General features: G+C 62.2%; 58 protein-coding genes, 1 tRNA gene and 1 riboswitch (2 of these 60 cut by a window edge). Of the genes, 25 read left to right on the forward strand and 34 right to left on the reverse strand.

What is annotated here, in order from left to right:
* Positions 1-89: the 5' end (the start) of a DUF475 domain-containing protein gene (locus CCE89_RS12780; RefSeq protein ID WP_086438435.1), read on the reverse strand. Its footprint begins 991 nt before the window's first position; only the first 89 of its 1,080 coding nucleotides appear in the window; its start codon is at positions 87-89; the stop codon falls past the left edge of the window.
* A 7-nt stretch (positions 90-96) separates the two neighbouring features.
* Complete coding sequence (gene panB, locus CCE89_RS12785) at positions 97-969, reverse strand: 3-methyl-2-oxobutanoate hydroxymethyltransferase (protein WP_086438436.1); 873 nt, start codon at positions 967-969, stop codon at positions 97-99.
* A gap of 119 nt (positions 970-1,088) precedes the next feature.
* Here panB and CCE89_RS12790 point away from each other — a divergent pair, with 119 nt between their 5' ends.
* On the forward strand, positions 1,089-2,504 hold the full coding sequence (locus tag CCE89_RS12790) for a sodium-dependent transporter (protein ID WP_234990075.1): 1,416 nt from the start codon (positions 1,089-1,091) through the stop codon (positions 2,502-2,504).
* Between the two features lie 84 nt (positions 2,505-2,588).
* Here CCE89_RS12790 and CCE89_RS12795 read toward each other — a convergent pair whose 3' ends face one another.
* Positions 2,589-3,071, reverse strand: coding sequence for a pyridoxamine 5'-phosphate oxidase family protein (locus tag CCE89_RS12795; protein ID WP_086438437.1), 483 nt, complete (start codon positions 3,069-3,071; stop codon positions 2,589-2,591).
* Positions 3,072-3,213: 142 nt separating this feature from the next.
* Here CCE89_RS12795 and CCE89_RS12800 point away from each other — a divergent pair, with 142 nt between their 5' ends.
* The 7 genes from CCE89_RS12800 to CCE89_RS12830 all read left to right on the forward strand — a co-directional run bounded on the left by CCE89_RS12800 (position 3,214) and on the right by CCE89_RS12830 (position 13,041).
* A complete protein-coding gene (locus CCE89_RS12800; protein WP_234990076.1) occupies positions 3,214-3,987 on the forward strand; it encodes a recA-like protein in 774 nt (257 codons plus the stop codon).
* Positions 3,938-5,488 carry a Y-family DNA polymerase gene (locus tag CCE89_RS12805; protein WP_086438439.1) on the forward strand — a complete coding sequence of 517 codons (1,551 nt, stop codon included), beginning with the start codon at positions 3,938-3,940 and terminating at the stop codon, positions 5,486-5,488. Before CCE89_RS12800 ends, CCE89_RS12805 begins: the two co-directional genes overlap by 50 nt.
* 74 nt (positions 5,489-5,562) lie before the next feature.
* Complete coding sequence (locus CCE89_RS12810) at positions 5,563-5,895, forward strand: PilZ domain-containing protein (protein WP_086438440.1); 333 nt, start codon at positions 5,563-5,565, stop codon at positions 5,893-5,895.
* Positions 5,896-5,989: 94 nt separating this feature from the next.
* Positions 5,990-7,234, forward strand: coding sequence for a putative DNA modification/repair radical SAM protein (locus CCE89_RS12815; RefSeq protein ID WP_086438441.1), 1,245 nt, complete (start codon positions 5,990-5,992; stop codon positions 7,232-7,234).
* A complete protein-coding gene (locus CCE89_RS12820; protein WP_086438442.1) occupies positions 7,231-8,700 on the forward strand; it encodes a UdgX family uracil-DNA binding protein in 1,470 nt (489 codons plus the stop codon). Before CCE89_RS12815 ends, CCE89_RS12820 begins: the two co-directional genes overlap by 4 nt.
* Position 8,701: 1 nt before the next feature.
* A complete protein-coding gene (locus CCE89_RS12825) occupies positions 8,702-12,301 on the forward strand; it encodes an error-prone DNA polymerase (RefSeq protein ID WP_086438443.1) in 3,600 nt (1,199 codons plus the stop codon).
* 8 nt (positions 12,302-12,309) lie between these two features.
* Positions 12,310-13,041 (forward strand): extensin-like domain-containing protein, encoded by a 732-nt coding sequence (locus CCE89_RS12830; protein WP_086438444.1) that lies wholly within the window; start codon positions 12,310-12,312, stop codon positions 13,039-13,041.
* A 14-nt stretch (positions 13,042-13,055) separates the two neighbouring features.
* Here the strand turns inward: CCE89_RS12830 and phoB are convergent, their stop codons facing one another.
* The 8 genes from phoB to recJ form a co-directional block, all read right to left on the reverse strand.
* Complete coding sequence (gene phoB / locus CCE89_RS12835) at positions 13,056-13,745, reverse strand: phosphate regulon transcriptional regulator PhoB (protein WP_086438445.1); 690 nt, start codon at positions 13,743-13,745, stop codon at positions 13,056-13,058.
* 87 nt (positions 13,746-13,832) lie between these two features.
* Positions 13,833-14,501 carry a phosphate signaling complex protein PhoU gene (gene phoU / locus CCE89_RS12840; RefSeq protein WP_200810350.1) on the reverse strand — a complete coding sequence of 223 codons (669 nt, stop codon included), beginning with the start codon at positions 14,499-14,501 and terminating at the stop codon, positions 13,833-13,835.
* Positions 14,501-15,247, reverse strand: a complete 747-nt coding sequence (pstB, locus tag CCE89_RS12845; RefSeq protein WP_234990110.1) for a phosphate ABC transporter ATP-binding protein PstB — start codon at positions 15,245-15,247, stop codon at positions 14,501-14,503. Before pstB ends, phoU begins: the two co-directional genes overlap by 1 nt.
* Positions 15,248-15,285: 38 nt before the next feature.
* Positions 15,286-16,563, reverse strand: coding sequence for a phosphate ABC transporter permease PstA (gene pstA / locus CCE89_RS12850; protein ID WP_086438447.1), 1,278 nt, complete (start codon positions 16,561-16,563; stop codon positions 15,286-15,288).
* The gene (gene pstC, locus CCE89_RS12855; RefSeq protein WP_086438448.1) at positions 16,556-17,941 is read right to left on the reverse strand and encodes a phosphate ABC transporter permease subunit PstC; all 1,386 of its coding nucleotides are present in this window, start codon (positions 17,939-17,941) and stop codon (positions 16,556-16,558) included. Before pstC ends, pstA begins: the two co-directional genes overlap by 8 nt.
* A gap of 178 nt (positions 17,942-18,119) precedes the next feature.
* Entirely contained in the window at positions 18,120-19,316 is a 1,197-nt protein-coding gene (locus tag CCE89_RS12860; RefSeq protein WP_086438449.1) for a sensor histidine kinase, read from the reverse strand.
* Between the two features lie 117 nt (positions 19,317-19,433).
* Positions 19,434-19,509: transfer RNA gene (locus tag CCE89_RS12865), tRNA-Glu, on the reverse strand.
* A 60-nt stretch (positions 19,510-19,569) separates the two neighbouring features.
* Positions 19,570-21,354, reverse strand: coding sequence for a single-stranded-DNA-specific exonuclease RecJ (recJ, locus tag CCE89_RS12870; RefSeq protein WP_086438450.1), 1,785 nt, complete (start codon positions 21,352-21,354; stop codon positions 19,570-19,572).
* 81 nt (positions 21,355-21,435) lie between these two features.
* On the opposite strand from recJ, the gene CCE89_RS12875 reads away from it, so the two are divergent.
* The 3 genes from CCE89_RS12875 (at position 21,436) to CCE89_RS12885 (ending at position 23,388) form a co-directional block, all read left to right on the forward strand.
* Entirely contained in the window at positions 21,436-21,921 is a 486-nt protein-coding gene (locus CCE89_RS12875; RefSeq protein WP_086438451.1) for a flavodoxin family protein, read from the forward strand.
* 136 nt (positions 21,922-22,057) lie between these two features.
* On the forward strand, positions 22,058-22,846 hold the full coding sequence (locus tag CCE89_RS12880) for a hypothetical protein (RefSeq protein WP_086438452.1): 789 nt from the start codon (positions 22,058-22,060) through the stop codon (positions 22,844-22,846).
* A gap of 5 nt (positions 22,847-22,851) precedes the next feature.
* Positions 22,852-23,388 (forward strand): AHH domain-containing protein, encoded by a 537-nt coding sequence (locus tag CCE89_RS12885; RefSeq protein ID WP_086438453.1) that lies wholly within the window; start codon positions 22,852-22,854, stop codon positions 23,386-23,388.
* 10 nt (positions 23,389-23,398) lie between these two features.
* Here CCE89_RS12885 and CCE89_RS12890 read toward each other — a convergent pair whose 3' ends face one another.
* Both CCE89_RS12890 and CCE89_RS12895 read right to left on the reverse strand, forming a co-directional pair.
* On the reverse strand, positions 23,399-24,385 hold the full coding sequence (locus CCE89_RS12890) for an NAD(P)H-dependent flavin oxidoreductase (RefSeq protein WP_086438454.1): 987 nt from the start codon (positions 24,383-24,385) through the stop codon (positions 23,399-23,401).
* A gap of 106 nt (positions 24,386-24,491) precedes the next feature.
* Complete coding sequence (locus tag CCE89_RS12895) at positions 24,492-25,559, reverse strand: amidohydrolase family protein (protein ID WP_086438455.1); 1,068 nt, start codon at positions 25,557-25,559, stop codon at positions 24,492-24,494.
* Between the two features lie 446 nt (positions 25,560-26,005).
* Between CCE89_RS12895 and CCE89_RS12900 the strand changes: the two genes are divergently transcribed.
* On the forward strand, positions 26,006-27,601 hold the full coding sequence (locus CCE89_RS12900) for a vWA domain-containing protein (protein WP_143256047.1): 1,596 nt from the start codon (positions 26,006-26,008) through the stop codon (positions 27,599-27,601).
* 9 nt (positions 27,602-27,610) lie between these two features.
* Here CCE89_RS12900 and leuA read toward each other — a convergent pair whose 3' ends face one another.
* Positions 27,611-29,284, reverse strand: a complete 1,674-nt coding sequence (gene leuA / locus CCE89_RS12905) for a 2-isopropylmalate synthase (RefSeq protein WP_086438814.1) — start codon at positions 29,282-29,284, stop codon at positions 27,611-27,613.
* Between the two features lie 243 nt (positions 29,285-29,527).
* Between leuA and CCE89_RS12910 the strand changes: the two genes are divergently transcribed.
* Positions 29,528-29,959: a PaaI family thioesterase gene (locus CCE89_RS12910; RefSeq protein WP_086438457.1), complete on the forward strand. Its 432-nt coding sequence runs from the start codon at positions 29,528-29,530 to the stop codon at positions 29,957-29,959.
* On the forward strand, positions 29,956-31,077 hold the full coding sequence (locus tag CCE89_RS12915; RefSeq protein ID WP_086438458.1) for an epoxide hydrolase family protein: 1,122 nt from the start codon (positions 29,956-29,958) through the stop codon (positions 31,075-31,077). The genes CCE89_RS12910 and CCE89_RS12915 overlap by 4 nt, the downstream gene beginning before the upstream one ends.
* On the opposite strand, the gene CCE89_RS12920 is transcribed toward CCE89_RS12915, so the two are convergent.
* From CCE89_RS12920 to miaA, 7 genes are all read right to left on the reverse strand, one after another.
* A complete protein-coding gene (locus CCE89_RS12920) occupies positions 31,074-32,222 on the reverse strand; it encodes an alpha-hydroxy acid oxidase (RefSeq protein WP_086438459.1) in 1,149 nt (382 codons plus the stop codon). The two genes, CCE89_RS12915 and CCE89_RS12920, sit on opposite strands and share 4 nt — an antisense overlap.
* A gap of 55 nt (positions 32,223-32,277) precedes the next feature.
* Positions 32,278-32,649 carry a hypothetical protein gene (locus tag CCE89_RS12925; protein WP_086438460.1) on the reverse strand — a complete coding sequence of 124 codons (372 nt, stop codon included), beginning with the start codon at positions 32,647-32,649 and terminating at the stop codon, positions 32,278-32,280.
* Between the two features lie 65 nt (positions 32,650-32,714).
* Positions 32,715-33,359: a YceI family protein gene (locus CCE89_RS12930; RefSeq protein WP_234990077.1), complete on the reverse strand. Its 645-nt coding sequence runs from the start codon at positions 33,357-33,359 to the stop codon at positions 32,715-32,717.
* A gap of 75 nt (positions 33,360-33,434) precedes the next feature.
* Positions 33,435-34,454, reverse strand: a complete 1,020-nt coding sequence (gene ilvC / locus CCE89_RS12935) for a ketol-acid reductoisomerase (RefSeq protein ID WP_086438462.1) — start codon at positions 34,452-34,454, stop codon at positions 33,435-33,437.
* Positions 34,455-34,480: 26 nt separating this feature from the next.
* A complete protein-coding gene (ilvN, locus tag CCE89_RS12940; RefSeq protein WP_086438463.1) occupies positions 34,481-34,996 on the reverse strand; it encodes an acetolactate synthase small subunit in 516 nt (171 codons plus the stop codon).
* 12 nt (positions 34,997-35,008) lie between these two features.
* A complete protein-coding gene (ilvB, locus tag CCE89_RS12945; protein ID WP_086438464.1) occupies positions 35,009-36,757 on the reverse strand; it encodes a biosynthetic-type acetolactate synthase large subunit in 1,749 nt (582 codons plus the stop codon).
* Positions 36,758-36,884: 127 nt separating this feature from the next.
* Positions 36,885-37,856, reverse strand: a complete 972-nt coding sequence (gene miaA / locus CCE89_RS12950; protein WP_086438465.1) for a tRNA (adenosine(37)-N6)-dimethylallyltransferase MiaA — start codon at positions 37,854-37,856, stop codon at positions 36,885-36,887.
* A 28-nt stretch (positions 37,857-37,884) separates the two neighbouring features.
* On the opposite strand from miaA, the gene serB reads away from it, so the two are divergent.
* Entirely contained in the window at positions 37,885-38,733 is an 849-nt protein-coding gene (serB, locus tag CCE89_RS12955; protein WP_407640403.1) for a phosphoserine phosphatase SerB, read from the forward strand.
* On the opposite strand, the gene CCE89_RS12960 is transcribed toward serB, so the two are convergent.
* Positions 38,730-39,401 carry a nitroreductase family protein gene (locus CCE89_RS12960; RefSeq protein ID WP_086438467.1) on the reverse strand — a complete coding sequence of 224 codons (672 nt, stop codon included), beginning with the start codon at positions 39,399-39,401 and terminating at the stop codon, positions 38,730-38,732. The genes serB and CCE89_RS12960 overlap by 4 nt on opposite strands.
* A gap of 113 nt (positions 39,402-39,514) precedes the next feature.
* Here CCE89_RS12960 and CCE89_RS12965 point away from each other — a divergent pair, with 113 nt between their 5' ends.
* Positions 39,515-40,315: a Coq4 family protein gene (locus tag CCE89_RS12965; protein ID WP_086438468.1), complete on the forward strand. Its 801-nt coding sequence runs from the start codon at positions 39,515-39,517 to the stop codon at positions 40,313-40,315.
* Between the two features lie 9 nt (positions 40,316-40,324).
* Here CCE89_RS12965 and CCE89_RS12970 read toward each other — a convergent pair whose 3' ends face one another.
* Genes CCE89_RS12970 through CCE89_RS12985 form a run of 4 tightly spaced genes read right to left on the reverse strand, consistent with a single transcriptional unit; the run spans position 40,325 to position 43,993 of the window.
* A complete protein-coding gene (locus CCE89_RS12970; RefSeq protein ID WP_268762268.1) occupies positions 40,325-40,663 on the reverse strand; it encodes a DUF6122 family protein in 339 nt (112 codons plus the stop codon).
* Positions 40,648-42,894: a phosphoribosylformylglycinamidine synthase subunit PurL gene (gene purL, locus CCE89_RS12975; protein ID WP_086438470.1), complete on the reverse strand. Its 2,247-nt coding sequence runs from the start codon at positions 42,892-42,894 to the stop codon at positions 40,648-40,650. The genes CCE89_RS12970 and purL overlap by 16 nt, the downstream gene beginning before the upstream one ends.
* 10 nt (positions 42,895-42,904) lie before the next feature.
* Positions 42,905-43,585 carry a hypothetical protein gene (locus CCE89_RS12980; protein WP_086438471.1) on the reverse strand — a complete coding sequence of 227 codons (681 nt, stop codon included), beginning with the start codon at positions 43,583-43,585 and terminating at the stop codon, positions 42,905-42,907.
* A gap of 3 nt (positions 43,586-43,588) precedes the next feature.
* Positions 43,589-43,993, reverse strand: coding sequence for a DUF2177 family protein (locus CCE89_RS12985; RefSeq protein WP_086438472.1), 405 nt, complete (start codon positions 43,991-43,993; stop codon positions 43,589-43,591).
* A gap of 52 nt (positions 43,994-44,045) precedes the next feature.
* On the opposite strand from CCE89_RS12985, the gene CCE89_RS12990 reads away from it, so the two are divergent.
* From CCE89_RS12990 to CCE89_RS13030, 9 genes are all read left to right on the forward strand, one after another.
* A complete protein-coding gene (locus CCE89_RS12990; RefSeq protein WP_327078648.1) occupies positions 44,046-44,327 on the forward strand; it encodes an exodeoxyribonuclease VII small subunit in 282 nt (93 codons plus the stop codon).
* 4 nt (positions 44,328-44,331) lie between these two features.
* Positions 44,332-45,237 (forward strand): polyprenyl synthetase family protein, encoded by a 906-nt coding sequence (locus tag CCE89_RS12995; protein WP_086438474.1) that lies wholly within the window; start codon positions 44,332-44,334, stop codon positions 45,235-45,237.
* Complete coding sequence (gene coaD / locus CCE89_RS13000) at positions 45,234-45,749, forward strand: pantetheine-phosphate adenylyltransferase (protein WP_086438475.1); 516 nt, start codon at positions 45,234-45,236, stop codon at positions 45,747-45,749. Before CCE89_RS12995 ends, coaD begins: the two co-directional genes overlap by 4 nt.
* 110 nt (positions 45,750-45,859) lie before the next feature.
* Positions 45,860-46,528 carry a peptidylprolyl isomerase gene (locus CCE89_RS13005; RefSeq protein WP_086438476.1) on the forward strand — a complete coding sequence of 223 codons (669 nt, stop codon included), beginning with the start codon at positions 45,860-45,862 and terminating at the stop codon, positions 46,526-46,528.
* Positions 46,529-46,567: 39 nt separating this feature from the next.
* A complete protein-coding gene (gene queA, locus CCE89_RS13010; RefSeq protein WP_086438477.1) occupies positions 46,568-47,599 on the forward strand; it encodes a tRNA preQ1(34) S-adenosylmethionine ribosyltransferase-isomerase QueA in 1,032 nt (343 codons plus the stop codon).
* A gap of 9 nt (positions 47,600-47,608) precedes the next feature.
* A complete protein-coding gene (locus CCE89_RS13015) occupies positions 47,609-48,577 on the forward strand; it encodes an ABC transporter ATP-binding protein (RefSeq protein ID WP_086438478.1) in 969 nt (322 codons plus the stop codon).
* Entirely contained in the window at positions 48,577-49,344 is a 768-nt protein-coding gene (locus CCE89_RS13020) for an ABC transporter permease (RefSeq protein ID WP_200810352.1), read from the forward strand. Before CCE89_RS13015 ends, CCE89_RS13020 begins: the two co-directional genes overlap by 1 nt.
* A 20-nt stretch (positions 49,345-49,364) precedes the next feature.
* The gene (gene tgt / locus CCE89_RS13025) at positions 49,365-50,498 is read left to right on the forward strand and encodes a tRNA guanosine(34) transglycosylase Tgt (protein ID WP_086438480.1); all 1,134 of its coding nucleotides are present in this window, start codon (positions 49,365-49,367) and stop codon (positions 50,496-50,498) included.
* Entirely contained in the window at positions 50,498-50,815 is a 318-nt protein-coding gene (locus CCE89_RS13030; RefSeq protein WP_086438481.1) for a chorismate mutase, read from the forward strand. The genes tgt and CCE89_RS13030 overlap by 1 nt, the downstream gene beginning before the upstream one ends.
* Here CCE89_RS13030 and CCE89_RS13035 read toward each other — a convergent pair.
* The 8 genes from CCE89_RS13035 to rpoD all read right to left on the reverse strand — a co-directional run.
* Positions 50,803-50,997, reverse strand: coding sequence for a hypothetical protein (locus CCE89_RS13035; RefSeq protein ID WP_086438482.1), 195 nt, complete (start codon positions 50,995-50,997; stop codon positions 50,803-50,805). The two genes, CCE89_RS13030 and CCE89_RS13035, sit on opposite strands and share 13 nt — an antisense overlap.
* 90 nt (positions 50,998-51,087) lie before the next feature.
* Complete coding sequence (gene rpsD, locus CCE89_RS13040; RefSeq protein WP_086438483.1) at positions 51,088-51,702, reverse strand: 30S ribosomal protein S4; 615 nt, start codon at positions 51,700-51,702, stop codon at positions 51,088-51,090.
* A 152-nt stretch (positions 51,703-51,854) separates the two neighbouring features.
* Positions 51,855-52,592: an RNA methyltransferase gene (locus CCE89_RS13045; protein ID WP_086438484.1), complete on the reverse strand. Its 738-nt coding sequence runs from the start codon at positions 52,590-52,592 to the stop codon at positions 51,855-51,857.
* A gap of 3 nt (positions 52,593-52,595) precedes the next feature.
* Positions 52,596-53,072 carry a transcriptional regulator NrdR gene (gene nrdR, locus CCE89_RS13050; RefSeq protein ID WP_086438485.1) on the reverse strand — a complete coding sequence of 159 codons (477 nt, stop codon included), beginning with the start codon at positions 53,070-53,072 and terminating at the stop codon, positions 52,596-52,598.
* A 22-nt stretch (positions 53,073-53,094) separates the two neighbouring features.
* Entirely contained in the window at positions 53,095-53,328 is a 234-nt protein-coding gene (locus CCE89_RS13055) for a hypothetical protein (RefSeq protein WP_234990080.1), read from the reverse strand.
* Between the two features lie 11 nt (positions 53,329-53,339).
* A complete protein-coding gene (gene glyA / locus CCE89_RS13060; RefSeq protein WP_086438486.1) occupies positions 53,340-54,653 on the reverse strand; it encodes a serine hydroxymethyltransferase in 1,314 nt (437 codons plus the stop codon).
* A gap of 13 nt (positions 54,654-54,666) precedes the next feature.
* Positions 54,667-55,131 carry a ribose 5-phosphate isomerase B gene (rpiB, locus tag CCE89_RS13065; RefSeq protein ID WP_086438487.1) on the reverse strand — a complete coding sequence of 155 codons (465 nt, stop codon included), beginning with the start codon at positions 55,129-55,131 and terminating at the stop codon, positions 54,667-54,669.
* Positions 55,132-55,149: 18 nt separating this feature from the next.
* Positions 55,150-55,231: riboswitch (ZMP/ZTP riboswitch) on the reverse strand.
* 54 nt (positions 55,232-55,285) lie between these two features.
* Positions 55,286-55,422, reverse strand: partial view of an RNA polymerase sigma factor RpoD gene (gene rpoD / locus CCE89_RS13070; protein ID WP_086438488.1) — the 3' portion only. Its footprint extends 1,900 nt past the window's final position; only the last 137 of its 2,037 coding nucleotides appear in the window; its start codon lies off the right edge, out of view; its stop codon occupies positions 55,286-55,288.

Raw genomic sequence — 55,422 nt, forward strand, 5'->3', positions numbered from 1 at the left:
GTGCTGGCCCAGCCATACCAGGCGGCCAGCCCAAAGCAGATCGCGGTGAAGATGAGCGAGAATGTGTAATAGCGCAGCAGCGTTTGCATGGGCTGCTTAATCCTTGGGCTGGTAAGTTTGTTCCTCGCTGGGGAAGCTGCGCGCGCGCACCTCCTCGGCATAGGTCGCGACGGTCTTCTCGATAATGCTCGCGATATCCTCGTATTGCTTCACGAAGCGAGGGACGCGGTCGAACATGCCGAGCATATCGTCCGTGACGAGGACCTGGCCATCGCATTGGGCCGAAGCACCGATCCCGATGGTCGGACAAGAGACTGCCTTGGTGGCTTCGATCGCGATCGGCTCCACCACGCCTTCGATGACGATGGCAAAAGCCCCTGCATCGTCGAGCGCCTTGGCATCGCTTACGATCTTCTCTGCCTCGCTATCGCTGCGGCCGCGTGCGGCATATCCGCCCAGCACATTCACTGCCTGTGGCGTAAGGCCGACGTGGCCCATGACGGGGATGCCACGCTGGTTGAGGAAGGCGACCGTCTCGGCCATTGCCTCTCCGCCTTCGAGTTTCACCGCCGCTGCGCCTGATTGCTTGAGCAGAAAGGAAGCGCTTTCGAACGCTTGCTCTTTGGAGGCTTCGTACGATCCGAAAGGCATGTCGACGACGACGACCGAGTGGTACGAGCCGCGCACGACGGCCGCGGCGTGATTGGCCATCATTTCGAGCGTTACGGGGACGGTCGATTCGAGGCCGTAGATAACTTGCGCGAGAGAATCCCCCACCAGCAGGATGTCGCAATGCGCATCGAGCAGTTGTGCCTGCCTAGCAGTGTAAGCCGTGAGCATCACGATCGGCTCTTCGGTCACGCCGTCTTTCTTGCGCGCGCGAATGCGTGGGACTGTCAGGCGCCGCATCGGCTGCGGGGTCGGATGCGCGCGGCTGGTCGAAGTATCGAGTTTGAAGGTCGTGGACATGGGCTGCCTTCTAGGCGGAGGCGGGGCATAAGGCAAAGCAATGGCGTTGCCGCTTCGAGAAATTTCTTGCATGCATCGCGCAAACCAATGCGCGGTTATCGCGCCAGGGAGGAATGGGAATGGCAGTCATGGGTGCAACAGACGGTGCGGCGCCGCGCGAAGGATGGTCGTCACGCACGGCTTTCATACTCGCCGCCATCGGATCTGCTGTCGGGCTGGGCAATTTGTGGCGCTTTCCTGCCGAGGCAGGCGAGAATGGCGGCGGTGCCTTCGTCCTGTTCTACATTCTGTGTGTGGCGCTGATCGGTCTTCCCGTGCTGCTTTCGGAGACGCTGATCGGCCGGCATGGACAGGCATCCGCTCCGGAAAGCGTCCGGCGGGTCGCATTGGAAAGCGGCGCTTCGAAACACTGGAGCGTGCTGGCAGGAATGGGTGTGACAGCCGCGTTCCTGATCCTCAGTTTCTACTGTGTCGTCGGCGGCTGGGTCCTTTACTATATTGGCGTTTTCGTTTCCGACCTGTTCCAGACCGGTCTGACCGGCGGTGCCTTCCAGGGGCGCCCTGCCAGCGATATCGAAAGCCTGCTGCCGTCGCTGTTCGGAAATGGCGGCCTGATGGTGGGTCTCGACTTCGCGTTCCTCGCAGTGACGCTCTATTTCGTGGCGCGCGGCGTATCGGGCGGGATCGAGTGGGTTGCGACCTGGTTGATGCCGGCCTTCTTTGCGCTCCTCATCCTCATCACGATTTACGGTTTTGCCACTGGTGCTGCCTCCGAGACGGTGGCCTATCTCTTCACCTTCGATTTTTCCAAGCTGACGCCGGAAGTCATGCTGGCGGCGGTCGGGCAGGCATTCTTCTCGCTCTCGCTCGGTGTTGCAGGGATGATCACCTACGGCGCTTACGCTGGGAAGGACGTGAACTTGGGCAAGACTTCCGGCATCATTGCCAGCGCTGACACGGCGGTCGCTCTGATTGCAGGTCTATGCATTTTTCCGATCGTTTTCGCCGCTGGTCTCTCGGTCAGCGCAGGGCCGGGCCTGATGTTCCAGTCGCTTCCCGTGGCTTTCCAGAACATGCCCTTTGGCTCCCTGATCGGGGTCGCGTTCTTTGTCATGGTGGCCTTCGCTGCCCTCACGAGTTCGGTGGCACTGCTCGAAGTGCCGACGGCCTGGACGATGGAGCGTTTCGCAATAGGGCGCATGCCTAGCGCGATCATCGTGGCGATCGGTGCAGCGATCCTCGGGGCGCTCTCGGCGCTTTCATTCAACGAGATGGCCGATTTCCGTCCGCTCGGTTTCATTCCGACCTTCGCCGAGGCCAATTTCTTTGACGCGCTGGACGGCGTGACGGCCAAGCTGTTCATGCCGATCGGCGCGATCCTGACCTGCGTGTTCGTGGGGTGGATCGCCGATACGCGCCTGATCGATAGCGAAAACGGCCTCGACGGGGCTTTGCACAAGCTCTGGCGTTTCCTCGTCCGGTTTCTCTGCCCGCTGGCGCTGATCGCCATTCTGGTGGTGGGGCTTTCGAGCTAGCGCACTTCGGAAAGCATGAGAAAAGGGCCGCTCCCCTCGACGGGAAGCGGCCCCTTGCGACCCTTGTTGTGGTCTTGCGCTCTATCAGAGCGTGGTTTCGGCGTGCTTGTCCTGCACTTCGTCATGGATGGTCTGACCCAGCGCCATCTTGGCGGTGGTCAGGATGCCGAGGTCTCCGCTCCAGATCTCGGCGTCGCCAAGGTCCATACGCAGGAACAGGATGTCGGGATCGTCCTTGCCGCCATCATACCAGGCCTTCACGAAGTTGCTCCAGAACTGTTCGAAACGGCCCTGGTCTTCTTCGATAGCGAGCGTACCGGTGAACCGGGCAAAGAGGTCATGGCCCTTGCTCTCGAAGGTTGCGGTCACGGGGCCGAGCTTGGCGAAATCGCTGTTCTTTTGGGTGAAGAACCAGATCGAGCTATTGGCGTCCTTGTCCAGCTGCGCGGTCATCGGGACGGCGCTGTCGGGATTGGCATTACGCTGAAGAAACAGGAAGGACGAATCGTCGAGCGCCTTCCAGAACTTCGTCTTCAGTTCGTCTGCATTACCGGTCGAATATTTCATGGGGGGTATCTCCTTCGCTATTGCTTAATCAATGGCTTATCGGGCGATTTGTTCCGTCTGCACGAGGTGGGGCGTGGCTGCGTGTTGACGAACCGAAAGAGGCGATTGCGAATCTTTCGGATATGGAACATAGTAAGAACATATGAGTCGTCCGGATATGTCTTTCTCCACTCTTGGCAAAGGGTGCGACCTCGCAGCGCTGTCTGCCACCCGCGCAAAGCGTTGGCGGACGGGGCTGGATGCGCCGGCCCATAGCGAGGTCTTTGCGGGCAGCGACACGGCCTGCGGGGCGGCGCTGGCACTGGCGCTCGCCCGCGATGGATTGCAGGCGGCAGGGCATGATCCCTTGAGCGAGGTCGAGGATCGCCGGCAGGTGCTGTGGGTGCAGGATGCAGCAACCATCCGCCTTACCGGGCGGCCCTATCGCCACGGCCTGCCACACGAATTGCGCCACCGGCTGATCCATGTCGCGGCAAAGACGCCCGAAGATGCGCTCTTCGCCCTGGAAGAGGGGCTGAGGTGCCGCGATCTGGCTTTTGTAATCGGGGAGTTGGCGGGCAACCCGAAGGCGCTCGATTTCACAGCTTCGCGTCGGCTCAGCCTCACGGCGGAGAAGCATGGAGTGCCGCTGTGGCTCGTCCGGCTCGACGCGCAGGCCGAACTGTCCTCTGCACGGATGCGCTGGCGGGTAGAGGCGGCAGCTTCCTCTCCGCCGCGCTGGAATGCAGAGGCGCCCGGTCGGGCGAGCTGGCATGCCGAACTGTTCCGAGCCCGCATTCATGCCCCGGGAAAATGGACCTTGCACGATGATGACGGACGTCTCGCCGCGGTCGCACCTGCCAGCCAGCAGCCAGCCACGCCGGATCATGGCGATATGGCTCGCGCGACTGTCGGTCGATCGCTGGCGGCTCTCTAACAATATAGCGCCCGGTGAAGGGCTCGATGCGCAGCCGCTCGCCCTGATTACCGAGACGGCGCATGGTCCGCGGATCGATGCTGCCAATGCTGCCGGGCTGGAAGCGGGCGCGCGCCGGGGAATGATGCTGGCCGATGCGCGGACGCTGTGCCCGCAGATCGCCGTGGCACCGTCCGATCCGGCGGGCGACCTCGCTTTCCTGGAGAAGCTTGCCCTGTGGGCGCAGCGCTGGGGGCCATGGAGCGCGATGGACCCGCCCGACGGGCTGATCGTGGATGTGACCGCGGTGGCGCATCTGTTCGGCGGCGAGCGGCGGCTGCTTGCCGATGTCGCGCAGAGCTTCGCCCGCCGAAAGCTGCAGGTTCGGCTGGCGATAGCGCCGACGGCGGGGGCCGCCTGGGGGCTCGCGCATTATTCCGGCGAGGCTGGGAGGCAGAAGGGCGCGATACTCGGGCTGGACGAGGATGCCGCGGCGCGGCTCGGTAGGCTGCCGGTGGCCGCGCTCAGGCTCGATGACGATGTTCTGACCGTCCTGCGCCGCCTCGGTCTCAAGCGGCTGGAGGATCTTCACGGGATCGGACGCGACGCGCTGCATCGCCGCTTCCGCAATCGCAAGTCACCTGCCGCCAATCCGCTCGTGCGGATGGACCAGCTGCTCGGCCGCGTGCCCGAACCGATGCTGCCGGTGGTGCCGCAGCCCATGCCGCTGGTGCAGCGACGGCTGGCCGAACCGATCCGCCACCGCGACCTGCTCGATCAGGTGATGGCCGACCTTGCCGCGAATATGGTTCGCGAACTGGAAGGAAGGGGGGAGGGTGCACGCCGCCTCGATCTCGGCCTGTGGCGCGTCGATGGCGAAGTGGTGAGCAGGCGGCTGGAACTTGCCGCCGCCACGCGCGACGCCGCGCATATCCTGCGGCTGTTCGCTGCCAAGCTTGACGATGTCGATGCCGGTTTCGGGATCGAGACAGTGCGGATGCGCGCGAGTTGGTCGGAAAAACTCAAGCTGGAGCAGGGGGATATCGAAAGCTCTGCAGAAGAGCATGGCACGTCGCTGGCTGCCTGTATCGACCGTCTCGGCGTCCGGCTCGGGCCGGATGCGATCGGCCGTCCGGTCGGCTGCGCCAGCCACATTCCCGAACGTGCGCAGCGCTGGCAGCCACCGCTCGAACCCGAGCCTGTTGACCAGAACGAGCCGCAGTTTCGCCAGCGCCCGCTGAAACTGCTCGACCGGCCAGAGAAGATCTCGGTGCTCTATGCCTCGCCCGATGGCAGCCCAAAGGCGTTTCGCTGGCGCGGATCGGTGCATGACGTCGCCCGCGTGGAGGGGCCGGAACGGATTGCGCCGGAATGGTGGCGCGAACGATCCACTACCCGCCTGCGGGATTACTACCGGCTTGAGGACAGCGAAGGGCGACGTTTCTGGGTATACCGACATGGTATCCTGGGTGATGGCCGGGGAGGGCTACCGCACTGGTTTTTGCAGGGTTTTTTTCCTTAACGGAATATGCCCGTTATGGTTTTTCTCGAGATGTAAAATACCTTTCGTTTACCGTTAGGTGGCAAAGGACACTCATGACCGAACTCGGAAGAAAGCGGGAAACCGAGCGCAAGCCGCTCGACGTCCTTGTCGAAGGGCGATTGCGCTCGCGCACGGTCTGTGTCGAACTGGTCGATGTTTCGGAAGGTGGTTGCAAGCTGAAGGGTAAGCTCGGCTTTACCAGCCTCGGTGAAACCGTAACCCTCAAGGTCGACGGCATTCGCGCGCCGCTCGGCACGGTCGTATGGACCGAGGGGCAATATGCCGGTGTCGCTTTCGACGGCAAGATGCACCCGGCGGTCATCGACCACCTCTACAAGCAGCAGCTTGAGAAACGCGCCGGATCGGCCCAGCGCCGCGCTGGTTGAGCTCCCGAAGCCCGTCAGCGGGCCAATCGTCTCCATTTCACCATAAATCAGATTGGGGATTGGCGAATCCCCGATAAGAACATATAAAGAACAGATGGCGTCGCAAACCATCATACAGAAGCTTCGGATTCTCGCCGATGCGGCGAAATACGATGCTTCCTGCGCCTCGTCCGGGACGGCGAAAAAGAACTCGCTGGGCGGCAAGGGGATCGGTTCGACCGAGGGAATGGGCATCTGCCACGCCTATGCGCCCGATGGCCGCTGTATCTCGCTGCTCAAGGTCCTGCTGACCAACCACTGCATCTTCGATTGCCACTATTGCATCAATCGCAAGAGCTCGAATGTGGAGCGCGCCCGCTTCACGCCGCAGGAGGTGGTCGACCTCACGCTCAATTTCTATCGCCGCAATTATATCGAGGGGCTGTTCCTGTCCTCGGGCATCATCAGGAACTCGAACCACACGATGGAGCAGCTGGTGGAGGTCGCGCGGATCCTGCGCGAGGAGCATGATTTCCGCGGCTATATCCACCTCAAGACCATCCCCGAGGCCGATCCGGAGATCATCCACCAGGCAGGCCTTTATGCCGACCGTGTCTCGATCAATGTCGAACTGCCGACGGACAGCGGGCTGACCCGGCTCGCGCCTGACAAGAACGCGCGCCAGATCGAAGGCGCGCTGGCGAAAACTACCTCCGACATCGTCGAGGCGAAGGATGCGAAGAAACGGTTCCGCCATGCGCCGCGCTTTGCGCCTGCCGGCCAGTCGACCCAGATGATCGTGGGTGCGGACGCCGCGACCGACAGCGACATCGTGGGCAAGGCGAGCACGCTCTACAATTCGTTCAGCCTGCGCCGCGTCTATTACAGCGCTTTCTCGCCGATCCCCGATGCGAGCGCCGTGCTGCCGTTGAAGCGTCCGCCGCTGATCCGCGAACACCGGCTCTATCAGTCGGACTGGCTGATGCGTTTTTACGGCTATAAGCCGGGCGAGATCGTGCAGGCGGCGGAGAAGGACGGCAATCTGCCGCTCGACATCGATCCCAAGCTCGCCTGGGCGCTGAAGTTTCGCGATGCCTTCCCGGTCGATGTGAACCGCGCCAGCCGCGAGCAATTGCTGCGTGTGCCGGGGCTGGGGACGACTTCGGTAAAGCGCATTCTGGCGGCGCGGCGGCACCGGACGCTGCGGCTCGATGACGTGGCAAAGCTGACGCTCTCGATAACCAAGGTCCGGCCCTTCATCGTCACCTGCGATTGGCGGCCGACTTTCCTCACCGACCGTGCCGACTTGAGGAGCATGCTCGCGCCGAAGCAGGAGCAGCTTGAGCTGTTCGCGGCATGACAGCCCTGAACTCCTTTGCGCAAAATGTCAGCCTCGGCGCGCATTACGTCGTCCACCTGCCGGAGCCGGATGATTTCGCCTTCTGGCGGGAGCGCGCGCGACAACTGGTGCAATGCGATGTGCCGCCCGACCGGGTGTCCTGGGTGGAACCGGGCGGGACGGGCGACTTGTTCGCTCAAGAAGGGCCATCGCGAGGGGAAAAGCGCCTACCCGTGCCGGAAAGCGGCGCGCGGCCCGTGCGTGCCAGCAAGCGCTTTCTCAGCCTGGCAAAGAACGCTGCGCTGCATTCCGACCCGCAAAGGTTCGCACTGCTCTATCGCCTCTTGTGGCGGCTCCAGTCGAACCCGCGCATCATGGAGGACAAGGCCGATAGCGATGTCCGCCGGATCGAGGATCTCGACAAGGCGGTCCGGCGCGACAGCCACAAGATGCACGCCTTTGTCCGGTTCCGAATGGTCGAGGATGACGAGGGCGGCGAGCATTACGTCGCCTGGTTCGAGCCCGATCATCATATCATGCGCGCCAATGCGGGCTTCTTCATGCGGCGCTTCGCCAACATGCGCTGGTCGATCCTGACGCCCCGTGGATGCCTGCACTGGGACGGCGAGGTTATGCGCGAAAGCGGGCCTGCCGACCGCTCGGAGGCGCCCTCTGGCGATCCGACCGAAGAGCTGTGGCGGACCTATTATGCCTCCATCTTCAATCCCGCGCGGCTGAAGGTCGGGGCGATGCTCAAGGAAATGCCCAAGAAGTACTGGAAGAACATGCCCGAGGCCGCGCTGATCCCCGATCTCGTCGCCGGGGCGCAGAAGCGGGAGAGCGCGATGGTTGCGGCAGGTGCGTCGAAGTTCGGCGAGGATGTCGAAGACCGGCCTGAAACGCTGGACGCGATTGATGCGGCAATCCACCGTTGCCGCAAATGCCCGATCGGCGCGCTCGACAACCACGCGGTGATGGGTGAGGGGCCGCGCGATGCTTCGCTGATGATCTTGGGCGAACAGCCGGGCGATCAGGAGGATCAGGCGGGCCGCCCCTTCGTCGGGCCTGCAGGTCAGCTGCTTGATCAGTATCTCCAAAAGGTCGGGCTCGATCGCAAGGCGGCCTACGTCACCAACACCGTGAAGCACTTCAAGTTCGTGATGCGCGGCAAGCGGCGGCTCCACCAGAACCCCCAAGCGAAGGAAATCGACACCTGCCGCTGGTGGCTGGAGGCCGAACGCGAGATCGTGAAACCGCGCGTCATTCTGGCGATGGGCGCGTCTGCGGCGCGCGGGATCCTCGGCAAGACGGTCAGCATTTCGAAGGTGCGCGGAGAGCCCATCGCGCTCGACGATGGGAGCGAACTGTGGGTGACGGCGCACCCCTCCTATCTGCTGCGTCTGGACGGGGACGCGCGCGATAGGCAGGCCGCGCTGTTCGAGGCCGATCTTGCCGCGGTGAAGGAACGTCTGGAGGAACTGGCGTGAGATGCCGGAGAATGACCTCCAGCCCCCCAAGCGCACGATCGAGATCGATCCGACAAGCATAGACGCGCCGCCGCGTGCGCCCTTCGTCGAGCTCGGCCTCGTCAGCTGTTTCAGCTTCCTGCGCGGGGCTTCGGATGCGGTCGATCTTGCCATGACTGCCCGCGCGCTTGGTTACGATGCGATCGGGATCGCCGATGCCAATTCCATGGCGGGCGTGGTGCGCATTCATACCGAGGCGACGACGCTCAAACTGCGTCCCGTCATCGGCACGCGGATCGAGACGGTCGAAGGGTTCGCCTTCCTCGCCTATCCGCAGGATCGTGACGCCTATGGGCGCCTCTGCCGCCTGATCAGCGCGGGTCGGATGAGCACGCTCGACGGCGAATGGCAGGAGAAAGGCGCGTGCGACATCAGCCTCGCCATGCTGGCCGAGCACAGCGAGGGGGTGCAACTCATCCTGCTGCCGCCCGACGACCTCGAGGCCAGGTTCACGATCACTATCCCGAGCAATGTGGTGCCGTTCCCCGAAACCGACGCTCATCGTTTCCGCGAGGATGCCGAGGTCAGCGCGCCTTTTCCCGATCTCCTGCCCCACCTCGCGAGCCAGCTAACCACCCTGCGCCACATCGCCGCGAGCTATCTCTACAGCGGAGATGACGTGGCGCGTATCGACCGGCTCGACGCGCTCGCGCGCGCAAACAGCTTAGGGCTGCTGGCGACAAACGATGTGCATTATCATGCGCCGGAGCGCCGCCCGCTGCACGATGTGATGAGCGCGATCCGGCACAAGACTACCGTCGCCGATGCAGGATACCTGCTCCATCCCAATGCCGAGCGGCACCTGAAACCGCCGGAGGAGATGCAGCACCTGTTCGCGCGCTGGCCGCATGCGATCCGCGCCGCGCGCGAAGTGGCAGACGCCTGCACCTTCAGCCTCGATGAATTGCGCTACGAATATCCCGAGGAGATTTATCCCGAGGGGATGACCCCGCAGCAATATCTCGAGAGCGAGACGTGGAAAGGGGCGGACCACCGCTATCCGGGCGGCGTCCCCGACAGTGTCGGGCAAACGCTCGAACGCGAGCTGGCGCTGATCGCGAAACTCGACCTCGCGCGCTATTTCCTGACCATCAAGGATATCGTCGATTTCGCCCGGCAGGTCGATCCGCCGATTCTGTGCCAGGGCAGGGGCAGCGCCGCCAATTCCGCCGTCTGCTATTGCCTCGAAATCACCAGCGTCGATCCGGCCAAGCATCAGTTGCTGTTCGACCGCTTCATCTCCGAAGAACGCCGCGAGCCACCCGATATCGACGTCGATTTCGAGCACGAGCGGCGTGAGGAGGTGATCCAGTACATCTACCGCAAGTATGGCCGCCACCGCGCCGGCCTGACCGCGACCGTCATCCACTACCGCCCGCGCATGGCGATCCGCGAAGTGGGCAAGGCGATGGGCCTGTCGGAGGATGTGACCAGCGCGCTCGCCCGCACCGTATGGGGCGGATGGGGCCGCGAGATCGGCGAGGCGCATGTCGCCGAGACAGGTATGGACCTCAGCGACCCGCACCTGCGCCGCGTGCTCAAGCTGACCCAGCAGATGATCGGCATGCCGCGCCATCTCAGCCAGCATGTCGGCGGCTTCATCCTGACAGAGGGCGCACTGACCGAAACGGTGCCGATCGGAAACGGGGCCATGCCGGAGCGCAGCTTCATCGAATGGGACAAGGACGATATCGAGGCGCTGGGCATCCTCAAGGTCGATGTGCTGGCGCTGGGCATGCTGACCTGCATCAAGAAATGCCTCGACTTGCTAGAGGATCATCATGGGCAGGCTCTCACGCTCGCGACGGTGCCGCGCGAAGATCCCGAAACCTACGCCATGCTGCGCAAGGGGGACTCGCTCGGCGTGTTCCAAGTGGAAAGCAGGGCGCAGATGAACATGCTGCCGCGCCTGCGCCCATGCGAGTTCTACGATCTCGTGATCCAGGTCGCGATCGTGCGCCCGGGGCCGATCCAGGGCGATATGGTGCATCCCTATCTCAAGCGCCGGAGGGGCGCGGAAGAAGTGGTTATCCCCGCGCCTTCGCCCGAACATGGCCCGCCGGACGAGCTTTCCAGCATTCTCGAGCGCACGCTGGGCGTGCCGATCTTCCAGGAGCAGGCGATGAAGATCGCGCTCGATGCGGCGAAGTTTTCAAGCGCCGAGGCGAATCGGCTGAGAAAGGCCATGGCGACCTTCCGCAGTCGCGGCATGGTCGACGAGCTGCAGGACATGATGGTCGGGCGCATGGTCACGCGCGGCTACGATCCCGACTTCGCCGAGCGCTGCTTCAACCAGATCCGCGGTTTCGGCGAATACGGCTTTCCCGAAAGCCATGCAGCGAGCTTCGCGCACCTCGTCTATGTGTCGAGCTGGCTCAAATGCCACTTCCCCGCCGCCTTTGCCTGCGCGCTGCTCAACTCGCAGCCCATGGGTTTCTACGCGCCGGCGCAGATCGTACGTGACGCACGTGAGCATGGTGTCGAGGTACTGCCGACGGATGTGAACGCAAGCATGTGGGATTGCACGTTGGAAGAAAGTGCCAAGCCACCCGCTCCCTCCACCCTTCCGCCCGGAGCCTACCGGGATACCATCCGGGTGGAAGGGTGGAGGGAGCGGGCGGCTACGGACTCCGAAAGCATAGGTGGCATGGCGCCCGAACGTAAGCGAGAAAACATCGCCCTGCGCCTTGGTCTGCGCCAGATCGACGGCTTGCCCGAACATGTCGCGGCGGCGCTGGTGGCGGAGCGCTCCGAGAACGGGCCCTATCGCGATGTGGCCGAGCTGAGGGACCGCGCGGGCCTTTCGCCCGCTCATATCGAACGGCTCGCGAGCGCCGACTGCTTCAACTCGCTAGACCTTTCGCGGCGCCAGGCTTTGTGGGATGCGCGCAGCCTGATCGGCGTGCCCGACTTGCCGCTGTTCAAGGCGGCGGCGGAGCGGGACGAGGGGGCGGAAAAGGCGCAAACCCGTCTGCCGCAGATGCCGCTTTCCGAAGAGGTCGTGGCCGATTACCAGACCACGCGCCTCAGCCTGAAGGCGCATCCGATGGCCTTCCTGCGCGCCAGCCTCGCCGAACGCGGCTTCGTGCGCGCCTGCGATCTCAGGGACCGCAAGTTCCGCTCGATGGTGCAGGTCGCCGGCGTCGTCCTGATCCGGCAGAGACCCGGCAGTGCAAAGGGCGTGTGCTTCATCACTCTTGAAGATGAGACGGGAGTCGTTAATCTCGTCGTCTGGCCGGACCTGAAAGAAAAACAGCGCCGGGTCGTCATGGGAGCCCGCCTCATGGAGGTGCGCGGGCGGGTGGAATATGACGACGAGGTAATTCACGTGATCGCACATCACATGACCGATGCGACCGAAGCGCTGCACGCGCTTTCCGACGATCTGCTCAACGCGCCTGTCGCGCGCGCTGATCATGTCAACAGTCCGCTGCCTTCGAGCCATGGGAAACCGGGCGAGAGACCGGCGCTGCGCCCCCGCGACCTGATCGACGAATTACCGAATACGCGCACCCATCCGCGCAATGTCCGCATCCTGCCCAAGTCACGCGATTTCCACTGAGTCGCATCATGGCACGATCCCCTTTCAAAGCCTCGCGGCCTATCGAAATCCTCATGGGCGAGACCCGGCTCATCGCGATTCTCATTTTCGCGGTGGTGGTTTTTGCCGGTGCCTTCTGGTTGCGCGAAAATCCCGAGCACAATCCGTTCGCCCCGCTCGATCTGCGCCATCCTCCCGGATTCGCTACCAAGATGAAGCTGATGGATATTACCGAAGACCGCGGCGCCTGCCGCACTGCGCTCAGCACCAGCGGGGTGGAGTTTCGCACTCTCGAGACGGTGGGCGAGGGGCCGTGCCTGCGGCGCGACCGCACGCAAATGACCAGCGCTCCGCTGAGGCCGAGCGCGCCGATTTCGACTTGCCCAGTCGCTGCCGGGCTCCAGATTTGGCTCAACAATGGCTTGCAGCAGGCCGCCCAAACGCACCTTGGTGCGCGCGTCGTTCGGATCGAGCACCTCGGGACGAACAGCTGTCGCCGCATCAGCGACAGCCGCAACAGCCCGTGGAGCGAGCATGCCACCGGCAATGCGATCGACATTCAAGCGTTCGTGCTCGACGATGGTCGCAGGATCACGGTCCTGAATGATTGGAAGAATGACGTCAGGGGCAATTTCCTGAAGGCAGCGCGCGATGCCGCCTGCGACAGCTTCAGGACCGTCCTCTCACCGGATTACAACGCGGCCCACGCAGACCACTTTCATCTCGACCAGGGGACGCGCTGGACCGGAGTCTGCCGCTAAAGACCTGTCAGGCTTCAGTTGGGCTCGAATGCATATCCAGCCGATCGCACGGTGCGGATGGGATCGCGTTTGCCGCTTTCCATAATCGCCTTGCGCAGTCTGCGGATATGGACGTCGACGGTCCGCAATTCGATATCGCTGCCCGTTCCCCAAACGCCATCGAGTAGCTGCCCGCGGCTGAAGACCCGGCCGGGGCTCTCCATGAAAAATTGCAAGAGGCGGTATTCGGTCGGGCCGAGTTGCAGTTCCTCGCCTCCGCGCGAGACCTTGTGCGCAACCGTGTCGAGCAGGAAATCCCCGACTTCCAGAACTTCTCCGGCAAGGGCAGGGCGGATCCGCCGCATGACCGCGGCGACTCGGGCAATCAGCTCGCGCGGGCTGAAAGGCTTGGTCAGATAGTCGTCCGCACCGGTTTCGAGGCCGCGCACCCGGTCGTCCTCTTCCTCGCGCGCGGTAAGCATGATGATCGGGACATGGGCGGTCTGCTTGTCGCGTCGCAACCGGCGGCAGACCTCGATGCCGCTGGTTCCCTCGATCATCCAGTCGAGGATTACGAGGTCCGGTACGTCTTCGCTGGCGAGAATGAGTGCCTCGTCGCCATCGGGCGTCACGCGAACATTGTATCCCTCGCTCTCGAAGCGAAACCGCAGCAGTTCGGACAGTGACGGATCGTCTTCGACAAGCAAGAGTTTCGCCGTGGCCATCGGTATTCCTTTTCCTTCAGGTCCTCCGGCGACTTATGACCATCGCGTTACAGTTTTGCGTCAATCAAACGCATAAAACAGTCGCGATCAGGCATCCTCGTCCGGTGGGTAAAGACCGGTCGCGGAGAAGTGGACCATTTCAGCCACATTGGTCGCGTGATCGCCGATCCGTTCGATGTTTCGCGCAACGAAGAGCAATTGCGCCGCGGTCGAAATGGTCGAAGGATTCTCCACCATATGACTGACGAGATTGCGGAAAATGCTGTTGTAGAAGGCATCGACCTTCTCGTCTGCGCGGATCACTTCGAGCGCGAGCTCGGCATTGCGCGCCGCGTAGGCGGTCAGCACGTCATGGACCATTTCGGCCGCCAGTTCGCCCATCGCCGGGAGCAAGGTCAGCGGCTCGAAGCGGCCGCGATCCTCGATGCTGCCGACGCGTTTGGCAATGTTCTTGGAATAGTCGCCGATACGCTCGACCACGCCAGCGATCTTGAGCGCCGCGATAACTTCGCGCAGGTCGTCCGCCATCGGTGCACGCAGGGCGATGACCCGCACCGCGAGCTTGTCGATCTCGGATTCGAGCGCGTCGATCTTCTTGTCACGGTCGATCACCTGTTTGGCGAGGTCCTGATCGCCCTTCACCAGTGCGTCCAGCGCTTCCTGGATCGAAACTTCGGCGAGGCCGCCCATCTCGGTGATGAGACCGCGAAGGCGCGTGATGTCCTCGTCGAACGCTTTTACTGTGTGTTCGCTCATCAGCCGTACCGCCCTGTGATGTAGTCCTGAGTCCGCTGCTCGAGCGGATTGGTGAAGATATCCGATGTGCGCCCGTATTCCACCATCTTGCCGAGGTGGAAGAAGGCCGTGCGCTGCGACACGCGGGCCGCCTGCTGCATGGAGTGGGTCACGATGACGATGGCATAGCGACCGGAAAGATCGGCAATCAGCTCTTCGATCTTGGCCGTCGCGATCGGATCGAGCGCCGAGCAGGGCTCGTCCATCAGGATCACTTCGGGATCGACCGCGATGGCGCGAGCGATGCACAGACGCTGCTGCTGGCCGCCCGAAAGCGCGGTACCGGAATCGGCGAGGCGATCCTTGACCTCTTCCCAAAGGCCGGCGCGGGTCAGCGACTTTTCGACTATCGCGTCGATCTCGTCCTTGCGTTCGGCAAGACCGTGGATGCGCGGGCCGTATGCAATGTTGTCATAGATCGACTTCGGAAACGGGTTGGGTTTCTGAAAGACCATGCCGACACGCGCGCGCAGCTGAACCACGTCCATGCCCGAGGCGTAGACGTCTTCGCCATCGAGCTCGATCGTGCCCTCGACGCGAGCAATCGGGATAGTATCGTTCATGCGGTTGAGCGTGCGGAGAAAGGTCGATTTGCCGCAGCCCGACGGGCCGATGAAGGCAGTGACGTACTTCTCCGGAATATCGATCGAGACGTTATCGATCGCTTTCTTGTCGCCATAATACACCGACACGTCGGTCGCGCGCATCTTGGCTTTGGTCTGCTCGAGGTTGGGATGGACTACGGTCACCAGGTCTTCTCGAATTTGTTGCGAAGGTAGATGGCTATGCCGTTCATCAAGAGGAGGAACAGCAAGAGCACGATGATAGCAGCGCTCGTACGCTCGACGAAACCGCGGTCGATTTCGTCCGACCAGAGGAAGATCTGGACGGGCAACACGGTGGCGGGTGATGTGAAGCCATCGGGCGGAGTCGCGACGAAGGCGCGCATGCCGATCATCAGCAGCGGCGCGGTTTCGCCCAGCGCGCGGGCCATCCCGATGATCGTGCCAGTCAGGATGCCGGGCAGGGCGAGCGGCAGCACATGGTGGAACACCACCTGCACCGGCGAAGCGCCAATGGCGAGCGCGCCGTCACGGATTGAAGGCGGGACCGCCTTGATCGCATTGCGGCCCGAGATAACGATCACCGGCATGGTCATCAGCGCCAGCGTCATACCGCCGATGAGTGGCGCCGAACGGTAGTTCGGGAATATCCAGAGGAACACCGCAAGGCCAAGCAGGCCGAAGATGATCGATGGGACTGCGGCGAGGTTGTTGATCGAAACCTCGATAATGTCGGTCCAGCGGTTTTTCGGTGCGTATTCTTCAAGGTAAAGCGCGGCCAGCACGCCAATCGGGAAAGCCATCAGAAGCGTGACGATCATCGTCAGGAAGGAGCCTTTGAGGGCGCCCCAGATTCCGACCTGCTGCGGATCGGTAGCATCGGACCGCTCCAGGAAGCCGCTATCGAAGTTTTCCGACAGCTTGCCTTCCTCAGCGAGACGGGAGGCAAGCTCCTGCATCTCTTCCGAGCCTTCGCCATTGTATCCTGCAGAAAGGTTGGCGCTTGCGGGAAGTTCGAAAGTCGTTTCGCTGCGCAGGATTTCCGGATTATCCGCGATAGCGGCGGCAACTTCGCGCCATGCCTCGGAGTTGAGTTCGGCTGCACCTTCTTCGCCCAGCGACTGCTCGGCGTAGAAAGCGACCACTTCCTGCAACCCTTGCGCCTCGAGATTTTGCAGCGCGCCGCTCGACTGCATGCTTTGCGGGTCTGCGGAAATCCCGGCTTCGGGGAAGTCGATTGTCACTTCGACTTCTGCGCGCTGAAAGCCGCCGAACCCGTTGATCGTCATGTTGCCGAGCAGGAAGATCAGGACGGCCACAGAGAACAGGATCGCGGCAAGGCCAGCCATCTTGAACCGGCGCTCCGCGGCGTAGCGCTTCTTCAGGCGCCGCGCGAAAGCGTCGGTCCTGGTTGGATTGCCGCCGTGGTCGGGACCGTCGGGGATGATTGAATCAGTCATAGGCTTCACGGAACCGTTTGACGACACGCAGAGCGACGAAGTTGAGCGCCAGCGTGACCATGAAGAGAACGAAGCCGAGTGCGAAGGCGCTCAGCGTGGCAGGGTGGTCGAAACTGCCTTCACCGGTGAGCATCGCCACGATCTGGAAGGTGACGGTTGTCATCGCTTCAAGCGGGTTGCCAGTGAGGTTGGCCGCTGCACCTGCGGCCATCACCACGATCATGGTTTCACCGATCGCGCGACTGACCGCGAGCATGACGCCTGCAACAATACCGGGGAGGGCAGCGGGCACGAGCACGCGCCGGATGGTTTCCGACGTCGTGGCACCCATCGCAAGGCTACCGTCGCGCATCGCCGAGGGCACTGCAGCAATCGAATCGTCCGCCATCGAGGAGACGAACGGGATGATCATCACGCCCATGACGAGGCCGGCAGCGAGTGCGCTTTCGCTGGAGGCGCTGGTGATGCCGATCGAAACGGCGAAGTCGCGAATGGCCGGGGCCACGGTCAGCGCTGCAAAATAGCCATAAACGACAGTCGGAACGCCCGCGAGGATCTCGAGCGCAGGCTTGAGCCAGGCGCGCAGGCGTGGATCGGCGTATTGCGTCAGATAGATCGCGCTCATCAGGCCGAGCGGTATGGCGACGATCATGGCGATGATCGCACCGATGTAGATCGTGCCCCAGAACAACGGGATGGCGCCGTAGCGCGAACCGTCGGCCGCTTCGGGGTTGCTCATCGGGTCGGGGCCCCAGAACGTTCCAAAGAGAAAATCTATGGGCGAGACCATTCCGAAGAAGCGGACCGTCTCGAAAACCAGGCTGGCAAAAATGCCGAAAGTGGTCAGGATCGCGACCAGCGATGCAAGCAGCAGGACGATCATCACCGTGCGCTCGACCCGCGTCCGCGCCGTGAAATTCGGCTTGAGGCGCAGGAATGCGAAGCTTCCTGCCGCCAGGGCGATCGCCGCGATAAGCGCTATACCGATCCAGTTGTAGAAGCTCAGCGCCGAGCGGAAAGGCTCGATCAGCGCTTCCGCCTGCGGATTGAACACGGCCTGCGCATTGCCTGACGCCACTGCGCGCGCCTCGGCAAGGATCGAATCACGTGCGAATCCGAATTGGGGAAGGTCGGCTGCAGCAGGCGATGCAAGCACCGATTGCATGACAAGTTGCGGCGCGATGGCCGACCAGATCACGCCGAAGACGAGCACCGGCACGGTGATCCAGAGCGCTACGTACCAGCCGTGGTAATTGGGGCGCGCAGCAAGCCGCGTACCGGGGCTTTCCTTCTGAAAGGTCCAGGCGCGGGCACGCGCGGCCAGCCATCCGGCCAGACCAAGACCGATTGCCATGAGGAGAAGTGTTACGAGCGACATGAAGAACTAGTCTGCTTCCGGTCTTGGAACTGCCTGGGGTGGGTGCAAAACGGACGGCTTGCTGGATGGCGGCTTGCGGTCGAGTTGGTTGGTCACGGCTGCGCGGCCCCCGTATTGCTGAATTCGCCTCACGTCCCCGCTTTGTCGGAGGCTGCGTTGTTCGAGAAATGTGACAATCTCATGACAATGCCTCTACCTCTTCATCGATCAAGGGGATTCGGACGGTGATAGAGGTGCCTTTGCCGACTTCGCTCTCTATGTCGAGCCGTCCGCGGTGGCGTTCAACAATATGTTTGACGATGGCAAGGCCGAGGCCGGTCCCGCCCGAGGCACGGCTGCGCCCGGGATCGGTGCGGTAGAAGCGGCGTGTCAGGTGGGGAATGTGCTCTGCCGCAATACCTTCGCCATGGTCGGTCACGATCAGGTGCATGCGGTTTTCTGCGCCCTTGACCAGCTTTACCTCCACAGGTGCATCGGACGCCCCATATTTGAGAGCGTTGTCGACGAGGTTGCGGACGAGTTGCTCGAGCTGCTTCGCATCGCCCCTGACCTGGTGGCCTGCTTCCAGCTCGAAGCGCAGATTATCGGCGCGCTCCGATCCTGCGGCATCGCGCGCGGCGCGCTCGACCAGCGGGGCGAGATCGAGCGGCTCGCTCGGTTCTTCGTGTTTCTCCGCCTCGACCCTGGAAAGCGACATGAGGTCGCTGACGAGAGACTGCAGGCGCCTGGCTTCCTTGAGAATCGTTTCGTGAAACTTGGCGGCGGTCTTGGGATCGAGATCTTCCCCCTCGTCGCGGAGTGTCTCTACGTACCCGATTATCGAGGCGAGCGGTGTGCGCAACTCGTGGCTGGCGTTCGCCACGAAGTCCGTATGTGCGCGGCTGATATCGGATTCTGCGGTGAGATTGATCAATTCAACCACGGCGAGGCCGTCACCGATGCCCTGCCTGTTGATGCGCCAGATGTCGCGGCGACGAACCAGCCCTTTCACGACTGTCGCGCCGTCTTTCCGCTTCAAAAGCAGCTTGATTGCCTTGGGCTGACGAAACGCAACGCGCAGGTCCTGATTGACGACATGGCTGCCGAGAAGGTTGCGCGCCGCGCGGTTGGCGAGAGCGACCTTGTCCTTGTCGGTCACAAGCAGCGGCGTGGACGAATGCTCGATCAGATCGCGCATATTATCCTGCGTGAACGGCTGCTCTTGCGCCATGAGAGGTGAATCGGGTGGGGAGGCGACTGCGAGGAAAAGCGAGCCGATCCAGACGACCGCGACCGCAATGGCGAGGAACGGGTCGACACCCATCGCGAACATCGCAACCAGCGCTACCAGTGCAAGCAGGATGCCGGACAAGGGAATCGGGTTGGACGGCGTCATCGCGGGGCGGGCATATCAGATGCTCGTGCAAAGAAAAGCACTCCGCATCGCGCAGCAGGGCAAAGAACCTGACCGGCTTTCCCCCTGCGGGGGTGAATATTGCGATGTCGGAAAAAGTGGTGACCCCTACGGGACTCGAACCCGTGTTTCCGCCGTGAAAGGGCGGCGTCCTAGACCGCTAGACGAAGGGGCCAACGCGGTGGAGAGCGCGCCTTTAGGGGGCGGTTGTGATGCGGTCAACCCCCGCATTCACTCAATCTGCAAAAGCTGCGTCTTCAAGGTGCAATTCGGCCTGCGGGCGGGTGCCCCAGTCGTCGATCTTGGCCCGCCCGGCAAGGTGGAACCGTCGCCCGGCAGAGCGATGAAGCAGGGTTTGCGCCATCTCCGTTTCGGCAGCGCGAAATGCGATCGCCTTCAATGACCGACCGTCCTCGCCTGCCGCGATAATGCGCAAGTGATCCTTGCCCACAATGTCTGCCTTGATGATTCGCACTGGCCCGACGGCCACACGCGGACCCGGCCAGCCGACGCCATAGGGCCCGGCGCCGTCGAGCGTCTCTACAAGCGAGGGCGTCAGCCCTCCCGGAGCAAGCGCGAGATCGAGCTGCATCGACTGACTTTGCCGTGCCCGGTCGACATCGCGTGCCAATCTCTGATCGAGAAACTCCACAAACGCGCTGAGCTTGTCGCGATCGATCGTGAGGCCGGCCGCCATCGCGTGACCGCCGCCTGCCACCAACAGTTCGGATTCGCGCGCCGCGATTATCGCCGCGCCAAGATCGACGCCGGAGATCGAGCGACCCGATCCCTTGCCGGTGCCGTCCTCGTCGAGAGCAATGACGATGGCCGGTTTGCCGGTCTTCTCCTTGATGCGTCCGGCAACGATCCCGATCACCCCGGGATGCCAGCCTTCGCCGCATAGCACCTGCACCGACTGGTTGTGCTGCGAAGCGATCTGCGCTTCGGCCGCTTCCTGCACCTCCGCCTCGATCGCGCGGCGCTCTTCATTGAGAGCGGAGAGCTGTTCGGCGATCTGGCGCGCTTCTTCGGGATCGTCAGTCGTGAGAAGGCGCACCCCCAGAGTGGATTCGCCCACTCGTCCGCCTGCATTGATACGCGGGCCCAATGCGAAGCCCAGGTCGCTGCATTGCGGCGCGCGTTTCAACCTGCTGGCGTCGATCAGCGCCGCCATACCGATCCTGTCGCGGCGCGCCATGACTTTCAGCCCCTGCGCGACGAAAGCCCGATTGAGGCCGTGCAGTGCCGCAACATCGGCAACGGTGCCCAGCGCGACGAGGTCGAGCAGGCCCATGAGGTCGGGCTCTTTTCGCGTCTCGAAATATCCGCGCTTCCGCAGCGTCCTGACGATCGCGATTGCGAGAAGGAAGGCGACGCCGACCGCCGCGAGATGACCGTGGCTCGCGGCCAGATCGTTTTCGTCGAGACGGTTGGGGTTCACGAGCGCGGCCGCCTTGGGAAGCTCGGCTGCACATTTGTGGTGATCGACGACGATCACATCGATCCCTGCAGTATGCGCCTGTTCGAGCGCTTCGAAGGCCATCGCACCGCAATCGACCGTGACGATCAGGCTCGAACCCTGTTCCGCGAGCCGGACGAGCGCCTCTCCACTTGGTCCGTAGCCTTCGAGCAGCCTGTCCGGGATGTAGTAATTCGCGTCGGCACCCAGATCGCGCAAGAGGCTGACCAGAAGCGCGGCGCTGGTTGCGCCGTCGACGTCGTAGTCGCCGTAGATCGTGACGGCTTCGCCGCCCAGAACCGCCTGCACGATCCGCTCGGCCGCGGTTTCCATGTCGCGAAACTCGGACGGGTCGGGGAGAAAGTCGCGAAGCGTAGGCTTCGCGTGACGTTCGATGTCGTCTTGCGCGACGCCTCTGGTCATCAGCAGTTGCGCGACGATGTCGTTTTCGAGTGAGGCTGCGCCATCCTCGAGCGCCATATTGCCGCCACGCCATCTCCAGGCCCGCCCTGAAAGGGACATCTCGATTCCGAGTGCCGTGGAGAGCGATCGTGTAGCCATTACCCCGTTTTAACCCAATGGTTTGGCCCTCGACAATGGGCTGCAATTGACAATCGACAGCGGCAAGTCTTTGACCGGGCCATGGACGAAACGAAACTCCTGATCGCTTGGCACAGCCGCACCGATGCCAGCAAAGCAATGGCCGAAGCAGCGTTTGAAGGTGCGGGCGACAATGCGGTGCTGATGCGAGCGACTGAAGTCATGCCGGAAGACCTGCTCTCAGCGGGGGCCTACCTTTTCGTGTGTCCGGAAAACCTCGCAAGCATGAGCGGTGAGATGAAAGAGATGTTCGACCGGTGCTATTATCCCGTTCTCGGCAAGATCGAAGGGCGTGCCTATGCCACCATCATCGCCGCCGGATCGGATGGCGAGGGGGCCCAGAAACAGATCGATCGCATTGCCACGGGGTGGCGGTTGAAGCGGGTTTCCGATCCGATGATCGTGAACTTCGATGCGCAAACTCCGGAAGAAATCATGGCGACAAAGCAAGTGCCTCTCAATACACTTGAAAGTTGTAAAAACCTCGGATCGGCATTGGCCGAGGGGCTATCCTTGGGCATTTATTGATGCCACAGGGGTGTTGATAATGACGGGACGGCGGACCCAGCGTGACCGAGGAACCACGCTTAGCCCGCCGAGCAGAGAGATAGATGCTCGAAGGGGGAGAGCATTCGATGCTGCCATTGCGAGGAAGGTTCGGCGCGTGAGCGTTCACGGCGTGTGCCTGTTGTTTGCCTCTGGCGCACGACCCGATCGCTTGGCAGTCCGCGAGTTTGCGGGTCGTCACGCGACGGTTTCGGTGTCTTTCGATCCGGCCGAACGTCCACCCCTCAAAGCTGTCGACGCACAAAGCATCGCCGCAGGCGAAATGCCCGACCTTGAAGAACACCAGTGGATCGAGCTCGTCCACTCCGGACTGACCTTCGATCTGCGCGGACTCGTACCGCCGCCTGGCGTCCCAATTCCCCGAACTGAATATCTGGTCGATTTCGATCGGAGACCTTCAAAATCCGATTTCGAAGCCATCGAACTGGTTCCGGGCTCGCATCTTTCGGGCGGCGAACGCACCCTGCCAGTGCTCAAGGCGATGTTCGCCCTGGCGCGCGATATCGTACATCACTTCCCGACAATTGAAGCGGTGATCTGGGCACCTTCCCAGAGCGTAATCGGCAGGCGCTTCTTCGAATCGACGGTGACTGCCTGGGTTGATGGAGGCGCTTTCCCCGCGCTCGGGCTCACAGCTTTCCGTGAGACTGTGGATGGAGGGTTGCACAGTGTCGGCCTCGATTACCTGATCGGTCAGGAACTGCGGATTGAACCATCGCTCGCCGCAGACAAGGTTGCGGCAACGCGGCTAGGCGTTCGCCTGATAAACCAGCTCGTTCTGGTCGGACGAGTAACCGAGGGGGAATACGTCATCGCGCCCGACGGGCAGCGATTGCGGGTGGAGCCCTCGGAAAACGGCAAGTTCGTGAGGGTGCAGGGCGAATGAGCTAAATGCGCCAATGGGGGGTCGGCAATACGTTCAATTCTTTCTCGCGCTTGCCTGCGATCCCCTTCAGGCGCGTGAATTGCCGTGGCAGTCTGAGCTACGATCCCGGTCTCCAGCGTCATCACATTCTGCCACTGCAACTGCTCTCGGTCGGCGCATGCGAAGCGATGTTTTCGGCAATCGGACGCAAGCGTATCGGGTTCGACGATTTTCGCGCCAACGGACTTCTCTTGCCAGCTAACGAGAACGCGGCGCTGCGGATCGGGATGCCGCTGCATCGCGGGCCGCATCGACATTATAACCTGGTGGTAATCGCGCGGGTGGGCCGGATCGAGGAAAGCTGGTCTGCCGAGCGGGCTCAGAATCCCGACGCGGCGCTGCGTAGCGCGCTATTCAGGCTCAGCCTGCTGCAAGACGCATTGAGGCGTCGCCTGCTTGCGGAGCGCCGGCGGCTCGTCCTGAACAAGAACGACCCGCTCGGCACCGGATACGATTTTACGGAGCTCGACGCGATGGCCGAACAGCTCTGGAGCGCGCGCTAGGCGATCGGTGCTAGCTGTTCCACGCGGTATAACCGCTCTTGCTGTCCAGCTCGGCCTTGGCGGCGTGATATTCGCGCTCCAGCCGCGCGACCATGTCCTCGACGGTCCCGACCGACTTGACTGCGCCGACACCCTGTCCCGAACCCCAGATGTCCTTCCAGGCCTTCGCCTTCGTGTTGCCGCCGCTGCCGAAGTTCATCTTGGACGGGTCGCTGACCGGCAAGTCATCGGGATCAAGACCGGCGTTTTCGATCGAGGAGCGCAGGTAGTTGCCATGCACGCCGGTGAAGAGGTTGGTGTAGACGATCCCCTCCGCGCTTCCTTCCACGATACCCTCCTTGTAACGCTGATCGGCATTCGCTTCCTCGGTCGCGATGAAGGCGCTGCCCATGTAGGCGAAGTCGGCGCGCATCGCCTGAGCGGCGAGAATCGAATAGCCGTTGGCGATCGAGCCGGAAAGCGCGACCAACCCGTCGAACCACTCGCGGATTTCCTGCATAAGCGCGAAGGGCGAAAGCGCACCGGCATGGCCGCCAGCGCCGGCTGCGACCGGGATCAACCCGTCCGCACCCTTTTCAATCGCTTTCCTGGCGAAGCGGTTGTTGATCACGTCGTGCATGGTGATCCCGCCCCAGTTGCGCACGGCGCTGAAGACTTCCTCGCGCGCGCCGAGCGAAGTGATGATCATCGGCACCTGCCACTTCTCGCAAGTCGCCATGTCGGCCTCGACCCGGTCATTCGACTTGTGAATGATCTGGTTGACGGCAAAGGGCGCTGCCGGACGATCGGGGTTCTCGCGATTATGCTTGGCCAGTTCCTCGGTAATCTGGTGGAGCCATTCGTCGAGCAGCGTTTGCGGCCGTGCATTGAGCGCCGGGAAACTGCCGATGATCCCGGCCTTGCATTGCGCGATCACCAGTTCGGGCCCCGATACGATGAAAAGCGGGGAGCCGATCAGCGGCAGGCGAAGACGATCGAACGGGGCGGGAAGGGCCATAACTTGCTCCAGGATTGCTTGCTCTTGACCGTCGCTTAAGTCGGTCAAACGGCGCTGTCGAGCGGGTGATTCTGTTAGGGTTTGCTAGTGCCGCGATGCCGTAACGTCACCCCTTGGGCAGGATGTGTTCGATGCCGTAAAACCGCGCGGCATTGCCCGCATAGAGCGCGCTTTTCTCATCAGCCGAAGCACCCATGGTGATGCGTTTGAACGCATTCCAGAGCGTCGCGTAATCCGCGCCCCAGTAGTCGACCGGGAAATTGCTTTCGAACATGGCACGCTGCGGTCCGAAGGCCTCGATGCAAGTCTCGATATAGGGCCGCCACATCGCGCCCAAGTCTTCGGAGCCGAATCCGGCAGCCGGCCCTTTCTCGGGAAGCCCGCAAAACGCCATCGCCAGCCCACCCAATTTGACAACGACGTTCTCGCACTTGGCGAGTTCGTGGATGTTGTCGCGCCAGCCGTCGAAGCGCTCGTGCAGCTTGCCCGTGTAGCTCGCGATATTGAGCGGCGTGCCGCAATGGTCGAGGCAGATCGGCTGATCGGGGAAGGCGCGGGCAAGGTCGATCACGTCGGGCAATTGCGGCTCGAGCAGCCAGGCGTCGAAAGTCAGGCCTTTCTTGCCGAGATGCGCAAAGCCTTCGCGAAAACTTGCGTCGCGATAGAGACCTTCGGGAGCATGGAAGGGCGCGCCGAGCACTTCACCATCGGCATCCCAGGCGCCTTGATGACGGATTCCCTTGAAGCGGTCCGGCGATGCCGCCTGCAACCGATCGAGCACAGGCTCGACTCCGTCGCCCAGCGTCAGGTCGGCATGTCCGATGATCGCGGCGCAGGCGCGGAAATCGCCGTAAAGGCCGCTCGCCGATTGTGCGGCGACCCCGTTCACGAACTCGACCTCACCCACGACCTTCATCGCGTCGCTGGCATCGGCGCGATAGAAAGCACCGCACTCCATGAAGACCGTGCCGATGATGTTGTGACCGCTCGTCGTATGGGCGTGAAGTTCGTCGAACGTGTAATAGGCGTTGTCGATCAGGGCTGCGATGAAAGGGTGATGCGGTTCGGGAAAGGCGCCGACCAGCGGGCGCAGGTCCCACAGATGATGATGTGGATCGATGATCGGAAGATCGGGTTCGAGGATCTCTTCGGCCTGGTTTGTCGCTTCACCCATCGCAATTCTTCTCCCTTAATTCCTACCGGATGGAACACATGGAACAGTGTTCAGATAGAGGAAAGTGGGAGCACTCTCGCCTGTTCAAACCGGGGCCCCCTCTCCTTATGCTCGGATCATTCTCCACGACGCGAGAAGTAGCAAGGCCGAATGCGGTAGGAAAGAATGCCGGGGTTTGCTTCAACCTCGGCAGTTTGCGCCGAGGCGCAACCTCTTGAGGGCAGCTTTCCACATCGGATAGCGCCTCTCGGCTTTGGATTTACGCAGTTACCCCTAGAAGAGTGTCTGGCTTTGTTTGGAGGAATGCCGTGGCAGCAACCAGCTCTTGGCGCTTTGCGACCTGCGCGATCGCTGGTTTGCTCCTGGGTTCCGGCTTTGGTGCTGCGACTGCGCGATCAGCCCAGGAACCAGTAGACGTTTTTGCGGAGGAGCCGGGCAGAAACAGCATGCTCGACCTTGCAGAGATGGAGAGGATTTCCCTCGACAGCGTATTCCTGCCGAAGCCGGACATGTTTCCGGTCGAAGCATTGCTCGCCACCCATTTTCAGACCGCTTCCCACGCAGCACCCTGCGATGCGCGCGTTTGTATCGCTGCGCATTCGGCACCCGCCAATCTGCCGGGGCGGCCCGACGACACCCGGTTGGTCCGGCTGGATTTACTCGCATCTCCGGTCGCCCAGCTTCCGGATGGCCCCATCGAACTCGTGCTGGTCATCGATCGGTCGGGATCGATGGAGGATGGCAAGCTGGAGCAGATGAAGCGCGGTCTGCTTACGGCGCTACCGGCGTTGCGGGATTCGGATCGCCTTGCCGTGGTGGCTTTTGGCGAAAGCTCCGAGCTGCTGGTGCCACTGGGCGAGGTAGGGGGGCGACGCGAAAAAATCGTCGATGCGATCTCGTCGCTCGAACCTTCTGGGCTGACCAATCTGGAAGACGGGCTCGACCTCGGCTTCCGTACTGCGATGAAAGGAGCCGCTACTCCGGGACAAGACCGGCGCCTCCTCCTCATTACCGATCAATGGCCGAACCTCGATCCCGCCATGCAAGACGGACTGATCGATCTTGCCAGAGCCGGAGCCGCTCAATCCGTCGGACTATCGACCGTCGGGGTCCACCAGACATTCGACAACGTGCTTGCCATGCGACTTTCAGCCATTCCCGGCGGGCGTTTCCTCGACTGGGCCGAAGGTGAGGACGGTGCAGCGCTGCTCGCGAAGAATTTCGCCAGTCTCGTATCCGACCCGGCCAGAAACGTGCAATTGCACTTTGGTCCGGATGCAGGACAGCGCGTCACCGCGCTCTATGGCGTGCCTGAAGAACTGGTCAGCGTGGAAGACAATGGCCGCGTTTCCATCGCTCTGGGCGGGGGCTTCGTGGAGGCAGGTGATCGCGGCATTTATGCGTCCATAGCGGGTCCCGATGAAGGCGATGCGGGAGGGATGGCAGGGCTCGACGTCAATCTTACGGCTACTCGAGAAGATGGCGCCGAGTTCTCGGTTGCTCCGCAGTTGAGCACGGATATGGCGAAAGGCCAGATGGGCGAGGCACAGGCCATCATCGACACTCACCTGACCGTAACGGGCGCGTTGGAAACCTATCATACCGGCGGGGACATCGCCGAAGCGCGGCAGGAACTCGAACGACTGCAGGAGCGGATGCGCACGCCCCCTTATGGATCGCTGGACGACGAGCGCCAGATCGTCGCCGCGATCGAGCGCAAGTTGAGAGCGATCGAAGAGAATACCGGAAGCCTTGCCTTGCTCGAAGCGATCGCAGGCCGCTGGGAAGTGCTCTCTCAAAAAGGGCTCGCCGGCGCGCGGAAAGGCGACCTGCTGGAACTGACGCGGGAGCGGGAACTGCTGATCACGCGCCGAAGCGGGCCGGGTATGGATGCCACCTCGCGTCAGACCTTTCAGATCACCGGTGACAGGCTGCTGGTGGACGATACCGACCTGTTCTTCAGGATCGAGGCCAAAGGCGATCGGCTCACCCTGCATGATGAGCTCGAAGGTGATCGCCTCCGGCTGAAACGCTTGCCTTAAGCGCCCGCTTTAACCGTCTGCGACCGCGCTGTTCGCCGCGCTCAGCACGGCACGCACGCTGGCTGTCGCAATATCTTCGTCGATCCCGCAACCCCAGATGATCCGGTCGCCCGACTCGCACATCAGATAGGCGGCTGCGCGCGCATCGCGGCCAGATCCCAGCGCGTGCTCGGTATAGTCCAGCACCTTGAGGTCGAGGCCGAAACTGTCCTCCAGCGTCGAGACGACGGACGAGATCAGACCGTTGCCGCGTCCGCTGACGCTCTGTTCCTGCCCCTTGACCGCGATCTTGCCCGAGAAGACGCGCGTACCGTCGGCAGCGCGGCTTTCCTCATAGTCGACGAGCTGGAAATGCTTGTTCTCGGTCTGCACATGGTAGGCCGATTTGAATGCTTCCCAGATGTCGGGGGCGTTAAGCTCACGGCCAAGCTCGTCCGCCATACGCTGGACGTGTTTGGAGAAATCCGCCTGCATTTTCTTCGGCAGCTTGAGACCCTGGTCCTGCTCCAGAACCCAGGCGAAACCGCCTTTGCCGCTCTGCGAATTGACGCGAATGACGGCTTCGTAGTCGCGCCCCAGATCGGCCGGGTCAATCGGCAGATACGGAACGCGCCATTGCTCGTCGTTCTGCTGCGAATGGGCTTCGAAGCCCTTCTTGATCGCGTCCTGATGCGATCCGGAAAAGGCGGTGAAGACCAGTTCGCCGCCATATGGGTGGCGCTGATGAACGGGCAGTTCGTTGCAATATTCGACTGTCTCGATGACCTTGTCGATATCGGAGAAGTCGAGGCCGGGATCGACTCCCTGCGTGTACATGTTGAGCGCGACGGTCACGAGGCAGCAATTGCCGGTCCGCTCGCCATTGCCGAACAGGCAGCCCTCGACGCGGTCCGCGCCTGCCATCAGGCCCAGTTCCGCCGCAGCAACACCGGTGCCGCGATCGTTATGCGTGTGGAGGCTGATGACCGCGCTTTCGCGATTGGGGAGGTTGCGGCAGAAATATTCGATCTGGTCGGCGTAGATATTGGGCGTTGCCGCCTCGACCGTCGCCGGCAGGTTGAGGATGATCGGGCGCTCAGGCGTCGGCTGAAGCACCTCCATCACCGCTTCGCAGACCGAAATGCTGAAATCGAGCTCTGCGGTCGAGAAGGTTTCGGGCGAATATTCGAAGTGCCAGTCGGTGTCGGGACGCTTCGCCGCTTCGTCGCGCAGCACCTTGGCCCCTTCGACCGCGATCTGCCGCACCTCGTCCTTCGACATGCGGAACACGATATCGCGCCATGCAGGGGACACGGCATTGTAGAGATGGACGATCGCCTGCTTCGCGCCTGCGAGGCTTTCGAAGCTGGTGCGGATCAGGTCTTCGCGGCTTTGCGTCAGGACCTGAACGAAAACGTCGTCGGGGATGCGCCCGGATTTTACGAGGCTGGAGATGAAGTCGAACTCGGTCGCGCCCGCGCTCGGAAAACCGACTTCGATTTCCTTGACCCCGATTTCCACCAGCAGGTCGAAGAAGCGGTTCTTCTTCACTGCATCCATCGGGTCGATGATCGACTGGTTGCCGTCGCGCAGATCGGTCGAGAGCCAGCGCGGCGGGCTGGTGATGGTGCGGCCGGGCCACTGGCGGTTCTCCAGCGGAACCTGCGGAAACGGGCGGTACTTGGCGGACGGGTCGCGCAACATGTTGCGTTGAGTGTTCATGGGAATTGGCTTTTCGAAATTGACTGTCAGGGCTGGTGTTCGGTCCCTTGAGCGCGTGGCGCGCTCTTCAAGGCACGCCGCAGGTCACGCCCAAGGGCGTGTAAGTCGCAGGAGTAGTCCGTAGTCGATAGCCATGGGGACTCTATGGTGCCTCGATTGATGCTTGTAAAGCGAAAGCGATGGCCCCATCGCGGGTAATTATGTTTCGCGGCCCAGGGAGAGGACATGCCGGACAACAATCAGCCCGAGAACTCGCTTTACAGTTACATGGGGCTTCACCGCATCGTGAAGATGGACGCCGAGGGCTTCGCTTCTATCGAATACGAAGCGCGGGAAGAGATGTGCCATTCGGGCGGCGTGGTGCAGGGCGGCTTCATCTCGGGCTGGATTGACGCTGCGATGGCACATGCCGCGATGGCCAAGAACGGGCCGGAGATCGTGCCGATGTCGCTTGAGCTGAAGGTCAGCTTCTTCGCGCCCGCGCGTCCTGGCCTGCTTATCGCGGAAGGCTGGGTCGAGCGTCATGGCAAGCGCACCAGTTTCTACGAAGGGCATATCAAGGCGATGGACGGGACGGTGCTGGCCAAGGGCACGAGCACGATCCTGATTGCCGACAAGTCGCGGGTTATCAAGGCTTCCGAGGAGGCACGCCGATGAGCGAAATCAAGCCCTTCAACCTCAAGGTTCACGATACCGAACTCGCCGATTTGCACCTGCGGCTCGACATAGCGCGCTGGCCCGAGAAGGAGGCGGTCGATGATTGGTCGCAGGGCACACCGCTCGCGGCATTGCGCGAGCTCTGCGAGTACTGGCGGCACGGCTACGATTGGCGGCGGTGCGAGGCGCAGCTCAACTCACTCGGCCAGTTCACGACCGAGATCGACGGGCTCGACATTCACTTCCTGCACGTCCGCTCTTCGCGGGAAGACGCAATTCCCCTCATCATCACGCATGGCTGGCCGGGTTCGGTCATCGAATTCATGGGGGTCATTCCCCAGCTGACCGAACCTGAGAATGGCCAGGCGTTCCACGTCGTCGCGCCCTCGCTTCCCGGTTTCGGCTTTTCCGGCAAGCCGAAGCAAACCGGCTGGGGTGTCGAAAAAATCGCGAGCGCCTGGGCCGAATTGATGAACCGCCTCGGCTATGAACGCTGGGTCGCGCAGGGCGGCGACTGGGGCAGTGCCGTGACGACCGCGATCGGCGCGCAGGCGCCCAAGGGTTGCGCCGGGATCCACGTGAACATGCCGATCGGGCGTCCGACCGAAGAGGACATGGCGCAACCGACGCCGGATGAGCTCAAGGCGCTGCAGGCGCTCCAGCATTATCAGGAGTGGGATTCGGGATACTCGAAACAGCAGAGCACGCGCCCGCAAACGGTCGGTTACGGTTTGGTCGATTCTCCGGTCGGGCTGGCCGGATGGATTTTCGAGAAGATGTGGGCGTGGACCGACAATGATGGTTCACCCTTTGACGCGCTGTCCAAGGATCAGATCCTCGACAACATCATGCTCTACTGGCTGCCTGCAACGGGTGCCTCGTCAGCGCGGCTCTATTGGGAAAGTTTCGCCAAGTTCGGGGAGGGCGAAGTTGCCATTCCGGCAGGAGCGAGCCAATTCCCCAAAGAGATCATTCCCGCGCCGCGCAAGTGGGCCGAGCGTCGCTACACCAACCTCGTCTATTGGAACGATGTGGCGAAGGGAGGGCATTTCGCCGCCTGGGAACAGCCCGATCTATTCGTCAGCGAACTGCAGGCCTGTTTCGCCCAGATGGTCTAGCGCCAGCGCAGCCTGTCCGAAGTCAGCTGCTCAACCGAGGTCACGCCCATCAATCGCATTCCGCGTTCGATCTCGTCCTTGAGGATGCCGATCGCGCGCTCGACGCCTGGCTGGCCCGCCGCAGCGAGTGCATAGAGGTATAACCTCCCGCCCGACGCGGCGGTCGCTCCCGCACAAAGGCTCTTGAGCACATGCGTCCCGCGGCGAACCCCGCCATCGACGATGATCTCGATCTCGCCGCCGACGGTATTCACGATCTCGCGCAACTGGTCGAAGGGTGCGCGGCTGCCATCGAGCTGCCGCCCGCCATGGTTCGAGATCATGATCGCATCGGCGCCGATCTCGACCGCCCGGCGCGCGTCATTGGCGCTCATCACTCCTTTCAGGGCGAACTTGCCGCCCCAATCCTGCCTGATCTTCGCCGCCGTGTCCCAATCCATGGACGTGTCGAGCATCGTGTTGAAGTATTCCGCGATACTTACGGCCTTCCCGCTGCCTTCGCTGACATGGGTGTCGAGATTGGGGAGGCGGAATTTCTCGCGCAACAGGTAGTCGAGCGTCCAGCGCGGCCGGGTCGCGTAACTCCAGACAGCGCTGGGCGTAAAGCGGGGCGGAGTGGTGAAGCCGCTGCGCAGACACCGCTCGCGCTTCCCCGAGACGATCGTATCGACCGTCAGCGCGAGCGCGTCGAAACCCGATTGCTGGCACCGCTCGATCATGCTGGCGTTCAGGCCCTTGTCCTTGTGGACGTAGAGTTGGAACAGTTTGGGCCCATCCGTGAGCGCCGCAATTTCCTCGATACTACGCGTCGCGAGGCTGGAAATGCCGAACCACAGGCCAAACTTCTCGGCCGCTCTGGCAACCGCCGTCTCTCCCTGGTGGTGGAAGGCGCGTTGAACTGCCGTCGGGCTGAGCATCAGGGGCAGGGCGCTTTTCCGGCCAAGGATGGTGCAGCTGGTGTCGATCTCGGCCACGCCTGCGAGCACGTCTGGCACGAGGTCGGCGTCGTCGAAAGCCTCGGTGTTGCGCGCCTTGGTCAGCTCGTCATCGGCCGCCCCGTCGATATAGTCGAACACCGGCCACGGCAGGCGTGCCTTTGCCAGTTTCCGGAAATCATCGATATTGTGGCAGTCGGAGAGGCGCATGCACGCCTCATAAGCGGCTAAATCCTGACTTGTCGATGCTGCGCTGCCGGTGTTCTCAGCCGCAACCCACAGAGGTTATGACATTGTCGGCGCCATACATGACATTGAGCCGCTGGGGATTGAGGTCGTCGGTCGTTGCCTCGCCGGGCCCGATCCAGCGCACCGTCACGATCGGCGCGACGGCGGTCATCAATTCACCGCGCGTATCGGCGTCGAGTTCCTGACCGATGTAGGGTGCTGCGAGACGCGAATTGCACTTGTCCGATTCGAGGTCGGGATCGGGCAGATCGGGCGTATCGCGCGAATAATCGCCGAACTCCGCTTCGTCGGCAGGAATGGGCTCGGCCTCTTCGGCCTCTCGGGCATCGCCGCAAGCGGAAAGTGCGGCGGCGAGGGCGAGGGGGATGGGTAGGAATGAATGCTTCATGCCTTCCCAATCCCCAAAGCTTGCCCAGCGTTCCCTTCGGTGATCAGTTCTTGTCCTTAAAGGGATCACTGACGTTCGAACGCGGCGCTAATCTCGAGCTCGACATTGTTGCCAACCAGCGGCGAGAATGTCGTCAGGCCCCACTGCGTGCGATCGATCTGCGCGCGCGCTTCGAAGCCGACCGTTTCAGCCTTGCTCATCGGATTGGTCCCGGCGCCGGTAAAGTCGACCGCCATCGTCACGGGATTGCTCTCGCCATTCATCGTCAGCATTCCGCTCACGATGGCGCTGGTGTCGCCGGTCTGGCGGACATTTGTTGAAACGAAGGTGGCGGCTTGCGGATCAGGTCCGAAAAAATCCGGGTCCGCGCCATCCTTGCCGGGGCGCAACAGGTGTTCGCGAAGGTCCTCGCTCGCGACCGTTACGTCAGCGATCGGGATCGTCACATTGAAGCTCGCATCTTCGACATTCGCCGGGTCGAGTTCCATCGTTCCGCTGATATCGCCGAACAGCCCGATGTAATCGTTGAAGCCGAAATGGTTGATCCTCCACGATACCAGAGTGTGTTTTGGATCGAGCGCATAAGTGCCGCTTTGAACACGCGACACGTCCACAATGCCCGGAAGCTGAGAGGAATCCTGCGCCGAAATTGACGATATCGCCAGAGTGCCACTCGCGAGAAGGGCGAGGGCAAGAACAGATTTTTTCAAGGTAACCTCCGCAATTGCTGGTTCACCAGTATGAACAGCATGAGATTGCGGAGGTTCCTTAGATCACGGTCGTGATCAGTTCTTTTCCTTGTCGACCAGCTTGTTGGCGCTGATCCAGGGCATCATTGCGCGAAGCTCTGCGCCGGTCTTTTCGATCGGATGCGCTTCCGCCGCCTTGCGGCTCGCCTTCAACTCGGGCTGCCCGGCACGGTTGTCGAGGACGAAATCCTTCACGAAGCGGCCACTGGTGATGTCGGCGAGCACGCGCTTCATCTCGGCCTTGGTATCCTCGGTGATAATGCGCGGACCCGTTTTGATGTCGCCATATTCGGCGGTGTTCGAGATCGAATAGCGCATGTTGGCGATGCCGCCTTCATAGAGCAGGTCGACGATCAGCTTGGTTTCGTGGAGGCATTCGAAATAGGCCATTTCGGGGGCGTAACCAGCCTCGACGAGCGTCTCGAAGCCCGCCTGGATCAGGTGAGTGATACCGCCGCAAAGCACCGCCTGTTCGCCGAACAGGTCGGTTTCGCACTCTTCCTTGAAGTTCGTCTCGATGATGCCGCTGCGTCCGCCGCCGACGCCGCTCGCATAGGCGAGTGCGATGTCATGTGCGCTGCCGCTCGAATCCTGGTGGATGGCGATGAGGCAGGGAACGCCGCCACCGCGCTGATATTCGGAGCGCACCGTGTGACCCGGGCCCTTGGGCGCGATCATGATGACGTCGATATCTTGCGGCGCTTCGATCAGGCCGAAATGGATATTGAGGCCGTGGGCAAAGGCGAGCGCGCTACCCGGGCGCATACGGCCCTTTAGATCGTTCTCCCAGATCGCCGCCTGGTGTTCGTCGGGTGCCAGGATCATGAGGATGTCGGCCCATTCGGCCGCATCGCCGTTGGAAAGCACCTTGAAGCCCGCGCCTTGCGCCTTTTTCGCGGTGGCGGAGCCTTCGCGAAGGGCAATGGCGACGTCCTTCACGCCGCTGTCGCGCAGGTTCTGGGCATGGGCGTGGCCCTGGCTGCCGTAGCCGAGTACGGCGATCTTCTTGTCCTTGATGAGGCCCAGATCGGCGTCGGCGTCGTAATAAACTTTCATCGGTGTCTCTTTTCCTTCGGGTATTGTCAGGCGCCTTGAGCGCCGCGCATCATGCCAACCACGCCGCTGCGGCCGACCTCGACGAGGCCGAGACCACGCATCAGCGCGATGAAACTGTCGATCTTGTCCGGCGCGCCGGTCAATTCGAAGACGAAACTTTCGGTGGTGGTGTCGACCACGCTGGCGCGGAAGACGTCTGCGATCCGCAGGGCCTCTACCCGCTGGTCTCCAGTCCCCTGGACCTTCACCAGAGCGAGTTCGCGCTCCACATGCGGCCCGGCCTGTGTCAGGTCCACGACCTTGTGAACTGGCACCAGCCGCTCGAGCTGGGCTTCGATCTGGTCGATCACTTGCGGCGGACCGTTGGTGACGATTGTGATCCGGCTCACAGCGTGGTTTTCGGTGATGTCGGCCACGGTCAGGCTGTCGATGTTGTATCCGCGCGCGGTGAAAAGCCCCGCGATCTTGGCGAGAATACCGCTCTCGTTGTCGACGGTGACGTTGAGGACGTGCCTCTCTGAGGCTGCTGCTTCGATTTTCATGTGTTCAGTGTCCTAGACCAGCGCCTTGGCTTCGTCGTCCATCGTGCCTTCGACCTGATCGCCATACAGCAGCATATCGGTATGCGCCGCACCTGACGGAATCATGGGGAAGCAGTTCGCCTCCTTCGACACGAGACAATCCACCATAACCGGCCCGTCATGGTCGAGCATGGCCTGAATGCCCGCGTCGAGATCGCTCTCGTCATGGATGCGGATACCCTTCCAGCCATAGGCTTCGCACAGTTTAACGAAGTCGGGCAGGCTGTCCGAATAGCTGTTCGAATAACGGCTTTCATAGGTCAGTTCCTGCCACTGGCGGACCATGCCCATGTATTCGTTGTTGAGGATGAAGACCTTCACCGGCAGGCGGTATTGCGATGCCGTGCCGAGCTCCTGGATGTTCATCTGGATCGAGGCTTCGCCAGCGATATCGATCACGAGATCATCCGGATTGCCGAGTTGCGCGCCGATCGCGGCAGGCAGGCCATAGCCCATCGTGCCGAGACCGCCGGAGGTGAGCCACTTGTTCGGCTGATCGAAGCCGAAATACTGCGCGGCCCACATCTGGTGCTGGCCGACCTCGGTCGAGATGATCGGGCTGCGATCCTTGGTCAGCGCGAACAGGCGTTCAACGGCCTTTTGCGGCATGATCATGTCGGATTTTTCCGGGTAGGCGAGACATTCGCGCGCGCGCCATCCGGCAATGCGCGCCTTCCATTCGCCAAGGTCACGCGGCTTGCGCGTACCCCATGCATCGACCAGTTGTTCGAGGACCGTGGCGCAATCGCCCAGAATCGGGAGGTCGACCTGGACCGTCTTGTTGATCGAGCTGCGGTCGATATCGATGTGGATCTTGGTCGAACCCGGCGAGAAGGCATCCAGCCGCCCGGTCACACGGTCATCGAAGCGCGCGCCGATGCAAATCATCAGGTCGCACTTGTTCATCGCCATATTGGCTTCGTAGGTTCCGTGCATGCCGAGCATGCCAAGCCAGTCGGGATGGTCATGCGGGAAGGCACCGAGGCCCATCAGGGTCGAGGTCAGCGGCGCGCCGGTCAGATCCTGCAACTGCCGCAGCAGTTCGGATGCGCGCGGGCCGGAATTGATGACGCCGCCGCCGGTGTAGAAGACCGGACGCTCGGCCTGTTCCATCAGTTCGATCGCTTCCGCGATCTGCTCGGCCGAACCCACCATCTGCGGTTCGTAACGATGCGAGCCCGGCGGAACTGCTGAATCCTTCTGCCAGGGATTGGCGATCTGCACATCCTTGGGAATATCGACCACGACGGGGCCGGGGCGCCCCGTGGTCGCAATGCGGAAGGCTTCCTCCAGCGTCGGTTTGAGGTCGGCGGGCTCCTTCACGAGATAATTGTGCTTGGTGCAGTGGCGGGTGATTCCGACCGTATCGGCTTCCTGAAACGCATCGGTCCCGATCAGCGGGGTAGGGACCTGACCGGTGATGACGACCAAGGGAATCGAATCGAGGAAGGCGTCGGCAATGCCCGTGACGGCATTGGTTGCACCCGGGCCCGAGGTGACGAGAACGACCCCAGGCTTGCCGGTCGAGCGGGCATAGCCTTCTGCTGCGTGCGCGGCTCCGGCTTCATGTCGCACGAGGATATGGCGAATCCGCTCATCACCGAACAGTTCATCATAGATCGGGAGCACCGCGCCGCCGGGATAGCCGAAGACATATTCGACCCCCTGTTCGACCAGGCATTCGACCAGAATTGATGCGCCGCTGCTGCGCTCGCCACTCACGTTATTTTTCCTTCCATGCCCGAGGCAATATCACGCCCTGGCATAACAAAAATAGGGCCCGGTGCAGGGACTGACGCACCGAGCCTTGGACCGCCTCGCTATTCGTTCGAATCTATCGCGTCAACCCCTAAGATTGTAATAATCGTGCGAATTCGGTGCCTATCTGGCAATCCTGTGACTCATTTCGCGCCCAATCTTCAGGGGGCTGGCGGCGAAACCAGGTATATTGCCGTTTCGCGTAATTGCGGGTCGATTGCTGTCCGGCGGCGATGGCATCCTCATGCGAAAGCTCGCCCCGGATTATTGCTGCGATCTCCGGCACGCCTATGGCACGCATGACAGGAAGGTCGGGAGAGAGGTCGCGGGCGAGAAGCGCTTCGATCTCTTCGACGGCTCCCTGGCCGAGCATTTCGAGGAAACGCCGGTCGCACCTTTCGTATAGCCACTCACGTTCGGGCAGTAGGATCAGCGGGTGGAGATCGATCTCGCCCCCGATCCCGCCTTCTTTCCGCGATTGCCATTCGCCGAGCGTCTTTCCGGTCGAGCGGACCACCTCCAGCGCACGGGCGACGCGTTGGCTGTCACCGGGATCGAGCCGAGCGGCGCGGTCTGGGTCTGCCTGCGCGAGTTCCGCATAGGCCTCAGCGGTCGGCAGCCCGCGCACCACTTCGCGAACTTGCGGATCGATCGCCGGGATTGGCGCAATTCCGTCCAGCAGGGTGCGGATATACATGCCGGTGCCGCCGACAAGGATCGGCACTGATCCCGCCTGATGCGCCGCTGCGATCTCCACCTTGGCGCGGTTTGCCCAGTCCGCAGCCGAACAGGCCACTGCTCCGTCCCATTCGAGATAGAGCCTGTGCGGGCATGCTTCGCGTTCTTCTTTGCTCGGCGCGGCAGAGACGATCGGGATATCGCGATAGACCTGCATGCTGTCGGCATTGATAATCACCGCGCTCTTACCGACATGGGCCAGCGCATCGGCAAGTGAAAGCGCCAATCCGCTCTTGCCGCTCGCAGTCGGTCCTGCAATGAGCGCGACCGGCTTATCATTTTGGCCATGCCCCCCGGTCTCGTCAGGAGAAACTGAATTGCTCATCGCCCGTCTGATAGCAGACCCGGCCACATTGGAAACGCGGCTTGAAGCGGCGACGAACGCGCTGGAGGAGCGCGGACTGCGCCTGGCGCTTGCACGCATGCTCGATCATCACGGCGAAGTCGTGCAGCTTTCCCTGCCAGAAGGCGAAGCAAGCGACCTACTGAAGGTTCTCGACGAACATTTCGCGCCTGCGGACATGCTCGTTGCGAAACGCGATTTTGCGACACCGCATCTCTTCATCTCGGACATGGATTCGACCATGATCGGACAGGAATGCATCGACGAGCTGGCCGACTATGCCGGGATAAAGCCGCAGATCGCGGCCATCACGGAGCGCGCTATGCAGGGTGAACTCGATTTCGAAAGCGCACTGCGCGAACGCGTCGCCTTGCTCGAAGGGCTGGGCGAAAGCGCGATCGAGCAATGCCTTGCCGAGCGTATCAAGCCGATGGAAGGCGCGCGCACTTTGGTCGAAACCCTGCGTTCGAAGGGGTGCCGCACCGTGCTGGTGACGGGCGGGTTCCATCACTTCGCCGATCCGGTTGCAGAACAACTGGGCTTCGAACATGTCGTTGCCAATCGCCTCGAAGTCGAAGGCGGCAAGCTAACCGGCGGCCTGATTGGCCCGATCACCGATAGCGGCGTGAAACGCGCAACGCTGGAAGAAGAAATGGGCAAGCTGGGCGCGGGCGCAATTTCGCTTGCGACCGGAGACGGCGCGAATGATGTGCCGATGCTGCAAGCGGCCGATTACGGCGTGGCTTTCCGCGCAAAACCTGTCGCGCGCGATGCAGCAACCGGGCGGATCGACCGCGGCGATCTGACCTCGCTGCTCAAGCTGCTCGACATTCCCGAAAGCGAGTGGATTGCGGGCTAAAGCCAGGTGCTAATCTGCGCGAGAGGCTTCTTGCGCAGCGCATGAGCCGGCACAGTCGCGTCCTCGCTAGGGTGGCCGACCACCACGATCATCAGCGGCTTTTCATGTTCCGGGCGGCCGCATAGATCGCGCAGGAAGCCCATGGGCGAGGGCGTGTGGGTGAGGGTGCTGCAGCCCGCTTCGTGCAGCGTCGCGATCAGCATGCCGCAGGCGATGCCGACGCTTTCGTTGACGTAATAGTTCTGCGTCTTGCCGTCCTCTTGGATCCCGCCCTTTCGTTGGGCGAAGACCACGATCAGCCACGGCGCGGTTTCGAGGAAGGGCTTCTCGGCGTCGGTCCCAAGCGGCGCGAGCGCATCGAGCCAATGTTCGCTGGCCTTGCCGGCATAAAACACGCGCTCCTCCTCTTCGGCGGCTTCGCGGATGGCGCGCTTTTTCTCAGGCGAGGAGACGACGGCGAAGTGCCAGGGCTGGTGATTGGCCCCATTGGGCGCAGTGCCTGCGGCCTCGATCGCTGCTTCTATGACCTCACGCGGCACCGGCTCGTCCGAAAAGTAGCGGCAGCTGCGACGCTTCTTGAGTCGGTCACGCAAGGCCTCGGCGCGTGCGATACTTTCCGCATCGTTGAGAGCGGGAAGCGAATAGGGGATTGTGTCGTGGTCTTTCATGGCCCCTCCTATCCCTCTTTCGCGGGCCGGAGGAAAGGCGTTACGTGGACATGCAATTTACATTGTTGTAAGTTGTTGCCTGCTACGCGATTGCGCCTCTTGAGGAGTTTACCATGGCTGTCATCGACCGACCGCTCTGCGACCCCGATCGCAAGACCTCGGGCTTTCATCCTTTCAAGGTGTTACACCATTTCCGCAAGCTGGTCGCCGACAAGGAAGATACAGAGCAGGTCTTCCACATAATCGAAGCGATGAAGGGCAAGAAGAGCCACCGGCAGGCGTGGGATTTCATCCAGTCGGAAAAGGGCGAGGCGTTCATGCGCAGGGAAGTCGATATTCCCGGCATGCTCGACGATCACGAACGGTGGGCCGATTGCGGACCGAACACCGTCGCTCAGCATTATATCCGTTTCATGAAACGTGAGGGCTTGAGCGCAGCGGGCCTCGTGGAGGAAAGCCACAAGTGGCAGCCTGCCGATCAGCGGATACAGGACAAGACCGAATGGTATTTCGAGCGCCTGCGTGACACGCACGACCTGTTCCATGTGCTCACGACATACGGGCGCGATGCCCTGGGTGAGGCGTGCCTGCTCGGTTACAGCTATGAGCAGAACCACAATCTCGGTATCAAGTTCATCGCCTATGCGGGCGCCAACGAGATCCGCAAATCGACCGGCACCAAGGCACCGCTTTTCAAAGCGGTGAGCGAAGGCCGCAGGCTGGGTCGGGAGGCGGGCCGGATCGCGCATGAGGATATCGAGGCGCTGATGCGCGAGGATATCGACGCGGCCCGCAAGCGGCTGAAGATCGGTGAGCCGGTGGTCTATCGCCAGTGCCTCGCTACGCTGGAGGCAGAGGGCTATCTCGATAGCGACCTCATGCAGCCACAAGATGCTCAGGCGCAGGCAGCCTAGTTCGCAGAGCTAAAGCGACTGCATCGCGCAGTCGCCCCAATCGACCGCCAGATGCCACAGTGCACCGACGCCAAGCGCGCGCACCCACCATTTCGGTACACCCAGCATCAGCAGGTAGGCGACGGCCGCCTCCCACCCATGAAGTAAGTGAAACCCGATGCTGCAGCGATCGGGATCGAAGATCGGATCGGCCAGCAGGTGATCGAAATCGATCAGATTGGCCGCGGCGATGACCGCGCCAGCCGCTTTCCAGTTATCGCGCCACACGATCCACGCGATGGCGAACGGCACCAGCCAGTGCCCGCCGTAATGCAGGATTGGCTGGAGAATCTCTATGCTTCCATCCAGTCGCGGAAGAAGCTTGCGTGCGCTTCGCGCAGATCTGCCAGCGAAACCCCCAGCAGGCTGTCACCGCCGACCGTGCCGATGCGGCGGAACCCAATCTGGGCGGTATCCGCATCGCGCGTGCCCTTTGCGAGCTGCGCGTTCAGCGCTTCTGTATCGGGCACCGAGATCACGTAGCGTCCCTGGTCCTCGCCGAACCACCACTGGGCAAGCGTATAGTCAGGGTTCGTTTCTACCTTTGCGCCGAGGCCGCTTGCCAGTGCCATTTCGGCAAGCGCGACGGCGAGCCCGCCATCGGAGAGGTCGTGCACCGCATTGACCAGTCCATCGTCGATAAGCTCGCGGATGATCTCGCCCGAATTGCGCTCGATGGTCAGATCGGTCGGCGGCGTGCGCCCCTCGTCGCGGCCATGGATCACGTCGAGCCATAGCGACTTGCCGAGATGCGAGCGGGTCGGATCGGGCTTCGCCCAGAATTCCGGCCCGACGAGATAGAGCGTGTCGCCTTCGCTTTTGAAGCCCATGGTCATCATCTTCGAATAATCTTCGATGATGCCGACACCGCCGATTGCGGGGGTGGGCAGGATGGCCGAGCCGCCGCCGGTCGCCTTGCTCTCGTTGTAGAGGCTGACGTTGCCCGAAACGATCGGGAAGTCGAGCGCGCGGCAAGCGTCACCCATGCCTTCGAGGGCATGGACGAACTGGCTCATGATCTCGGGCCGCTGCGGGTTCGCGAAATTGAGGCAGTTTGTCACGGCGAGCGGACGCGCGCCAACCGCGCACAGATTGCGATAGGCCTCGGCAATTGCCTGCTTCCCGCCCTCGTAAGGGTCGGCAAAGACATAGCGCGGTGTGCAGTCGGTGCTGATCGCCAGCGCCTTCTTTGTACTGTGGACGCGCACGACGCCCGCATCGCCACCGGTCTGCAGCGTGTCTGCGCCGACCTGGCTGTCATATTGCTCGGCGATCCAGCGGCGCGAGGCGAGGTTGGGCGATGCCATCAGCTTGAGCAGGTCCGCGCCGACATCCGTACTGTCCGGCACGTCGGTCATCGGCTTGATGCCAGCCCAGTCGGTGTACTCAGCCTTCGAGAGGTAGGGCCGGTCGTACTCCGGCGCATCCGCCGCAAGCGGGCCGAGCGGGATGTCGCAAACCACTTCGCCGCCGAACTCCAGCACCATGTGCTGCGTATCGGTGACTTCCCCGATAACCGCGAAATCGAGCTCCCACTTCTCGAAGATAGCCGCGGCCATCTCTTCCTTGCCGGGCTTCAGCACCATGAGCATGCGCTCCTGGCTTTCCGACAGCATCATTTCGTAGGGCGTCATGCCCTCTTCGCGGCACGGCACCTTGTCCATGTCGAGCCGGATGCCCGCCTTGCCATTGGTCGCCATTTCGACGCTGGAGGAGGTGAGGCCCGCTGCGCCCATGTCCTGGATCGCGACGATTGCATCGGTCGCCATCAGTTCGAGGCAGGCTTCGATCAGCAGCTTCTCGGTGAAGGGATCGCCGACCTGCACGGTCGGACGCTTTGCCTCGGCATCTTCCTCGAAGTCCGCGCTCGCCATGGTTGCGCCGTGAATCCCGTCGCGGCCTGTCTTCGAGCCGACATAGACGATCGGATTGCCGACGCCGGTCGCGGCGCTGTAGAAAATCTTGTCCGCATCCGCGACGCCCACGGTCATCGCGTTGACAAGGATATTGCCGTCATAGGCCGGGTGGAAATTGGTCTCGCCCGCAACGGTCGGCACGCCGACGCAATTGCCGTAGCCGCCGATGCCCGCGACCACGCCCTTGACGAGGTGCTGCATCTTGGGATGGTCGGGCCTGCCGAAGCGAAGCGCATTGGCATTCGCCACCGGGCGCGCGCCCATTGTGAAGACGTCGCGCAGGATGCCGCCAACGCCGGTTGCCGCGCCTTGGTAAGGTTCGATGTAGCTGGGGTGGTTGTGGCTCTCCATCTTGAAGATCGCCGCCTGCCCGTCACCGATATCGATCACGCCCGCATTTTCGCCCGGACCGCAGATAACCCAGGGCGCCTCGGTCGGCAGTTTCTTCAGATGCAGGCGCGAGCTCTTGTAGGAGCAGTGCTCGCTCCACATGACCGAGAATATCCCGAGTTCGACGAGATTGGGCTCGCGCCCCAGCGCATGCAGGACGCGGTCGTATTCTTCGGGAGATAGGCCGTGCTGTTCGACGACTTCGGGTGTGATCTGAGACTCAATCGTAGCCATGCGCGCGCCTTTAGCGGCGCATCGTCGGCACCGCCAGTCCCACCTCGCGTTTATGCCACCTCGTGTCGCCCACCCACCACGCAATTGCGGTGAGCACGCCGAACGCGAGCAGCGCCTGGATGTAGAGGCCAAGGCCTGCCTCGACAGGCTCCGGGCCGAACCAGTTGATGGCCTGGAACAGCAGCATCACGACCAGCAGGATCGCTGCCGGACCGATCGGCCCCTTGGTCCGCTTGATGAACCAGACGAAGGCTCCGATCGTGATGAAAAGCTCCAGTGCGATCGCCGCGACCGGGTAATTCCACAGGCCGAGGCCGAAGGTCCGCTCCCCGCCGGCAATCGTCAGATCCGGGCGATGAGAGATGAAATCGAGCACCCAGTGAGACAGCACGACTGCCGCGCCCAGTATCCCTGCAAAAACGTCCCGCCGCACCGCAACGATCACCAGGCCGAACATTACCGCCCAGACCGCGCTGCCCAGCAGGCTGTGAGTGTAAGGCATGTGGTAGAGATCGAACGGGACCATCTTGGTTGCGCCGGGCTCGATCCGCATCTTCTCGATCCCCACCGCCGCGAAGATGAAGAAAGCCCAGTCGACCAGCTGCGCTCCGATGAAGAGCGTGGCGAGCTTGGGGGCGCGCTCGCTGATGGCCGCTGCCGCAAAAGCAGGTGCGAAGTGTCCGATGAACATGAGCTATCCCGTGACGCGTAGAGTGACAGCTGTGGCGATGGCGCTGGCTGCAGCGGTGGCAACGGCACCCCAGGCAATGTCCATCAGGCTGATATGCGTCGACCAGACCTTCATGACGGCCTGGCTGGTGAGGTCGAAGGTCGCATAGCATAGCGCGCCCAGCATCGCTCCGTTCAACATCGCCGTGACGACGCTACCGGCCTCCAGACCGGGCCGGATGGCAAAATAGACCATGCCGACGAGGTAGATCAGATAAAATGCGATTGCGGGCGCAGCGCGGAATTCCTCCGCCATGATCTCGCCTATCACCGGCCGGTAGAGATTGGGGCCGGCCCAGCGCAGCCAGATTGCATCGAGAATGCCGAAAGCGACCGCGGCGACCACATATGCGACGACGAACTTTATCATTTCTCACCCCGTTTGTTTTGCATAGCCTTGACCGTGTGAGCCGCGCCGGTCAATGCTCCACGCCATGGAGGAGAGCGAACCAATTACCGAAAATGCTTCCGATATTTCGCAGATGAGCTTCGAGCAGGCGCTGGCCGCCCTCGAAGAGATCGTCCAGCAGTTGGAAAGCGGCAGCGTGCCGCTCGACCGGTCGATCGAGCTCTATGAACGCGGAGAGGCGCTGCGCAAGGCGTGTCAGGCCCGGCTCGACAGCGCGCAGCATCGAATCGAGCGAATCGTGACCGACCAATCCGGTGCGCCATCCAGCACGGCGCCGCTCGATTCGGACGGATAGGATCGTGCAAACCGAAATCGATGCAAATTTGCTTGCGGAAGGTCTCGTGCGGGTTCAGCGCGAGGTCGACGAAGTGTTCGACGCGTTCCTCCCTGTCCCGCAGGATTCCCGCGCCCGTCTCGTCGAAGCGATGCGCTATGCCGCGATCGGCGGTGGCAAGCGCGTTCGCCCCCTGCTGCTGGTCAGCACGGCCGAGCTTTTCGGTGTCGATCGCGATGCCGCATTGAGAGCCGCTTGCGCCGTAGAAGCGATCCATGTCTATTCGCTCATCCATGACGATTTGCCGTGCATGGACGATGACGATCTTCGTCGGGGCAAACCGACGGTGCACAAGGAATTCGACGAGGCGACCGCAGTTCTGGCGGGCGATTCCCTGCACGCGCTGGCATTCGAGATTCTCTCCGAACAGGCGACCAGCACCGATCCGTTCATCCGTTCCGAACTGATCGCGACGCTTGGCTCGGCCAGCGGAATGAATGGCATGGCTGGCGGCCAGATGATGGACATGATGTCGGAGGAAGAGGACTACGACCTCCACACCATTACACGTCTCCAGCAATTGAAGACCGGCGCGCTTCTCGCAGCATCGGTCGAGATGGGCGCAATTCTGGGCCGTGTGCCACCCGAAGGGCGCGTTCACCTGCGCAATTACGCCCGCGATATCGGCCTGGCCTTCCAGATTGCCGACGACCTGCTCGACTACGAGGGGGACGAAGAAAAGGCTGGCAAGGCCCTCCGCAAGGACGAGGAACAGGGCAAGGCGACATTCGTCAGCCTGATGGGGGTCGACAAGGCCCGCGAACAGGCGCGTGCGCTGGTCGAGCAGGCGATCGGGCACCTCGCCAGTCACGGGAAGGACGCCGACATGTTGAGAGCGGTCGCACGCTATATCGTGGAGAGGGACAGATGAGCGCGCAGAGAATTGGTATCTATCCCGGAACCTTCGATCCGATCACCCTCGGCCATGCGGACATCATCCGCCGGGGGAGCAAGCTGGTCGACAAGCTGATAATTGGCGTCACGACCAATCCTTCGAAGAACCCGATGTTCTCGACCGAAGAGCGGCTCGCGATGGTCAAGCGTGAGGTTGCGGAACTCGGCCTCGAGAATGTCGAGGTGAAGGGCTTCAACGCGCTGCTTGTGAAGTTTGCGCGAAAGGAAGGTGCGAACGTCCTCGTCCGCGGACTCCGCGCCGTCGCCGACTTCGAATACGAATACCAGATGGCGGGCATGAACCAGCAACTCGACGACGATATCGAGACGGTGTTCCTGATGGCCGACGTCTCGCTCCAACCGATTGCCAGCAAACTGGTCAAGGAAATCGCGCTGTTCGGCGGCGACATCACACCTTTCGTCAGCGCAGCCGTATGCGAAGATGTCATCTCGCGCGTCGAAAAGATCGGCCGACTGGGCGATTATTGATCCCGCGCCAGAACAGCATAGCTGTTGAGGCCGGGTGATCATTCATTGAAGTGACAGTCACGCGGCGCTAGACCGCGCCCACACAGAAATATCAGGTTTCGCGAAGACATATGCTCAAGACCATTTTTGCTGCGGCGGCTTCATTGGCCATGCTTACCGTACCAGGCGTTGCGACAGCGCAGGAAGAGGCGCCGACCGCGCCGCGCGCCTTCAATCCGATCAATTACAATGTCGCAGAAGACCCGGAAAACGTCTGGGTGCTCGACCTCTCCAATGGCGAGCGTGTCTCCATTCGCCTGATGCCGAGCTGGGCCCCGAGCCATGTCGAGCGGATCAAGACGCTGACCCGCCAGGGTTTCTATGACGGCGTGATCTTCCACCGCGTTATCGATGGCTTCATGGCGCAGGGTGGCGATCCGACCGGCACCGGGCAGGGCGGGTCCGAGCTTCCGGATCTCGAGGAAGAGTTCAACCCGATGCCGCATGTCCGCGGTACGCTCTCGATGGCCCGCGCGGCGAGCGAAGACAGCGCCAACAGCCAGTTCTTCATCGTGTTCTACCCGCGTTTCAGCCTCGACAAGCGCTATACCAATCTCGGCCGGGTGATCGACAACATGGCCGGTGTCGACGCGATCGCCAAGGGCGAGCCTCCGGCGAACCCGACACGTATCCTGCAGGCGTCGCTTGCCTCGGACAATCGCCCTGTTCCCGCGGCTGCGCCCGTAGAGCAGGAAGAGGAAATCTCAGCCGACATGCTGAGCGCGCCGATCGAAGAGTAAGGCTTTGCAGGTGGCTGCAAGGCCACTACAGCGCGCCCGATGCGCGTAGACCTGTTTGATTTCGACCTTCCGCAAGAGCTGATAGCGCTGCGCCCTGTGCGGCCGCGCGATGCGGCGCGCATGCTTGTGGTCAAGGGAAGCGATGCTCCGCTTGAGGATCGCGGTGTGCGCGATCTGCCGAGTTTGCTGCGCCCGGGCGATATCCTCGTATTCAACGATACACGCGTCATCCCCGCGCAGCTCGAAGGCAGGCGCGGCGAAGCGAAGATTGGCGCAACCCTGCACAAGCGCCTCGATCTCCGGCGCTGGCAGGCCTTCATCCGTAACGCCAAACGTGTGCGCGAAGGCGACCAGTTGACCTTCGGTGGCGGCGTCACGGCAATAGCGGAAGCGCGCCATGCCGATGGTAGCTTCACTCTGGCTTTCGAGGGGGATGAGCCGGTCGAGGTTTTGCTCGAGCGGGCGGGCACCATGCCGCTTCCGCCCTATATCGCCGGTAAGCGCGGGGTCGATGCACAGGACCGCGAAGATTATCAGACGATGTTCGCGGAAAAGGATGGCGCGGTCGCAGCACCGACCGCTTCTCTGCATTTCACGCCCGAGCTGATTGCCACACTCGATGAAGCCGGCATTGGACGCGAAACGCTCACTCTGCACGTGGGGGCGGGCACGTTCCTGCCGGTCAAGGCGGAAGATACCGACGATCACGCCATGCACGCCGAATGGGGCCGGATCGAGCCGGAGACGGCAGCGCGCCTCAATGCCGCCCGCGCTGCAGGGGGAAGGATCATCGCGGTGGGCACGACCTCGCTGCGCTTGCTTGAAAGCGCGGCCCAAGAGGATGGCACGATCGCGCCCTTTGCGGGTGACACCGCGATCTTCATCACACCGGGCTATCGCTTCAAGGCGGTCGATGGCCTGATGACCAATTTCCACCTGCCCAAGTCGACTCTGATGATGCTGGTCAGCGCGCTGATGGGGCGCGAGCGGATGATGGATGTCTATGCGCATGCCATCGCGCATAAATATCGCTTCTATTCCTATGGTGACTCCTCGCTCCTGCTGCCGTAACTGCGTTGCATGAGCGAACCTATTCTCGAGATTTCGGGCCTCTCGAAAACCTATGCGGGCGGCGTCAAGGCGCTCGACAATGCCGATCTTTCCATTCGCAAGGGCGAGATTTTCGCCCTGCTGGGGCCGAATGGCGCAGGAAAGACAACGCTGATCGGCGCGGTTTGCGGGCTGGTGCGGCCAAGCTCGGGTAAGATCGAGGCATTCGGACTCGACATGGCGCGCGACTGGAGAGCGGCGAGGGCGCGGATCGGCCTCGTCCCGCAGGAACTCTCGACCGACATGTTCGAAAAAGTGGAGCGGGCGGTGGCCTATTCGCGCGGCCTCTTCGGTCATGCCCCCGACAAGGGCCGGATCGAAGAAATCCTGCGCGCGCTCAGCCTTTGGGACAAGCGCGATGCGCGCATCATGGAGCTCTCGGGCGGGATGAAACGCCGCGTGCTTATCGCGAAGGCGCTGGCGCATGAGCCCGACCTGTTGTTTCTCGACGAGCCCACCGCCGGCGTCGACGTGGAATTGCGCAAGGACATGTGGAAGCAGATCGGCATCATGCGCGAGCGCGGCGTCACGATCATTCTGACCACGCATTACATCGAGGAAGCCGAAGAAATGGCGGACCGCGTCGGCGTGATCAGCAAGGGCCGAATTCTCATGGTCGACGACAAGGCGGCGATGATGAAGCGACTGGGCCGGACCGAAGCGCATATCGCGCTTGCCGCGCCGCTCACTGAACTGCCAGACGCCATCGCCAGCTATCCGGTCGAGATCGAGGATGGCGGCATGGGCCTGTGCTATCGCGGCGGGGATGGGACCGGGCGCGGCAAGGAAGAAGTCGCCGAACTGACCAAGGCGCTAACCCGCGCCGGGATCGATTACACCGGGATCGACGTGCGCGAGAGCTCGCTCGAAGAAATCTTCGTCGGGCTCGTTCAGGATGGCGACACTGGCGGATCGACCGATAATCAGGAGGCCGCGTGATGCGTTTCAACTTCCGCGGCACCTGGTCGATCTTCACGCGCGAAGTGATGCGTGCATTTCGCACGGCATTTCAGTCGATCCTAGCGCCGGTTCTCACGACCTCGCTCTATTTCATCGTCTTTGGCGCGGCGATCGGCAATCGCATGCCCGATTTCGGCGGGGTCGATTACGGCGCCTTCATCATACCCGGCCTGCTCATGCTGACGCTACTAGGGGAGACGACCAGCAACGCCAGTTTCGGCATCTACATGCCGCGCTTCACCGGCACGATCTATGAACTGCTTTCGGCCCCCGTTGGAGTGGCGGAGACGCTGATCGGCTTCGTCGGCGCGGCTGCTGCGAAAAGCCTGATCCTCGCCTCGATCATCCTGCTGACAGCGCGCTTGTTCGTCGATTACTCGATCGCGCACCCGTTCCTCGCGGTGATCTACATTATGCTGGTGGCGGCGAGTTTCTCGCTCTTCGGATTTATCCTCGGCGTCTGGGCGGACAATTTCGAAAAGCTCGGCATCATTCCGATGCTTTTCCTCACCCCACTGACCTTCCTTGGTGGCACATTCTACTCGATCGATATGCTGCCCAAGCCCTGGGACACGATCGCGCTCGCCAATCCGATCGTCTATCTGGTGAGCGGACTGCGCTGGACCTTCTACGGTTCGGCAGACGTCGATATCTGGCTATCCTTCGGCCTCACGCTCGGTTTCCTTGCGGTTTGCGTCGCGATCATTGCCTTCATCTTCAAGACGGGGTGGCGCCTGCGCGAGTGAACCGCTAACGGACGCGCGCAATGAGCACCCGCTTCGACTTCGAAATCCACGCCACCGATGGGAAGGCGCGCACGGGCCGCATCCGCATGCAGCGCGGCGAAATCCGCACGCCCGCCTTCATGCCGGTCGGCACGGCTGCGACGGTCAAGGCGATGAAGCCGGAAACCGTCCGCGAAATCGGCGCCGACATCATTCTCGGCAATACCTACCACCTTATGCTTCGCCCCGGTGCGGAGCGCGTCGCCCGCCTTGGTGGATTGCACCAGTTCATGAACTGGGAACGGCCCATCCTCACCGACAGCGGCGGCTACCAGGTGATGAGCCTCAGCGAGCTTCGCCGGTTGAGCGAAGAAGGGGTCGAGTTTCGCAGCCATATCGACGGCTCGAAGCATATGCTGACGCCGGAGCGCAGCATGGAGATCCAGCGCCTGCTGGGCAGCGATATCGTGATGGCGTTCGACGAATGCCCGCGCGCCGACCAGTCGCGGGACGTTATCGCGAGCAGCATGGAACTCTCGATGCGCTGGGCAAAACGCAGCCGCGAGGGCTTCGACGCGGGCGAGGAACACGCGGCGCGCTCGGCGTTGTTCGGTATCCAGCAGGGCGCGCTCGACGAGGAGTTGCGGCGCATATCGGCCGAGAAACTGACCGAGATCGGGTTTGACGGCTACGCGGTCGGCGGCCTTGCCGTGGGCGAGGGACAGGAGGCGATGTTCGCCACGCTCGAGTTTGCGCCCGGTCAGCTACCCGAAGACAAGCCGCGCTATCTGATGGGAGTCGGCAAGCCGGACGATCTCGTCGGTGCGGTCGAGCGCGGGATCGATATGTTCGATTGCGTGCTGCCAACGCGCTCCGGGCGCAATGGGCAGGCCTTCACCTGGAACGGCCCGCTCAACCTGCGCAATGCGCGCCATGCAGAGGATACCGATCCGCTCGATGAGCGCTGCTCGTGTTCCGTCTGCGGCACCTATTCGCGCGCCTATCTCCACCACCTGCAGAAATCGGGCGAAATCCTCGGCGCCATGCTTGTGACCGAGCACAATCTCGCCTTCTACCAGCAATTGATGCAGGCCATGCGCGATGCGATCGCGGCAGGCACCTTCGCCACATTCGCCAGCGATTTCCGCCGCGACTACCTTAGCAAAGACGATTGATGACCGACCAACTGAAAGCCAAGCTTCCCGATGACTGCACCACCATGGCGGAAGTGCGCCAAGGCGTGGATGCGACCGATCGTGAGCTTGTTGCGCTGCTCGAACGACGCTTCGGCTACATGCGGGCTGCCGCTCGCATCAAGCAGACCCGAGAGAGCGTGCGGGACGAGGCGCGCAAGGCTGCGGTCATCGCTGCAGCGCGCGCGCAGGCCGAAGCTGCCGGGCTTCCGGGAGACGTCATAGCCGAGATGTGGGAAACGCTGGTCGAAGGTTCGATCGCGTATGAGTTCGTGGAGTGGGATCGTCAGCGCGTCTGACTGTCGCCAATCTCCAGAATCGTGCCGCGATAGGGGGTGAACTGGCCGCTCAAATGGTCGAGGAAGCCGGCTCCGATCGAGCACGCGCGCTCCTGAGCCTCCTCAAGCGAAGCGTACCATTTGCCTTTGCGATGCTTGGTAATGAAGCGGTATTTGATCATGGCAAAGACCGAACCGGCCATGCATCATCTGGTTCCCAAGCCTTTGAGAAGTAGTGCAAAAAAAAGGGCGGCCCGAAAGCCGCCCCTTTTGAAATTCGGTTTTCCGACCGGTTAGCGCGAGTAGAACTCGACGACCAGGTTCGGTTCCATGGTGACCGGATAGGGCACTTCGTCGAGCTTCGGCACGCGGGTAAAGGTCACCTTTTCGTTGCCGTCGGTCGAGACGTAGTCCGGAATGTCACGCTCGGGCAGGCTCTGCGCTTCGATCACGAGTGCCATTTCCTTGGCCTTGTTACCGAGGCTGATGACATCGCCCACGTCGCAGCGACGGGACGGGATGTTGCACTTCACGCCGTTCACATAGATGTGACCGTGGTTGACGATCTGGCGTGCAGCGAAGATCGTCGGCGCGAACTTGGCGCGGTACACGATCATGTCGAGACGACGCTCGAGCAGGCCGATCAGGTTCTGGCCGGTGTCACCCTTCATGCGGGTGGCGTCCTTGTAGGTCGAGCGGAACTGCTTCTCGGTGACGTCACCGTAATAGCCCTTGAGCTTCTGCTTGGCGCGAAGCTGCAGGCCGAAGTCGCTCATCTTGCCCTTGCGGCGCTGGCCGTGCTGGCCCGGACCGTAGGAACGCTTGTTGACCGGAGAATTGGGACGACCCCAGATGTTTTCACCCATCCGGCGGTCGAGTTTGTACTTGGCGCTCTTGCGCTTCGACATAAGTCGTATCCTTCAATTTGCTGAGCGAACCCCACTGGCCCGCCATTCAACCCGGCATCGCACCGCTGAAGCTTTCCTTCAGCGCGGCCACCGCTTCACCGGGGTGCGGGGCCAATTCGCGAAGCGCGCACATAGCAGCCGCGCCGTGTAAATCAAGCTTTCTCGTCACCGTCGCGCGGCTTGCGCTCCAGGCTCGACAATACGCCGCGAAGGGTGCGCACTTCGAGGTGGTTCCAGCCCGGCTTGGTCAGCACTGTGCGGAGCGTCTTGCGGGTCGCTTCAGCGCGGCTCTCCGGGAAGAAATATCCCTTGGGTTCGAGCATGCGTTCGAAATGAGCGATCAACCCGTCCAGCTCACCTTGCGGGGCAGGGGGGAGCAGCTCCTCCTGCGTTGGTTGGACCAGTGCTGCCTGCTTCGACCACTCATAGGCGCACAGGATGACTGCCTGCGCGAGATTGAGCGATCCGAACTCCGGATTGATCGGGACAGTCAGTATGGTGCGAGCGAGGGCGACATCCTCGGTTTCGAGCCCGGCAGCTTCCCTGCCGAAGAGGATAGCGCTCTTGCCAGGCTCGGAATGGATCGCCCGGCCCGCTTCGTCGGGGCCGACCACCGGCTTGGTCACGCCGCGCTTGCGGACCGTCGTCGCATAGACATGGGTGCAGTCCGCAACCGCTTCGGCGGTGGTGTCGTAGATCTTCGCCTGATCGAGAACGATGTCCGCGCCCGAAGCGGCAGGACCTGCGGAGGGGTTGGGCCAGCCATCACGCGGAGCGACGAGCCGCATTTCGGTCAGCCCGAAATTGAGCATCGCGCGCGCCGCCTTGCCGATGTTCTCGCCCAGTTGTGGCCGCACCAGAACGATGGCGGGCTGATTGGTTGCCGTCATGGCTTACTTGGCCGCCTGTTCGACCTGCGCGGCTTCATGCACGGTGCTGGCGAATTCCTCGAAATCGCGCGCCTCGCTGAAGTCGCGATAGACCGATGCGAAGCGGATGTAGGCGACCGTGTCGATCTGATGGAGGCCGTTCATCACCATTTCGCCGATGCGCTCTGAACGGATTTCGCCATCACCTGCAGTTTCGACCTGACGCTGGATACCCGAGATCAACTGGTCGATCCGTTCCTGCTCTACCCCGCGCTTGCGGCAGGCGAGGGCGACGGACTGTTCGATCTTGCTGCGGTCGAAGGGTTCGCGCCTGTCTCCGCTCTTTACCACCACCACTTCGCGCAGCTGGACACGTTCGAAGGTGGTGAAGCGAGCGCCGCAGCTCGAACACTGGCGGCGGCGACGAATCGAGGTGCTGTCCTCGGTCGGACGACTGTCTTTGACCTGACTGTCGTCATGGGCACAAAATGGGCAGCGCATGTGTGTTCAGTGGTCCCTCAATTCAGGGGCGGATACGCTTGTAGAGCATGACGCCTGCGCCCGCGACGAGGCCGATCGGCCAGGTCACGACGGGCAGCAGCCCACCAGCCAGCGCGCCGACTGCCGCACCGGTCAGCACCGGCTTGGTCGAGGGGTGCTTCATGCCCTGCTTGGCAATGCCTTTGAGTTCTGCCGCTGCATCGGGCAGCAGTTCGTGGTCCTGGTGTTCAGGGCCCTTGGGGTCTTGGGGGGACATAACTTGGTTCCTTACATGCCCGGGTACACGGGGAAGGCGTCGCACAGCTCGCTGACGCGGCCACGCACGCTTTCCTCTACCTGAGCATCGCCCTCCGGCCCGTTCTTGGCAAGCCCGTCGACCACTTCGGCGATCAGCGCGCCGATCTTGCGGAACTCGGCCGGACCGAAGCCGCGCGTAGTGCCGGCCGGCGTGCCGAGGCGGATACCGCTGGTCACGAAGGGGCTGCGCGTGTCGTAGGGAATGCCGTTCTTGTTGCAGGTGAGCCAGGCACGGTCGAGACCCTTTTCGGCTGCCTTGCCGGTCACGTCCTTGGGTGTGAGATCGACCAGCATCGAGTGGTTATCGGTGCCGCCGGAGACGATCCGCAGGCCGTTTTCCTCGATGCTGGCCGCAAGCGCGCGGGCATTCTCGACCACGGCGCTGGCATAGGCCTTGAACTCGGGGCGCAGCGCTTCGCGGAAAGCGACCGCCTTGGCCGCGACGACATGCATCAGCGGGCCGCCCTGCATGCCGGGGAAGACCGCCATGTTGATCGGCTTGGTAAGTTCCTCGTCATTCCACAGGATCACGCCCGAACGCGGGCCGCGCAGGCTCTTGTGGGTCGTGGTGGTGACGACATGAGCGTGCGGGAAGGGCGAGGGGTGCGCTCCGCCAGCGACGAGGCCGGAAATGTGGCTCATGTCAGCCATGAGATAGGCGCCGACTTCATCCGCGATAGCGCGGAATGCCGCCCAGTCCCAGACGCGCGAATAGGCGGTGCCGCCGGCGATAATGATCTTGGGCTTGTGCTCGCGTGCGGTCGCGGCAACCTCGTCCATGTCGATGCGCTCGTCATCCTTGCGCACGCCATAGGCGACGGGGTTGAACCACTTGCCGCTCATGTTCACCGGCGAACCGTGGGTGAGGTGGCCGCCCGAATTGAGGTCGAGCCCCATGAAGGTGTCGCCGGGGTTGAGCAGGGCGAGGAATACCGCCTGGTTCATCTGCGACCCGGAATTGGGCTGCACATTGGCAAAATTGCAGCCAAACAGCTCCTTGGCGCGGTCTATTGCCAGCGTTTCGACCACGTCGGCATAGTCGCAGCCGCCGTAATAGCGCTTGCCCGGATAGCCTTCGGCGTACTTGTTGGTGAAGACGCTGCCGGTCGCTTCGAGCACGGCGCGAGAGGCGATATTCTCGCTGGCGATCAGCTCGATCTTGTCCTGTTGGCGCTTCAGCTCGCTGCGCACGGCGGCGGCGATTTCGGGATCGGCATCGGCAAGGCTGTCCTGCCAGAAACGCTTCATGATGTCGGTGTCGGTGGAGGCGGCTGTGCTGCTCATGGGTAAGTCTCGATTACTGGAGAGGTTCGATGCGGTCGCCTTCGCCAGGCGGGTCGGACAGTTTGTCCACGCGGCGCTGATGACGACCACCGGCAAACTCGGTTTCGAGAAATGCGGTGACGCAGGCCTTGGCCATGTCGATCCCGATCAGCCGGGCGCCCATCGCGATGCAGTTCGCATCATTGTGTTCGCGGCATAGTTCGGCCGAAACCGGCTCGGACACAAGCGCGCAGCGCAGGGCGGGGTTGCGGTTCACGCTCATCGAAATGCCGATTCCGCTTCCGCACAGCGCGATGCCCCGTTCGGCGGTGCCATCGGCTACGACCCCGGCCAGCTTGTAGCCGAAGTCGGGGTAATCGACGCTTTCCTTGGTATCGGGCCCGAGATCGGCAACCTCATGGCCCTGTTCGATAAGCCAGTCGCGCAGCTCGGCCTTAAGCTCGATGGCTGCATGATCGGATGCTATTGCAATGCGCATGGCACACCTTTGTTGCTAGGAGGGTGCCCAGACGAGCGGCAAACCAGGGCTTGCGCTCCCCGGCGGTACTCCGCCTGTCTCGTCAGTCACGCAAGCGAATCGCGATATATTAAAGCCACTGCCGACTCGCAAGCGGGCAAGGCCAGCTTCCTGTTTACTGATCCAGGAAGCTGCGCATCTTGCGGCTGCGGCTCGGGTGCTTGAGCTTGCGCAGCGCCTTCGCCTCGATCTGACGGATACGTTCGCGGGTAACCGAGAATTGCTGGCCGACTTCCTCGAGTGTGTGGTCCG

It is taken from the genome of Altererythrobacter xiamenensis (assembly GCF_900177715.1).
Lineage (GTDB): Bacteria > Pseudomonadota > Alphaproteobacteria > Sphingomonadales > Sphingomonadaceae > Erythrobacter > Erythrobacter xiamenensis.

Excerpts from the sequence above, each read along its gene's own strand:
- panB (WP_086438436.1), bottom strand. The coding sequence starts at position 969 with ATGTCCACGACCTTCAAACTCGATACTTCGACCAGCCGCGCGCATCCG.
- CCE89_RS12790 (WP_234990075.1), top strand. The coding sequence starts at position 1,089 with ATGGCAGTCATGGGTGCAACAGACGGTGCGGCGCCGCGCGAAGGATGG.
- CCE89_RS12795 (WP_086438437.1), bottom strand. The coding sequence starts at position 3,071 with ATGAAATATTCGACCGGTAATGCAGACGAACTGAAGACGAAGTTCTGG.
- CCE89_RS12800 (WP_234990076.1), top strand. The coding sequence starts at position 3,214 with ATGAGTCGTCCGGATATGTCTTTCTCCACTCTTGGCAAAGGGTGCGAC.
- CCE89_RS12805 (WP_086438439.1), top strand. The coding sequence starts at position 3,938 with ATGGCGATATGGCTCGCGCGACTGTCGGTCGATCGCTGGCGGCTCTCT.
- CCE89_RS12810 (WP_086438440.1), top strand. The coding sequence starts at position 5,563 with ATGACCGAACTCGGAAGAAAGCGGGAAACCGAGCGCAAGCCGCTCGAC.
- CCE89_RS12815 (WP_086438441.1), top strand. The coding sequence starts at position 5,990 with ATGGCGTCGCAAACCATCATACAGAAGCTTCGGATTCTCGCCGATGCG.
- CCE89_RS12820 (WP_086438442.1), top strand. The coding sequence starts at position 7,231 with ATGACAGCCCTGAACTCCTTTGCGCAAAATGTCAGCCTCGGCGCGCAT.
- CCE89_RS12825 (WP_086438443.1), top strand. The coding sequence starts at position 8,702 with ATGCCGGAGAATGACCTCCAGCCCCCCAAGCGCACGATCGAGATCGAT.
- CCE89_RS12830 (WP_086438444.1), top strand. The coding sequence starts at position 12,310 with ATGGCACGATCCCCTTTCAAAGCCTCGCGGCCTATCGAAATCCTCATG.
- phoB (WP_086438445.1), bottom strand. The coding sequence starts at position 13,745 with ATGGCCACGGCGAAACTCTTGCTTGTCGAAGACGATCCGTCACTGTCC.
- phoU (WP_200810350.1), bottom strand. The coding sequence starts at position 14,501 with ATGAGCGAACACACAGTAAAAGCGTTCGACGAGGACATCACGCGCCTT.
- pstB (WP_234990110.1), bottom strand. The coding sequence starts at position 15,247 with ATGCGCGCGACCGACGTGTCGGTGTATTATGGCGACAAGAAAGCGATC.
- pstA (WP_086438447.1), bottom strand. The coding sequence starts at position 16,563 with ATGACTGATTCAATCATCCCCGACGGTCCCGACCACGGCGGCAATCCA.
- pstC (WP_086438448.1), bottom strand. The coding sequence starts at position 17,941 with ATGTCGCTCGTAACACTTCTCCTCATGGCAATCGGTCTTGGTCTGGCC.
- CCE89_RS12860 (WP_086438449.1), bottom strand. The coding sequence starts at position 19,316 with ATGACGCCGTCCAACCCGATTCCCTTGTCCGGCATCCTGCTTGCACTG.
- recJ (WP_086438450.1), bottom strand. The coding sequence starts at position 21,354 with ATGGCTACACGATCGCTCTCCACGGCACTCGGAATCGAGATGTCCCTT.
- CCE89_RS12875 (WP_086438451.1), top strand. The coding sequence starts at position 21,436 with ATGGACGAAACGAAACTCCTGATCGCTTGGCACAGCCGCACCGATGCC.
- CCE89_RS12885 (WP_086438453.1), top strand. The coding sequence starts at position 22,852 with ATGCGCCAATGGGGGGTCGGCAATACGTTCAATTCTTTCTCGCGCTTG.
- CCE89_RS12890 (WP_086438454.1), bottom strand. The coding sequence starts at position 24,385 with ATGGCCCTTCCCGCCCCGTTCGATCGTCTTCGCCTGCCGCTGATCGGC.
- CCE89_RS12895 (WP_086438455.1), bottom strand. The coding sequence starts at position 25,559 with ATGGGTGAAGCGACAAACCAGGCCGAAGAGATCCTCGAACCCGATCTT.
- CCE89_RS12900 (WP_143256047.1), top strand. The coding sequence starts at position 26,006 with ATGCTCGACCTTGCAGAGATGGAGAGGATTTCCCTCGACAGCGTATTC.
- leuA (WP_086438814.1), bottom strand. The coding sequence starts at position 29,284 with ATGTTGCGCGACCCGTCCGCCAAGTACCGCCCGTTTCCGCAGGTTCCG.
- CCE89_RS12910 (WP_086438457.1), top strand. The coding sequence starts at position 29,528 with ATGCCGGACAACAATCAGCCCGAGAACTCGCTTTACAGTTACATGGGG.
- CCE89_RS12915 (WP_086438458.1), top strand. The coding sequence starts at position 29,956 with ATGAGCGAAATCAAGCCCTTCAACCTCAAGGTTCACGATACCGAACTC.
- CCE89_RS12920 (WP_086438459.1), bottom strand. The coding sequence starts at position 32,222 with ATGCGCCTCTCCGACTGCCACAATATCGATGATTTCCGGAAACTGGCA.
- CCE89_RS12925 (WP_086438460.1), bottom strand. The coding sequence starts at position 32,649 with ATGAAGCATTCATTCCTACCCATCCCCCTCGCCCTCGCCGCCGCACTT.
- ilvC (WP_086438462.1), bottom strand. The coding sequence starts at position 34,454 with ATGAAAGTTTATTACGACGCCGACGCCGATCTGGGCCTCATCAAGGAC.
- ilvN (WP_086438463.1), bottom strand. The coding sequence starts at position 34,996 with ATGAAAATCGAAGCAGCAGCCTCAGAGAGGCACGTCCTCAACGTCACC.
- miaA (WP_086438465.1), bottom strand. The coding sequence starts at position 37,856 with ATGAGCAATTCAGTTTCTCCTGACGAGACCGGGGGGCATGGCCAAAAT.
- CCE89_RS12960 (WP_086438467.1), bottom strand. The coding sequence starts at position 39,401 with ATGAAAGACCACGACACAATCCCCTATTCGCTTCCCGCTCTCAACGAT.
- CCE89_RS12965 (WP_086438468.1), top strand. The coding sequence starts at position 39,515 with ATGGCTGTCATCGACCGACCGCTCTGCGACCCCGATCGCAAGACCTCG.
- purL (WP_086438470.1), bottom strand. The coding sequence starts at position 42,894 with ATGGCTACGATTGAGTCTCAGATCACACCCGAAGTCGTCGAACAGCAC.
- CCE89_RS12980 (WP_086438471.1), bottom strand. The coding sequence starts at position 43,585 with ATGTTCATCGGACACTTCGCACCTGCTTTTGCGGCAGCGGCCATCAGC.
- CCE89_RS12985 (WP_086438472.1), bottom strand. The coding sequence starts at position 43,993 with ATGATAAAGTTCGTCGTCGCATATGTGGTCGCCGCGGTCGCTTTCGGC.
- CCE89_RS12990 (WP_327078648.1), top strand. The coding sequence starts at position 44,046 with ATGCTCCACGCCATGGAGGAGAGCGAACCAATTACCGAAAATGCTTCC.
- coaD (WP_086438475.1), top strand. The coding sequence starts at position 45,234 with ATGAGCGCGCAGAGAATTGGTATCTATCCCGGAACCTTCGATCCGATC.
- CCE89_RS13005 (WP_086438476.1), top strand. The coding sequence starts at position 45,860 with ATGCTCAAGACCATTTTTGCTGCGGCGGCTTCATTGGCCATGCTTACC.
- queA (WP_086438477.1), top strand. The coding sequence starts at position 46,568 with ATGCGCGTAGACCTGTTTGATTTCGACCTTCCGCAAGAGCTGATAGCG.
- CCE89_RS13015 (WP_086438478.1), top strand. The coding sequence starts at position 47,609 with ATGAGCGAACCTATTCTCGAGATTTCGGGCCTCTCGAAAACCTATGCG.
- CCE89_RS13020 (WP_200810352.1), top strand. The coding sequence starts at position 48,577 with ATGCGTTTCAACTTCCGCGGCACCTGGTCGATCTTCACGCGCGAAGTG.
- tgt (WP_086438480.1), top strand. The coding sequence starts at position 49,365 with ATGAGCACCCGCTTCGACTTCGAAATCCACGCCACCGATGGGAAGGCG.
- CCE89_RS13030 (WP_086438481.1), top strand. The coding sequence starts at position 50,498 with ATGACCGACCAACTGAAAGCCAAGCTTCCCGATGACTGCACCACCATG.
- CCE89_RS13035 (WP_086438482.1), bottom strand. The coding sequence starts at position 50,997 with ATGGCCGGTTCGGTCTTTGCCATGATCAAATACCGCTTCATTACCAAG.
- rpsD (WP_086438483.1), bottom strand. The coding sequence starts at position 51,702 with ATGTCGAAGCGCAAGAGCGCCAAGTACAAACTCGACCGCCGGATGGGT.
- CCE89_RS13045 (WP_086438484.1), bottom strand. The coding sequence starts at position 52,592 with ATGACGGCAACCAATCAGCCCGCCATCGTTCTGGTGCGGCCACAACTG.
- nrdR (WP_086438485.1), bottom strand. The coding sequence starts at position 53,072 with ATGCGCTGCCCATTTTGTGCCCATGACGACAGTCAGGTCAAAGACAGT.
- CCE89_RS13055 (WP_234990080.1), bottom strand. The coding sequence starts at position 53,328 with ATGTCCCCCCAAGACCCCAAGGGCCCTGAACACCAGGACCACGAACTG.
- glyA (WP_086438486.1), bottom strand. The coding sequence starts at position 54,653 with ATGAGCAGCACAGCCGCCTCCACCGACACCGACATCATGAAGCGTTTC.
- rpiB (WP_086438487.1), bottom strand. The coding sequence starts at position 55,131 with ATGCGCATTGCAATAGCATCCGATCATGCAGCCATCGAGCTTAAGGCC.